The sequence below is a fragment of the Rahnella sp. Larv3_ips genome, assembly GCF_003697865.1.
In the GTDB taxonomy this organism is placed as follows: Bacteria; Pseudomonadota; Gammaproteobacteria; order Enterobacterales; family Enterobacteriaceae; genus Rahnella; species Rahnella rivi.
The window spans coordinates 593,782-651,452 of record NZ_MJIB01000004.1 but is presented as its reverse complement, the minus strand read 5'-3'; the positions used below and the strand labels follow the sequence as shown (position 1 = coordinate 651,452).

The 57,671-nt window shown below is 54.4% G+C and carries 46 protein-coding genes (2 of these 46 only partly in view); 18 read left to right on the top strand and 28 right to left on the bottom strand.

Features of this window, described 5'->3' with window-relative positions; all coding sequences use genetic code 11:
* Together ED901_RS05435 and ED901_RS05430 are read right to left on the bottom strand one after the other, a co-directional pair.
* On the bottom strand, positions 1-906 hold the beginning of the coding sequence (locus tag ED901_RS05435; RefSeq protein WP_162997815.1) for a DNA topoisomerase III. It extends 1,044 nt beyond the left edge of the window; the window shows 906 of its 1,950 coding nt (coding positions 1-906); it begins with the start codon at positions 904-906; the stop codon falls past the left edge of the window.
* Between the two features lie 223 nt (positions 907-1,129).
* Positions 1,130-1,681 carry an NAD(P)H nitroreductase gene (locus ED901_RS05430; RefSeq protein WP_056770338.1) on the bottom strand — a complete coding sequence of 184 codons (552 nt, stop codon included), beginning with the start codon at positions 1,679-1,681 and terminating at the stop codon, positions 1,130-1,132.
* Between the two features lie 190 nt (positions 1,682-1,871).
* On the opposite strand from ED901_RS05430, the gene sppA reads away from it, so the two are divergent.
* The 5 genes from sppA to ED901_RS05405 all read left to right on the top strand — a co-directional run bounded on the left by sppA (position 1,872) and on the right by ED901_RS05405 (position 6,805).
* On the top strand, positions 1,872-3,725 hold the full coding sequence (gene sppA, locus ED901_RS05425) for a signal peptide peptidase SppA (protein ID WP_056770334.1): 1,854 nt from the start codon (positions 1,872-1,874) through the stop codon (positions 3,723-3,725).
* Between the two features lie 135 nt (positions 3,726-3,860).
* The gene (gene ansA / locus ED901_RS05420; protein WP_056770331.1) at positions 3,861-4,874 is read left to right on the top strand and encodes an asparaginase; all 1,014 of its coding nucleotides are present in this window, start codon (positions 3,861-3,863) and stop codon (positions 4,872-4,874) included.
* A gap of 8 nt (positions 4,875-4,882) precedes the next feature.
* Positions 4,883-5,512 carry a bifunctional nicotinamidase/pyrazinamidase gene (gene pncA, locus ED901_RS05415; protein WP_122095219.1) on the top strand — a complete coding sequence of 210 codons (630 nt, stop codon included), beginning with the start codon at positions 4,883-4,885 and terminating at the stop codon, positions 5,510-5,512.
* Positions 5,513-5,750: 238 nt separating this feature from the next.
* Positions 5,751-6,524, top strand: coding sequence for an alpha/beta fold hydrolase (locus ED901_RS05410; protein ID WP_371414285.1), 774 nt, complete (start codon positions 5,751-5,753; stop codon positions 6,522-6,524).
* Entirely contained in the window at positions 6,518-6,805 is a 288-nt protein-coding gene (locus tag ED901_RS05405; protein WP_122095215.1) for a putative quinol monooxygenase, read from the top strand. Before ED901_RS05410 ends, ED901_RS05405 begins: the two co-directional genes overlap by 7 nt.
* Positions 6,806-6,960: 155 nt before the next feature.
* On the opposite strand, the gene ED901_RS05400 is transcribed toward ED901_RS05405, so the two are convergent.
* Complete coding sequence (locus tag ED901_RS05400) at positions 6,961-7,233, bottom strand: YeaC family protein (protein ID WP_056770320.1); 273 nt, start codon at positions 7,231-7,233, stop codon at positions 6,961-6,963.
* Positions 7,234-7,327: 94 nt separating this feature from the next.
* A complete protein-coding gene (gene msrB / locus ED901_RS05395) occupies positions 7,328-7,741 on the bottom strand; it encodes a peptide-methionine (R)-S-oxide reductase MsrB (RefSeq protein WP_056770316.1) in 414 nt (137 codons plus the stop codon).
* Between the two features lie 349 nt (positions 7,742-8,090).
* Between msrB and gapA the strand changes: the two genes are divergently transcribed.
* The gene (gapA, locus tag ED901_RS05390; protein WP_056770313.1) at positions 8,091-9,089 is read left to right on the top strand and encodes a glyceraldehyde-3-phosphate dehydrogenase; all 999 of its coding nucleotides are present in this window, start codon (positions 8,091-8,093) and stop codon (positions 9,087-9,089) included.
* 181 nt (positions 9,090-9,270) lie between these two features.
* Complete coding sequence (locus tag ED901_RS05385; RefSeq protein ID WP_122095213.1) at positions 9,271-10,140, top strand: D-hexose-6-phosphate mutarotase; 870 nt, start codon at positions 9,271-9,273, stop codon at positions 10,138-10,140.
* A gap of 80 nt (positions 10,141-10,220) precedes the next feature.
* Here ED901_RS05385 and ED901_RS05380 read toward each other — a convergent pair whose 3' ends face one another.
* On the bottom strand, positions 10,221-11,075 hold the full coding sequence (locus ED901_RS05380) for an aldo/keto reductase (RefSeq protein WP_122095211.1): 855 nt from the start codon (positions 11,073-11,075) through the stop codon (positions 10,221-10,223).
* 130 nt (positions 11,076-11,205) lie between these two features.
* A complete protein-coding gene (locus ED901_RS05375) occupies positions 11,206-11,955 on the bottom strand; it encodes a MipA/OmpV family protein (RefSeq protein ID WP_056770306.1) in 750 nt (249 codons plus the stop codon).
* Between the two features lie 551 nt (positions 11,956-12,506).
* Here ED901_RS05375 and yeaG point away from each other — a divergent pair.
* Both yeaG and ED901_RS05365 read left to right on the top strand, forming a co-directional pair.
* Positions 12,507-14,441 (top strand): protein kinase YeaG, encoded by a 1,935-nt coding sequence (yeaG, locus tag ED901_RS05370; protein WP_056770303.1) that lies wholly within the window; start codon positions 12,507-12,509, stop codon positions 14,439-14,441.
* 34 nt (positions 14,442-14,475) lie between these two features.
* Entirely contained in the window at positions 14,476-15,750 is a 1,275-nt protein-coding gene (locus tag ED901_RS05365) for a YeaH/YhbH family protein (protein WP_056770300.1), read from the top strand.
* Between the two features lie 70 nt (positions 15,751-15,820).
* Here the strand turns inward: ED901_RS05365 and ED901_RS05360 are convergent, their stop codons facing one another.
* Positions 15,821-15,982 carry a hypothetical protein gene (locus tag ED901_RS05360; protein ID WP_122095209.1) on the bottom strand — a complete coding sequence of 54 codons (162 nt, stop codon included), beginning with the start codon at positions 15,980-15,982 and terminating at the stop codon, positions 15,821-15,823.
* Positions 15,983-16,245: 263 nt separating this feature from the next.
* Positions 16,246-17,010, bottom strand: a complete 765-nt coding sequence (locus ED901_RS05355) for a YdiY family protein (protein WP_056770295.1) — start codon at positions 17,008-17,010, stop codon at positions 16,246-16,248.
* Between the two features lie 449 nt (positions 17,011-17,459).
* Between ED901_RS05355 and nadE the strand changes: the two genes are divergently transcribed.
* Both nadE and ED901_RS05345 read left to right on the top strand, forming a co-directional pair.
* Positions 17,460-18,287 (top strand): ammonia-dependent NAD(+) synthetase, encoded by an 828-nt coding sequence (gene nadE, locus ED901_RS05350; protein ID WP_122095207.1) that lies wholly within the window; start codon positions 17,460-17,462, stop codon positions 18,285-18,287.
* 164 nt (positions 18,288-18,451) lie between these two features.
* A complete protein-coding gene (locus tag ED901_RS05345) occupies positions 18,452-19,648 on the top strand; it encodes a multidrug effflux MFS transporter (RefSeq protein ID WP_122095622.1) in 1,197 nt (398 codons plus the stop codon).
* Positions 19,649-19,657: 9 nt separating this feature from the next.
* On the opposite strand, the gene dadX is transcribed toward ED901_RS05345, so the two are convergent.
* Positions 19,658-20,731, bottom strand: a complete 1,074-nt coding sequence (gene dadX / locus ED901_RS05340; RefSeq protein ID WP_122095205.1) for a catabolic alanine racemase DadX — start codon at positions 20,729-20,731, stop codon at positions 19,658-19,660.
* A 72-nt stretch (positions 20,732-20,803) separates the two neighbouring features.
* On the bottom strand, positions 20,804-22,105 hold the full coding sequence (locus tag ED901_RS05335) for a D-amino acid dehydrogenase (RefSeq protein WP_122095203.1): 1,302 nt from the start codon (positions 22,103-22,105) through the stop codon (positions 20,804-20,806).
* A 496-nt stretch (positions 22,106-22,601) separates the two neighbouring features.
* Here ED901_RS05335 and ED901_RS05330 point away from each other — a divergent pair, with 496 nt between their 5' ends.
* Both ED901_RS05330 and ED901_RS05325 read left to right on the top strand, forming a co-directional pair.
* On the top strand, positions 22,602-23,432 hold the full coding sequence (locus ED901_RS05330; RefSeq protein ID WP_122095201.1) for an alpha/beta fold hydrolase: 831 nt from the start codon (positions 22,602-22,604) through the stop codon (positions 23,430-23,432).
* Positions 23,433-23,672: 240 nt separating this feature from the next.
* Positions 23,673-25,208: a SpoVR family protein gene (locus tag ED901_RS05325; RefSeq protein ID WP_056770281.1), complete on the top strand. Its 1,536-nt coding sequence runs from the start codon at positions 23,673-23,675 to the stop codon at positions 25,206-25,208.
* A gap of 100 nt (positions 25,209-25,308) precedes the next feature.
* Here ED901_RS05325 and fadR read toward each other — a convergent pair whose 3' ends face one another.
* Positions 25,309-26,028 carry a fatty acid metabolism transcriptional regulator FadR gene (gene fadR, locus ED901_RS05320; protein WP_056770278.1) on the bottom strand — a complete coding sequence of 240 codons (720 nt, stop codon included), beginning with the start codon at positions 26,026-26,028 and terminating at the stop codon, positions 25,309-25,311.
* A 242-nt stretch (positions 26,029-26,270) separates the two neighbouring features.
* Here fadR and nhaB point away from each other — a divergent pair, with 242 nt between their 5' ends.
* Positions 26,271-27,821, top strand: coding sequence for a Na(+)/H(+) antiporter NhaB (nhaB, locus tag ED901_RS05315; RefSeq protein WP_122095199.1), 1,551 nt, complete (start codon positions 26,271-26,273; stop codon positions 27,819-27,821).
* A 182-nt stretch (positions 27,822-28,003) separates the two neighbouring features.
* On the top strand, positions 28,004-28,534 hold the full coding sequence (gene dsbB, locus ED901_RS05310; protein ID WP_122095621.1) for a disulfide bond formation protein DsbB: 531 nt from the start codon (positions 28,004-28,006) through the stop codon (positions 28,532-28,534).
* Positions 28,535-28,554: 20 nt separating this feature from the next.
* On the opposite strand, the gene ED901_RS05305 is transcribed toward dsbB, so the two are convergent.
* From ED901_RS05305 to ED901_RS05265, 9 genes are all read right to left on the bottom strand, one after another.
* Positions 28,555-29,208, bottom strand: coding sequence for a DUF998 domain-containing protein (locus ED901_RS05305; RefSeq protein WP_122095197.1), 654 nt, complete (start codon positions 29,206-29,208; stop codon positions 28,555-28,557).
* Between the two features lie 354 nt (positions 29,209-29,562).
* Positions 29,563-31,140 carry an ABC transporter substrate-binding protein gene (locus tag ED901_RS05300; protein WP_122095195.1) on the bottom strand — a complete coding sequence of 526 codons (1,578 nt, stop codon included), beginning with the start codon at positions 31,138-31,140 and terminating at the stop codon, positions 29,563-29,565.
* Positions 31,141-31,243: 103 nt separating this feature from the next.
* Positions 31,244-31,921, bottom strand: a complete 678-nt coding sequence (locus tag ED901_RS05295; protein WP_056770263.1) for an ABC transporter ATP-binding protein — start codon at positions 31,919-31,921, stop codon at positions 31,244-31,246.
* The gene (locus tag ED901_RS05290; protein ID WP_371414284.1) at positions 31,914-32,819 is read right to left on the bottom strand and encodes an ABC transporter ATP-binding protein; all 906 of its coding nucleotides are present in this window, start codon (positions 32,817-32,819) and stop codon (positions 31,914-31,916) included. Before ED901_RS05290 ends, ED901_RS05295 begins: the two co-directional genes overlap by 8 nt.
* Entirely contained in the window at positions 32,809-33,687 is an 879-nt protein-coding gene (locus tag ED901_RS05285; RefSeq protein WP_082465677.1) for an ABC transporter permease, read from the bottom strand. The genes ED901_RS05290 and ED901_RS05285 overlap by 11 nt, the downstream gene beginning before the upstream one ends.
* A 9-nt stretch (positions 33,688-33,696) precedes the next feature.
* Complete coding sequence (locus ED901_RS05280; protein WP_056770260.1) at positions 33,697-34,749, bottom strand: ABC transporter permease; 1,053 nt, start codon at positions 34,747-34,749, stop codon at positions 33,697-33,699.
* Entirely contained in the window at positions 34,749-36,317 is a 1,569-nt protein-coding gene (locus ED901_RS05275; RefSeq protein WP_122095193.1) for an ABC transporter substrate-binding protein, read from the bottom strand. Before ED901_RS05275 ends, ED901_RS05280 begins: the two co-directional genes overlap by 1 nt.
* A gap of 234 nt (positions 36,318-36,551) precedes the next feature.
* A complete protein-coding gene (locus ED901_RS05270; RefSeq protein ID WP_122095191.1) occupies positions 36,552-38,792 on the bottom strand; it encodes a TonB-dependent siderophore receptor in 2,241 nt (746 codons plus the stop codon).
* Positions 38,793-39,053: 261 nt separating this feature from the next.
* The gene (locus ED901_RS05265; protein ID WP_056770253.1) at positions 39,054-39,743 is read right to left on the bottom strand and encodes a gamma-glutamylcyclotransferase; all 690 of its coding nucleotides are present in this window, start codon (positions 39,741-39,743) and stop codon (positions 39,054-39,056) included.
* Between the two features lie 711 nt (positions 39,744-40,454).
* Here ED901_RS05265 and chaA point away from each other — a divergent pair.
* Positions 40,455-41,555, top strand: coding sequence for a sodium-potassium/proton antiporter ChaA (gene chaA / locus ED901_RS05260; protein WP_056770249.1), 1,101 nt, complete (start codon positions 40,455-40,457; stop codon positions 41,553-41,555).
* A gap of 88 nt (positions 41,556-41,643) precedes the next feature.
* On the opposite strand, the gene phoH is transcribed toward chaA, so the two are convergent.
* The 6 genes from phoH to putP form a co-directional block, all read right to left on the bottom strand.
* On the bottom strand, positions 41,644-42,432 hold the full coding sequence (phoH, locus tag ED901_RS05255; protein WP_056770246.1) for a phosphate starvation-inducible protein PhoH: 789 nt from the start codon (positions 42,430-42,432) through the stop codon (positions 41,644-41,646).
* A 715-nt stretch (positions 42,433-43,147) separates the two neighbouring features.
* Positions 43,148-44,419, bottom strand: a complete 1,272-nt coding sequence (locus ED901_RS05245) for a chloride channel protein (RefSeq protein ID WP_122095189.1) — start codon at positions 44,417-44,419, stop codon at positions 43,148-43,150.
* 176 nt (positions 44,420-44,595) lie between these two features.
* A complete protein-coding gene (gene efeB, locus ED901_RS05240) occupies positions 44,596-45,891 on the bottom strand; it encodes an iron uptake transporter deferrochelatase/peroxidase subunit (protein ID WP_122095187.1) in 1,296 nt (431 codons plus the stop codon).
* Between the two features lie 58 nt (positions 45,892-45,949).
* A complete protein-coding gene (gene efeO / locus ED901_RS05235) occupies positions 45,950-47,089 on the bottom strand; it encodes an iron uptake system protein EfeO (protein WP_122095185.1) in 1,140 nt (379 codons plus the stop codon).
* Between the two features lie 45 nt (positions 47,090-47,134).
* Positions 47,135-47,986: an iron uptake transporter permease EfeU gene (gene efeU / locus ED901_RS05230; protein ID WP_122095183.1), complete on the bottom strand. Its 852-nt coding sequence runs from the start codon at positions 47,984-47,986 to the stop codon at positions 47,135-47,137.
* 261 nt (positions 47,987-48,247) lie between these two features.
* Positions 48,248-49,732 carry a sodium/proline symporter PutP gene (gene putP, locus ED901_RS05225; RefSeq protein ID WP_122095181.1) on the bottom strand — a complete coding sequence of 495 codons (1,485 nt, stop codon included), beginning with the start codon at positions 49,730-49,732 and terminating at the stop codon, positions 48,248-48,250.
* 531 nt (positions 49,733-50,263) lie between these two features.
* Here putP and putA point away from each other — a divergent pair.
* Both putA and phoA read left to right on the top strand, forming a co-directional pair.
* Entirely contained in the window at positions 50,264-54,238 is a 3,975-nt protein-coding gene (putA, locus tag ED901_RS05220; RefSeq protein WP_122095179.1) for a trifunctional transcriptional regulator/proline dehydrogenase/L-glutamate gamma-semialdehyde dehydrogenase, read from the top strand.
* A 350-nt stretch (positions 54,239-54,588) separates the two neighbouring features.
* Positions 54,589-56,013: an alkaline phosphatase gene (gene phoA / locus ED901_RS05215; RefSeq protein ID WP_122095177.1), complete on the top strand. Its 1,425-nt coding sequence runs from the start codon at positions 54,589-54,591 to the stop codon at positions 56,011-56,013.
* Between the two features lie 645 nt (positions 56,014-56,658).
* Here phoA and ED901_RS05210 read toward each other — a convergent pair.
* Positions 56,659-57,555, bottom strand: coding sequence for a LysR family transcriptional regulator (locus tag ED901_RS05210; RefSeq protein WP_056770220.1), 897 nt, complete (start codon positions 57,553-57,555; stop codon positions 56,659-56,661).
* A 7-nt stretch (positions 57,556-57,562) separates the two neighbouring features.
* Positions 57,563-57,671, bottom strand: partial view of a M55 family metallopeptidase gene (locus ED901_RS05205; protein WP_056770217.1) — the 3' end only. Its footprint extends 713 nt past the window's final position; only the last 109 of its 822 coding nucleotides appear in the window; its start codon lies beyond the right edge, outside the window; it ends in the stop codon at positions 57,563-57,565.

Here is a 57,671-nt window from a genome sequence, read left to right as displayed (position 1 = left end):
GGAGCCTTCAATCTGCAAGGTGGAAAGCGAAAACGGCAGCGGCGCAATGTCATTCTCACGCTTGTCATTATAGCCGGTGACGATGGCAGGCTGGCCGCCGATGCGCGCCACCACGTGATCGGCCAGTGGGCGGTGCAGCAGGCGCCCCTCTTCATCCTGGTAAGGTTCACAGGATTCGCTCGGCTGCCACAGGGCGACAAAACGCTCGTCGGCGGGCGTTACGATATGCGCTTTCACTTCAAAGAAATCTTTCGGCACGAAGTTTTCAATGTCTTCGTCACGACGCACCACCAGCCCGAGGACAGGCGTCTGTACACGTCCCACGGAGAGCACGCCGTTGTACCCGGCGTTGCGACCCAGAATAGTGTAAGCGCGGGTCATGTTGATGCCGTACAGCCAGTCCGCACGGGCGCGGGCCAGCGCGGAAACGCACAGCGGGATGAAATCGCGGTTATCCCGCAGCCGTTCAATGGCACGTTCGACGGCCTGCGGGTTGAGATCGTTAATCAGGCAGCGCTGGGTGGCGTGACGTTTTTCCGGCGTCAGCTCAAGGTAATCCAGCACTTCATCCACCAGCAATTGCCCTTCGCGATCCGGGTCACCGGCATGGACGACCTGAGAGGCCTCGAGCAATAAGCGCTTAATGACGTTGAGTTGTTTAGCCACGGAGGAACGCGGCTGGAGCTGCCATTTTTCGGGAATGATCGGCAGATCGGCCAGCGACCAGCGCGCAAAGCGGCTGTCGTAGGCGTCCGGCTGAGCCTGCTCGAGCAAGTGACCTACGCACCAGGTGACCACCTGATCGTTACCACAGGCAATATAACCGTCACCGCGACGATGAGGTTTCGGCAGAACATCCGCAATGGCGCGGGCAAGGCTGGGTTTTTCCGCAATGAACAGACGCATCAGACAGCGCCCGTCAGAGTGTTAACGGCTAACATTTTCATTGTCCCATCCTTCATTCACAACGTCCTCATCATCCAGAGGGGGCTATGTTAGCCGCTGGCGGCACATTTAGTAAGACGGTTAAAGGTATCTGAGATGACGGTCGCTCATTAAGGCAGCAAAAAACCGGTTTAATCAGAAAGCACTGAGAAAAACCGGCCAGTGATGACGTTGTGCGCCCTGCTTAAAAGTGGCTGACGAATGGCGTGCTGTCGACCGGAATGATTTGAAGACTGGCTTTTAACTGCGGCGTACCGAGATACAGGAACCCGACAATTTTATCATTTTCACCGCATTTAAATGCCTTGCGCACGTCAGGATGATCGGTCCACGCTCCGCTGCGCCAGATACCGTTGAAGCCCTGCGCCAGCGCCGCCATCTGCATCGCCTGAACCGCGCAACCGGCAGAGAGTAACTGCTCCCACTGTGGCACTTTCGCGCTTTCTTTGCAGGCGGCAATCACGGTGATGATTTGCGGCGCACGAAGCGGTGCCTGAGTGGCTTTTTCAATGGCCTTTTCATCCGCGCCGTCTTTAATCGCTGCCGCACGCAGCAGTTCGCTAAAACGCACCAGCCCGTCGTTTTCCGCAATGACAAAGCGCCACGGCTGTAAGGCACCATGATCCGGTGCGCGCAGACCGGCATTGATGATGTTTTGCAGCGCCTCACCGGACGGGGCTGGCGCGGCCAGACGGGAAGCAGAACGGCGGTTGAGTAATAAATCTAAAGCATCCATTGAAAACTCCTGAGCAGAACTGAGAATAATTGCTATTAACCGTACGTTAACATAGGCACGAGGCCTTTTTCCAACCGGGTGATGGCTTTCAGATAATCTGTCACCGGTAAATTCTGAAATGATTTAAAGCTGACTTTTCTCCGGCGGGTCATTAGGATAGCGATACTTTTCCCGTCTTGTTGGAGAGACCATGCGCACATTGTGGCGAATAATCGCCGGTTTTTTTAAGTGGACCTGGCGTCTTCTTAATTTCGTCCGAGAATTTATTCTCAACGTATTTCTTATTGTGATCATTCTGGCCGGGGTCGGCATCTGGTATGCCGTGCAGGATAAACCCGCTGACACCACCAAAGGCGCGCTGCTGGTCGACCTCAGCGGATCCGTAGTGGATAAGCCTTCGGTCAATAATAAAGTTCGCCAGTGGGGCCGCGAACTGCTGGGCACTTCCAGCAGCCGCCTGCAGGAAAATGCCCTGTTTGATCTGGTAGATACCATCCGTTCGGCGAAAGATGACAAAAACATCACCGGTATGGTGTTGCAGCTGACTGACTTCACCGGCACCGATCAGGCCTCCATGCAATATATCGGCAAGGCGCTGCGGGAATTCCGCGACGCGGGCAAACCGATTTATGCCATCGATGACAGCTACGACCAGTCGCAATATTATCTGGCCAGCTACGCCAACAAAATTTACCTGTCGCCACAGGGCGCGGTCGATTTACACGGTTTTGCCACCAACAATCTGTATTACAAATCGTTGCTGGATAAGCTGAAAGTCACCACCAATATCTTCCGCGTCGGGACATACAAATCCGCTGTCGAACCGTTGATCCGTGATGACATGTCCCCTGCTGCCCGTGAAGCAGACAGCCGCTGGGTTGGCGGATTGTGGACAAATTATCTGAATACCGTATCTGCTAATCGTCAGATTACCCCTGAGCAACTGTTCCCGGGTGCGGCAGGCGTTCTGGCCGGGATGCAGGCCACCGGCGGCGACATGGCGCAGTACGCACTGAAAGCTAAACTGGTGGATGCTCTGGCATCACGCAGTGAAACCGAAAATGACATGGTCAAAGCGTTTGGCTGGAATAAAACCACCAAAGACTTTAACTACACCAGCATTTACGATTACTCGCCAAAACCAAAAGCTGACAACAACGATCCGCAAATTGCCGTGATCTTTGCGACCGGTGCGATTAACGACGGTGAAGAACAACCGGGTGCTGTCGGCGGGGATACCACCGCACAACAAATTCGCGATGCCCGTCTGGATCCGAAAGTGAAAGCGATTGTATTTCGCGTGAACAGCCCTGGCGGCAGCGTCAGCGCCTCCGAAGTGATCCGCTCTGAACTTGCCGCCGCGAAAGCTGCCGGTAAGCCAGTAGTGGTGTCAATGGGCGGCATGGCAGCTTCAGGCGGTTACTGGATCTCCACGCCGGCGAACTACATCATTGCCAGTCCGAGCACCCTCACCGGTTCCATCGGTATCTTTGGCGTGATCAACACGTACCAGAACACGCTCGATTACGCCGGTGTGCACACTGACGGCGTGGCCACCTCCCCGCTGGCAGACATCGCGTCCACCAAAGCATTGCCGCCGGAGTTCTCGCAGATGATGCAGCTGAACATCGAGAACGGTTATAAAACCTTCCTCGGCCTGGTGGCTGATGCGCGCCACAAAACGCCTGAGCAGATCGACCAGATCGCGCAGGGGCATGTGTGGATCGGTTCTGATGCTAAAGCCAACGGCCTGGTGGATGAACTGGGTGATTTCGACGATGCCGTGAAGAAAGCCGCAGAGCTTGCGAAACTGCCGAAATGGCAGCTGAACTGGTATGTCAGCCAGCCAAGCCTGAGTGATATGGTGTTTTCACAAGTGAGCGCGTCCGTTCACGCCATGCTGCCTGCGGTGGTTCAGGCTTACCTGCCTGCACCGGTGAGCAAAATGGCGATGGAGCTGAAATCACAGGCCGATCTGTTCAATAACATGAACGATCCGCAAAACCGTTATGCCCTGTGCCTGACCTGCGGTGACGTGAAGTAACGTTCATTTATACCGCAAACAGTCAGCCCGGAGCCTCTTCCCGAGACTCCGGGCTTTTTTTGGGTGGGACACCGGCAGCGAAGTCTTTATACTCACCGCAGTTGCTTTCACCTTTCTATAAAAAGAACACCTTCGATGACTAAAAAATCTATTTATGTTGCCTACACCGGCGGCACCATCGGTATGCAGCGTTCAGAACAGGGTTACATTCCGGTTTCCGGCCACCTGCAGCGACAACTGGCGCTGATGCCGGAATTCCATCGCCCTGAAATGCCTGAGTTCACTATTCAGGAATACGCCCCGCTGATGGATTCCTCCGACATGACGCCGGAAGACTGGCAACACATCGCTGATGATATTCAGGCACATTACGAAGATTACGACGGTTTCGTTATCCTGCACGGCACCGACACGATGGCGTTCACCGCCTCGGCGCTGTCGTTCATGCTGGAAAACCTCAGCAAGCCGGTTATTGTGACAGGGTCACAAATTCCGCTTGAAGCGCTGCGTTCTGACGGGCAAATCAACCTGCTCAATTCCCTGTACATTGCCGCAAATCATCCGGTCAACGAAGTGACGCTGTTCTTCAACAATCGTTTGTATCGCGGCAACCGCAGCACCAAAGCGCATGCGGATGGTTTTGATGCCTTCGCATCACCGAATCTGACGCCGCTTCTGGAAGCCGGGATCCACATCCGCCGCCTTTCCACGCCGTCCCTGCCGCAGGTGCCGGCCGCCAGTCTGAAAGTCCACAACATCACTCCGCAGCCTATTGGCGTGGTGACGATTTATCCGGGAATTTCCGCAGAAGTGGTGCAAAACTTCCTGATGCAACCGGTCAAAGCATTAATTCTGCGCTCCTACGGCGTGGGAAATGCGCCGCAGAAAGGCGATTTGCTGAAAGTTCTGAAAGACGCGTCGGAGCGTGGCATTGTGGTGGTTAACCTGACGCAATGTATTTCCGGTCGCGTGAACATGGGCGGCTATGCTACCGGCAACGCGCTGGCGCATTCGGGTGTGATCAGCGGGTTTGATATGACCGTTGAGGCGGCGCTGACCAAACTGCATTATCTGCTCAGCCAGTCGCACACCCCTGAAGCGATCCGGGAACTGATGCAGCAAAACCTGCGCGGCGAACTCACTGAATAAGAGGCGATATGAAATCTGCATTGTTGCTGGTTGATCTGCAAAATGATTTTTGTCAGGGCGGCGCATTAGCCGTCGCTGAAGGTGATGCCACGATTGCGGTCGCCAATCAGATGATGGCGTGGTGTAAAAAGCGCAATGTCGCCGTCGTGGCGTCTCAGGACTGGCACCCCGCAAAGCATCGCAGTTTTGCGGTGAACTCACATGCAGAAGCCTGGACGATGGGTGAACTGGACGGCCTGCCGCAGGTCTGGTGGCCAGTGCATTGTGTGCAAAACGAACCTGGCGCAGAGTTTCACCCGGCGCTGGAGACACAACGTCTGGATTTCGTGGTGCAGAAAGGCACGAATCTGGATATCGACAGTTACAGCGCGTTTTACGATAACGGACATCTTTCGGCAACCATGCTGAACGACTGGCTGAAAGCGGCCAAAATCACCCATCTGTACGTCATGGGCCTCGCCACGGATTACTGCGTGAAATTTACCGTGCTGGATGCGCTGACGCAGGGTTACGAGGTCACACTGATCACCGACGGCTGCCGTGGTGTAAATCTTCAACCGCAGGACAGCAGCGACGCCATTGACGCCATGCAACAGGCGGGCGCGAAAGTGAGCACCTCGGCTGAGGTTCTGGCGTAATTTCGTTATGGGGCGTCTTTGTCAGGGGCGCCCCGATACCCTGCATTTCCCTGAACTTAAAGAAGATGTCCGAAAGACTCAGGCGTGACACTGTATGTTCGAACACCTTGACGTTAATTTACCAAGTTAAATCTTGTTTAATTGGTGGGATCGGTTAGGGTAGTCCTTCATTCATTTCACGAGGGACGTTTGCATGCCTGTTTTGCACACAGCACATGGCGATATCGATTATCAGGACATGGGTGCGGGTGATACGACGCTTTTTCTCATGCCGGGTTGGTGCCAGCCCAAAACGGTTTTTCATGAGTTCGCTGCGCTGGCGGCCAGCAGCTTTCGCGTGGTGATTATCGACTGGCGAGGTCATGGAAAATCATCGACCGATGGCCAGGATTTTGACGGCGTGGCGTTATTAACCGACGCTCTGGCACTCATCGGACACCTCAATCTTCTGCGGGTAATCCCTGTTTCCGTTGCGCATGCCAGCTGGATAGCCGTTGATCTGGCGGAACGTTTACCAGAACGCGTGCCTGCAGTGGTCTTCCTCGACTGGATAATGAATCAACCCGCGCAGGAATTCTTCAGTTCAATCGAAGAGATGCAGGATGAAAATAGCTGGAAAAACGCCCGAAATGAACTGTACGAATTTTGGCTGGCAGGAAGCGAATCACCCGACATCATCCACCATCTTAAAACCGAAATGTCCGTATCCAGTTTCCAGCTGTGGCGACTTGCAGGGCAGGTCATCGCCGATGCTTATCATCAGCACGGTTCGCCTCTGCGGCGCCTCGAAAAACTCCGTCATCCGCCAAAGGCTACCCACATTTATTCCCTCGACAGAAATGACGAATACCTGCTTTTACAACAGCGTTTCGCGGCGGATCATGACTTCTTTGCGGTGAAACGGCTGGAGAATGCCATCACGCATCTGGCCGTGCTGGAAAGGCCGGGCGATGTACTTGACGCGATGTTGGAAAATCTGGAGGGAGAAAATCTCAGGAGAAAAACATGTTAAAAGTGATTGCAGAAGATTTTATTAAACCGGAGTCGATCGGCACAGTCATGCCATTTTATTCCGAGTTGGTTGAGGCCACCCAACGGGAACCTTTATGCCTTGCTTATCATCTGTTCATTGATGAAAAGGATCCGGGTCATTTCATTTTTATTGAAGAGTGGCCAGACCATGCAGCGCTCGAGGCACATTGTGCCAGTGAGCACTTCAAACGGCTTGTCCCGCTGATTGATAAACACAAACGCAAAGACGCCGCCTATATTCTGATGAAAAGTGCGTTATAACGGCGCCAGTTCTGAAAGATAATGAATGCCAGGGAAATCAGAAAACCCAAGCCCCGCAGACCGGGGCTTGTTACCTTCTGCTGACTACGGCGGGTTAGAAGGGAATTCCCCCCAACACCGGTGCAACAGAAGGTATTTACCCGAAAGATTTTCTGTTACTCCGGTCTGAGCCGAATCAACGTCTCTTCCGCGAACTGTTGTTTCAGTTCCTGTTTGCTTTTCGTGACGATCTGGCCGTCGGTGCCGATGCTCATGTGTTGCGCGTCCACGTTGTGACGCGACTGATACAGCATCACTGCCTGCAAACTGTGATCTTTTTGTTCCGGGGTCAGCGCCACGCCGTCAGGCCATTTGCCCAGTTCGACGGCCTGTGCCAGACGCGCGTAAATTTCAGGCGTCATCACATCAATGAGTTGATTTATTTCCATCTGCTACCCCCTGCTCGTCACCATTATTCACGGGAATTTGAATAATTGCTGAATCGATTTTGTCGGTAAAATTACGTCAGGTTGTCTTTATCGCTCAGCCTGCGGTTTTATCGCCGTTTTCACCGTCGATAAAACTCATCGACGCGGAGTTGACGCAATAACGCTCACCGGTCGGCTCCGGGCCGTCAGGGAAAACGTGCCCTAAATGCGCTTCGCAATTAGAACAGCGGATTTCCACCCGCTCCATACCGTGGGTATTGTCGGTCAGGTAAGTAATGGCGTCGTGTTCAACCGGCTGATAAAAACTTGGCCAGCCGCATCCGGAGTCATATTTGGTGTCGGAGTAGAACAGAGGCGCGTTGCAGACCAGGCAGTGGTAAATGCCGTCGCGTTTATTGTGCAGCAGTTTACCCGTATACGGACGCTCCGTACCGTGTTCCTGCGTCACATAACGTTGAATTTCAGTAAGTTGTTCGAGTGAAGAAGATGATTTGGATTCATTGCTCATAATAATCGTTCTCTGACGAATAGAAAAATCAACTAAAATAACAGTTTATAATAACAAAAAATTAACAACAGGTCTGCCTGTTTTGTCCTAAACTGTAGGGCATCAGCGTTAGCCAGCTCCAACTTGTGATGGCGATCACAATCCTGCTCTTGTGACCCTTTATATTCAGTTTTTCGCCCCCATGTGGTTGTGAGCCGATTAAAAAAACGGAACGTGCAATAAGCGAACAACAGTAGGTCGTCGCTTTGACTTACAGCAATAATTGACACGATTCCGCTTGACGCTCAGCAAGGTTTTTGTAATTTTACAACCAACCTTTTATTCACTAAAAAAATAGCTGGTGGAATATATGACTATCAAAGTAGGTATCAACGGTTTTGGCCGTATCGGTCGCATTGTTTTCCGTGCTGCTCAGGAACGTTCTGACATCGAGATCGTAGCAATCAACGATCTGTTAGACGCAGAATACATGGCATACATGCTGAAGTACGACTCAACTCATGGTCGTTTCAACGGTACCGTAGAAGTGAAAGACGGTCACCTGGTTGTTAACGGCAAAACCATCCGTGTTACCGCTGAGCGTGACCCAGCTAACCTGAAATGGAATGAAGTTAACGTTGATGTTGTTGCTGAAGCAACTGGCCTGTTCCTGGACGACGCGACTGCACGTAAGCACATCACTGCTGGCGCTAAGAAAGTGGTTCTGACTGGTCCATCTAAAGATGACACCCCTATGTTCGTTATGGGCGTTAACCATAAAGAATACGCAGGTCAGGAGATCGTTTCTAACGCATCTTGCACCACTAACTGCCTGGCACCACTGGCTAAAGTGATCAACGACAACTTCGGTATCGTTGAGGCGCTGATGACCACTGTTCATGCAACTACCGCAACTCAGAAAACTGTCGATGGCCCGTCTCACAAAGACTGGCGCGGCGGCCGCGGCGCATCCCAGAACATCATCCCTTCTTCTACCGGTGCTGCTAAAGCAGTAGGTAAAGTTATCCCAGCTCTGAACGGCAAACTGACTGGTATGGCGTTCCGCGTTCCTACCCCTAACGTTTCCGTGGTTGACCTGACTGCACGTCTGGAAAAACCAGCGACCTACAAAGAAATCTGCGCAGTGATCAAAGCAGCTTCTGAAGCAGGCGATCTGAAAGGCGTTCTGGGTTACACCGAAGACGACGTTGTTTCTACCGACTTCAACGGCGAAAAACTGACTTCCGTATTTGATGCGAAAGCAGGTATCGCTCTGAACGACAACTTTGTGAAACTGGTTTCCTGGTACGACAACGAAACTGGCTACTCAAATAAAGTTCTGGATCTGATTTCTCACGTTTCCAAATAATTGGCAATGTTGATGAACTGATTGAAGGGCGACGCAAGTCGCCCTTTTGCTTTCTGTCAGATGCACTTTTTATCAGGCACATGAGTGCGATCAATCACAAAGCTTCCGTTCATCTGTAGTCTTGGTTCTTATCATCGTAATTATTTATCTACCCGATATAAAATCAACAGGACACCAGATAATGATCGAGCAACTCCTCTCCCTACCCGTTGTAAACCAAATCTCCACCACCATCAGCCAGCGTCAGATCGATGAACTGCCGGTTATCGTGGTTGCCCATCCGAAAGTTCATGCAGCCGTGGCCCTTCAGGGCGCGCATCTGCTGGCATGGCAACCGGAAGGCGAAGAACCGGTGCTGTGGATGAGCAGCGCCAGCGCATTCAAAGAAGGCGTGGCAATACGTGGCGGCATTCCAATCTGCTGGCCATGGTTCGGCCCTGCCGGTAAACCTTCCCATGGTTTCGCACGTAACATGCCGTGGACACTGACCGAACACCAGGAAACCCAACAGGGCGTGGTGTTGACGCTGACGCTGAAAAGCTGTGAAAAAACGCGCGAACTTTGGCCACATGATTTCACGCTGACAGCCCGCTTCACGCTGGGTGAAACCTGCCACATTGAGCTTGAATCTACCGGTGATTTCGAGGCCAACAGTGCCCTGCACACCTATTTCAACATTGGCGATATCGCCGGTGTCAGCATTAAAGGTCTGGGCAACAGCTTTATCGATAAAGTTGACGGCGCAAAAGCCAAGCAGGAAGAAGGTGATTTGACCTTCACCGGCCAGACTGACCGCATTTACACCCAGCCGCAGGCGACCAGCGAAATCGTCGATCCTGTGCTAAAACGCACGCTGGTTATTGCACATGAAAACAACAGCGACGTGGTGGCATGGAACCCAGGCTCGGCACTGTCCGTCAGCATGGCGGACATGCCCGATGACGGCTATAAAACCATGGTCTGTGTGGAAACTGCGCAAGTTTCCCTTCCGCACGTTTCTACCCATGCGGCTCCGGCGCGTCTGGCAGTAACATTCTCCCTGCGCAAATAAACCGCTGGCGTTTGCATAGATATAACAAAGGGGCCATCTGGCCCCTTTTTGTCGTCTTAAGGTGAGGTGATGAGCTGGCGTCAGACCATATCCAGCGGCGTTTTATGGTTCGGTGCCGGGAATGCTGCGTCGATTTGCGCTATTTCATCTTCCGTCAGGCTGAGCGTCAGCGCCGCCGCATTATCTTTAACATGCTGAGGCTGAACCGCCTTCGGAATCGCGATCACGTTGCCCGTACGGGTTACCCACGCCAGCGCAACCTGCGAACTGCTGACGCCCCGCGCACGGGCGATGGCCTGCATCACCGCTGACGTCAGCACGTCGTGACGTAATTTACCCGCCTGTGCCAGCGGGCAGTAAGCCATCACCGGTACGCTGTGCTCTTCACACCACGGCCGCAGATCAAATTCAATGCCACGGGCGGCGGCGTGATACAGCACCTGATTGGTCATGCACGCCTGACCACCGGGGATTTTCCACAGTGCCTGCATATCGTCAGTGTCGAGATTCGAGACGCCCCAGCGGCGGATTTTGCCGGATGCCTGCAGTGTCTCCATCGCCGCCACCGTGTCATGTAACGGAATCGAACCACGCCAGTGCAACAGGTACAGGTCTATACACTCCGTTTTTAACCGCTTCAGGCTCTGTTCACAGGCGGCGATAGCTTTCGCGCCACCGGCATGGTGCGGGTACACTTTTGATACCAGAAACGCCGCATCACGACGCCCGGCAATGGCTTCACCGACCACCCTCTCCGCACCGCCGTCTGCGTACATTTCTGCGGTATCAATCAGGGTCATACCGGCGTCCAGCCCCTGCTGTAAGGCCTGTACTTCGGCGCGGAGATCGCTGTTTCGCTCCCCCATATACCAGGTACCTTGTCCGATTGCGGGAACTGTCGTGCCATCAGGGAATTGCACGGTTTTCGCTTTCATCTGTTTCCTCCGGTTGGGTCGTGGCTGAAAAGTTTATTCGATGGTTTTAAAGCTCACTGAACTCTAAATGTGCAAATGGGGCGAAATGCCCCATTAATGTGCAATATGTTCACCGTCGCGGTGCATTGCATCAGAAGGTGTAAGTAACACCTGTCCAGATAATCGCAGAATATGACTTATCGACCATCGGGCTGTCTTTCACTTCATCCGCCAGACGAATATAGCGGCCGGTGAAGAATGCCTGCCACTCGCGGGTGAAGTTATAACGTGCAGAAAGCTCAGCGTACGGGCTGAAGCTGTCATCGGCGGAATAGCTGCTCAGGCCGCTGCGACGTGATTCACCCTTGGTAACGCCATAGTAATAGTCATTCTGATTGCTGCTGTTGTACATCACACCAAAGCCCGGAATCAGCGCCCAGTTATCCTGGCGGATCGGGTACAGGTACGCCGCATCAGCCAGCAAACCGTTACTGTTATTCAATACATCGCCGTTGAAGGTAGCACGCAGCGTACCCCAGTCTTCGATATGTGAATACGCCAGCCCCGCGTATAAGGTGCCGCGACGTTTGTTCAGATGTTTCATCTGATTGTCATCGCTGTCATCCGGGTCAAACCCGAAAGGTACGTATGTGGTGGTCGCGCTGAACTTGTTCTTATCGTCTTTCCACAGGTAGTAACCCGCAGTCAGTGATTTGAAATAAAAATCATCCCCCTCGTAAGAGACAATTGGCACTGGCAAGACTTTATTGTCATAACCGCGATACGGGTTGACGTCGCCCAGCGCAGATGCGCCGAGTGACCAGGTGCCAGCCACGGCAGCATGGCTGCAAAGCACTGCCGCGCCCACGATGGACAGTGTTTTAAGGTTTGAAATTTTCATTGTCTTAATTCCATTAAGTAAAAAATCGTCGCTAGTGTAAATGAACGTTAAACATTGCGCTTAGCATTTACAGTTTTTCAGATTGTGCTGAGACAGCTTTACTCAGTAAAACAGAGGCGATCGCATAATTTATCTGCAAAATATGAAATAAAAATGACTAAAGAAAACACTTTCGGCCCTGAAGGCACGTCCTGTAAGGCTTTTCAGACGATTTGCAGGAACTGAGTCATTGATATGACTTAAAAAACGCCAAAAGCAGAGAGGAAATTTTTCTAATGCCAAACTACGCTTATAAATAGATGAAAGACTTAGCCTGAACCGGTTGCCCGCTCCACCGATTTAAGACAGTTTTTAGTCATTCGCAACTGTCTGCATCCAAGGGGTTCTGCAAGTTGGCATAAGGGTTGCTGTATTCAGGTGGGATCTTTCTTCCGGGAGCGATTGTGTAGATCCAGATTTACGCTCTCATTAACCTGTGCTTTACCCCAGTCACTGGAATGGCAGACGCGATCCCAGGAACGAAAGGTAAAATAACGAAGGACGGGCATCGTATGAACATATTTGACCATTATCGCCAGCGCTATGAGGCTGCCAAGGACGAAGAGTTCACACTGCAGGAATTTCTTACCATTGCTCGGCAAGATCGCAGTGCTTATGTCAATGCGGCGGAACGTCTGTTGATGGCAATCGGTGAACCAGTGATGGTAGATACCGCGCTTGAACCTCGCCTGTCGCGTTTATTCTCGAACCGTGTTGTTGCACGTTACCCTGCATTTGAAGAGTTTTACGGTATGGAAGAGGCCATCGAACAGATCGTCTCCTACCTGAAACATGCCGCGCAGGGCCTGGAAGAAAAGAAACAAATCCTCTATTTACTGGGCCCGGTGGGTGGCGGTAAATCCTCACTGGCCGAACGGCTGAAATCCCTGATGCAACGCGTACCGATTTACGTGCTGAGCGCCAACGGCGACCGCAGCCCGGTAAACGATCATCCGCTGTGTCTGTTTAATCCGCAGGAAGATGCGCACATTCTTGAAAAAGAATACAACATCCCTCCGCGCTACCTCGGCACCATCATGTCGCCGTGGGCCGCGAAACGTTTACACGAATTTGGCGGCGACATCACCAAATTCAAAGTCGTGAAAGTCTGGCCGTCGATCCTCGAACAAATCGCTATCGCGAAAACCGAGCCTGGCGATGAAAACAACCAGGACATCTCCGCGCTGGTCGGGAAAGTGGATATCCGTAAACTGGAAAACCACGCGCAAAACGATCCTGATGCCTACGGTTATTCCGGCGCGCTGTGCCGTGCGAACCAGGGTGTGATGGAATTCGTCGAGATGTTCAAGGCACCGATTAAAGTGCTGCACCCGTTACTGACGGCAACGCAGGAAGGGAACTATAACGGTACTGAAGGCATTTCCGCCCTGCCGTTCAACGGCATTATTCTGGCGCACTCCAACGAATCTGAGTGGGTGACGTTCCGTAACAACAAGAATAATGAAGCCTTCCTTGACCGTGTCTACATCGTGAAAGTCCCTTACTGCCTGCGCGTGTCCGAAGAGATGAAAATCTACGACAAACTGCTCAGCAACAGTGAGCTTTCTCATGCACCGTGCGCGCCGGGAACCCTGGAAACGCTGGCCCGCTTCTCGATTCTTTCCCGCCTGAAAACGCCGGAAAACTCCAGCAGCTATTCCAAAATGCGGGTATACGACGGTGAAAGCCTGAAAGATACCGATCCGAAAGCCAAGTCCTATCAGGAATACCGCGATTATGCGGGCGTGGACGAAGGCATGAACGGGCTGTCCACGCGTTTCGCCTTTAAAATCCTCTCCCGCGTGTTCAACTTTGACCATGTGGAAGTGGCGGCCAACCCGGTGCATCTGTTCTACGTGCTGGAACAGCAAATCGAGCGCGAACAGTTCCCGCAGGACGTTGCTGAAAAATATCTGGAGCACCTGAAAGGTTATCTGATCCCGAAATACGCCGAGTTTATCGGCAAAGAGATCCAGACCGCTTATCTGGAATCCTACTCCGAATATGGACAAAACATTTTCGACCGTTATGTCACCTACGCTGACTTCTGGATCCAGGATCAGGAGTATCGCGACCCGGATACCGGACAACTGTTTGACCGTGAATCGCTGAATGCCGAACTGGAAAAAATCGAAAAACCAGCCGGGATCAGCAATCCAAAAGATTTCCGTAATGAGATTGTCAACTTCGTGCTGCGTGCCCGTGCTAATAACAGCGGCCGTAACCCGAACTGGACCAGTTACGAAAAACTGCGCACGGTCATCGAGAAAAAAATGTTCTCCAATACCGAGGAGTTACTGCCGGTTATTTCGTTCAATGCCAAAACGTCGACCGATGAACAGAAGAAACATGATGATTTTGTCGACAGAATGATGGAGAAAGGATATACACGCAAACAGGTTCGCCTGCTGTGTGAATGGTATCTGCGCGTGAGAAAATCCTCGTAACAGGGGATCGTTGGCAACGCCGTTTGGGGGAAATATGACGTATTTTATTGACCGTCGGCTTAATGGCAAAAATAAAAGCGCGGTTAACCGCCAGCGCTTTTTGCGCCGCTATAAGTCGCAAATCAAACAGTCGATTGCCGAGGCCATTAACAAGCGTTCGGTTACCGACGTCGACAGCGGGGAGTCAGTGTCGATCCCCAATGCGGATATCAATGAACCCATGTTCCATCAGGGCCGCGGTGGCTTACGCCACCGTGTTCACCCCGGCAATGACCACTTTGTGCAGAATGACCGCATCGAGCGACCGCAAGGGGGCGGTGGCGGCGGCAGTGGTCAGGGCGATGCCAGCCAGGACGGTGAAGGCGAGGATGAATTCTCCTTCCAGATTTCCAAAGACGAATATCTCGATCTGTTATTTGAAGATCTGGCGCTGCCTAATTTGAAAAAAAATCAGCATAAACAGCTGAATGAATATAAAACCCATCGCTCCGGTTATACCTCTAACGGTGTGCCGGCCAACATCAGCGTGGTGCGTTCTTTGCAAAACTCGCTGGCACGCCGAACGGCGATGACGGCGGGTAAAAAACGGGAGCTGCGTGAACTGGAATCGACGCTTTCTGAGGTTGAAATCAGCGAACCGGCACAGTTACTGGAAGAGGAACGGCTGCGTAAAGAGATTGCTGAGCTGCGGGCGAAAATCGCTAAAACGCCGTTTATCGATACCTTTGATTTACGTTATCGCAACTATGAGCGTCGCGCCGAACCTTCAAGCCAGGCGGTGATGTTCTGTCTGATGGATGTCTCGGGTTCTATGGATCAGGCGACCAAAGACATGGCCAAACGTTTCTACATTCTGCTCTATCTGTTCCTGAGCCGGACGTATAAAAACGTCGATGTGGTCTATATCCGTCACCATACGCAGGCAAAAGAAGTGGATGAACAGGAGTTCTTCTACTCGCAGGAAACCGGCGGCACCATCGTGTCGAGCGCACTGAAGCTGATGGATGAAGTCATTCAGGAACGTTACGATCCGGCGCAGTGGAACATTTACGCCGCGCAGGCCTCCGATGGCGACAACTGGGCTGACGACTCCCCCCTGTGCCACCAGCTTCTGGCGCAGAAGATCCTGCCGATGGTGCGTTATTACAGTTATATCGAAATCACCCGCCGCGCCCATCAGACGCTGTGGCGTGAATACGAAGTGTTGCAGCAGAAATTCGGTAATTTCGCGATGCAGCATATCCGTGAACAGGAAGATATTTATCCGGTCTTCAGGGAGCTTTTCCATAAACAAACTGAAAACGGATAACCGAACCCGTCAATGTCAAAAGCCGGCACAGATGCCGGCTTTTTTGTTGTTCATGACAGTGTCATTTCGCTCATCCCCCTTTCAGGAAGTTAATCGCCAGTAGCAGCGGATCCTCCTGCTCACCGTTCATCTGCGGGGCTTCTTCTCTGGCGCGGGCAAGCCATAACGCCACCCGTGCCCGGCTGATTTCCTCCCCATTCGATGCAAACATCAGGCAGCACTCGCCTACCATTCTGCATGCTTCCTCAAATGCCAAATTTGAATTTTTCAGGCTGTGCTCCCGTTAATCTGCAAGACAATATGATGAGGTAGTTATCGGCAGATTTTGAGGAGAGTTTGTTTTTTTTACCGAACTTTTACGTAATTTATTATTAAAGGCGGAAAACGTCGAGCAGTGTGGAAAGGAATGAACAGAGGTTTATCGCCCGTCACAAGCAAAAAAAAACCAGAAGATTGCTCCTCTGGCTTTTTAAATTCTTCTTCCCGGCGGGAAAATTACATGCCGTACACCAGGTTCACAGAAGTGACGGTGTCGGTTTTATCCGGCGCACTGGCGGGTGGTTTGGTGTTGTACGTCACGTCGTAAGCCACTTTCAAAGAGAAGTGGCTGTTGATGGCAACGGTCAGCGCAGTTTCGGAGTTCAGCGTGGTTTCATCGTTCGCTAATACTGAAACGCCCTGAGTGAACTTCGCGGTATCGCTTATCTGATAACCGTAAGTGCCTGAGCCGTAAGCCAGCGCACGGGTGGAATTGCCGCCTGCCTGGAATTCATCATGACGCACACCCGGACCTGCTTCCAGATTCAGCGTGTGGACCGGACCGCTCCAGATCTGACGACCGTAACCGACGGTGGCCACATCGCGCGCGCGATAACCGTTGTAGCGGTCACTCAGCCAGCTTGCCTGACCAAACAGGTAGTTAGCGTTATCCATATTGTAACGGGTACGCGCACCGGCCTGATATTTCTCGGATGAACGGACACCGGAAGAGGAGGTGTTACGTGCAGAACCCCACAAGCTGTAAGCGGTGTTGGTATCAAACCAGGTCATGGTGGTATCGGCATTCAGCGTGGAGTTGCTGGTGTTACCGGTTTGTGCACTGTAACCCGCCTGAACATTCCCTACGAACGGCTTCTTCGCCTGAGCGGGATCATCTAACGCAGTGAAAATAGTAGTGTCTGCAAGGCTTGAGATACTGAACAGCGCTGCACCGCAGACTACGGCACACGCTGGTAAACGACGTACAACCCGAAAAAACATTTTGCTTCCCCAATAAGACTTAAGGCAAATAACGATATTGAACTACACGATTTATGCCATTAATTAGGATCCGTTAATCAAGCCTGGCAACTCCGTTTCGATGGCACATACATACAACTATTTTTACCGCAACAAATATAACGTACTCAGCCCGCGAGATCTTAATAAAGCGACCTTTTTAGACAGTTCCTAACCACTTATATTTTTTGCATAACTTCCTGCCATAAAAAAACGCAATCATTACACTTTCCCGCCTTGATTTTTTGTTTCAGGGCGTGAACGTCATGACTGCATCCTGAGGCGCAGAAGCGGCGTCCGGCAGCGTACAGATTTGCGCCGAACGATCTGCTGAATCTTGTCCTTTTGAGCGATGCGGGGTAGGTTTATCCTGATAACGTCTTATTTTTTGCCTCGGGTTCCTCGAAGGCAGCCTTCAGGAGGAGTGGTCAATGGCTTTACAACAAGAGATTATTCAGGCTCTGCACGTTAAACCGCAAATCGATGCCGCGCAGGAAGTGCGTGTCAGCGTCGATTTTCTCAAAAATTATCTGCTGGCCCATCCATTTATTAAATCACTGGTACTGGGCATCAGCGGCGGGCAGGATTCTACTCTCACCGGCAAACTTTGCCAAACGGCAATTAGCGAATTACGTGCGGAAACTGCCGACGACAGTTATCAGTTCATTGCCGTGCGCTTGCCTTATGGCGTGCAGGCCGATGAATCCGACTGTCAGGATGCCATCACCTTTATCCAGCCGGATCAGGTCCTGACCGTCAATATCAAGAACGCCGTGTTAGCCAGTGAAGCGACGTTGCGCGAAATCGGTATCGAACTCAGCGATTTCATCAAGGGTAACGAAAAAGCCCGCGAACGCATGAAAGCGCAGTACAGCATTGCGGGCATGAAGAAAGGCGTGGTGGTCGGCACCGATCACGCAGCAGAAGCCGTGACCGGCTTCTTCACCAAATACGGCGATGGCGGCACCGACATCAACCCGATTTTCCGTCTGAACAAGCGTCAGGGGAAAGCGTTGCTTCGGGAAATGGGCTGCCCGGCGCACCTTTATACCAAAGCACCAACAGCGGATTTAGAAGAAGACCGCCCTGCCTTGCCGGATGAAGTGGCGCTCGGCGTGACTTACGAACTGATCGACGATTATCTGGAAGGAAAAAAGATCGACGACTCCTCGGCGAAAATCATCGAAGGCTGGTATCTGCGCACTGAGCACAAACGCCAGCCGCCGGTCACCGTGTTCGACGATTTCTGGAAGAAATAATCACGCGGCAAATCTCGCGTCAGCACGGACAGGCTCTGCGTGTCCGTGCTTTTTCCCGCCCCGCTCTTCTCCCGCACCGCCCTGATTGTCACAAGTTGCTTTTCATTCATTAACTAAATCATTACCCTTATCGTCCTTTCGGATGACTGACAGTGATGTTTTCAATGCAAAAATTCCTTTTCCTGTTGCTGAGCATGGTATTGCTTGGCCCGCTCGGTATTGATTTATACCTGCCCGCCATCCCGGCAATTGCCGTGGGTTTAGACAGCTCAGAGGCCGTGATTCAGTCCTCCATTTCCTTATTCATTCTGGTCATGGGGCTGGGGCAACTGGTTGCCGGGCCGCTGGTGGATAAATTCGGTCGTCGCCCGATCGCGATTATCGGCGTGCTGGTGTATCTGGCGGGGGCAATCATCGCCGCCACGTCCGTGGCACCGTGGATGTTCCTGCTCTCACGCGTGGTTCAGGGGCTGGCGGTCTGCTGCACCTCGGTGGTGATTTTCAGCGGCGTGCGTGACCGCATGAGCGGCAACGATGCCGCCCGCGCTTACGGTTTTCTCAACGGCACGCTGAATATTATCCCGGCACTCGCCCCGCTGATAGGTGGCCTGATTGCCCAGTTTTACGGCTGGCGTGCGCCCTTCTGGGCGCTCAGTGGCTATACGATCGCCATCCTGCTGCTGGTCATTTTCAAACTGCCGGAAACCCGCCCTGCGGATACGCTCACCAACCGCGGTCTGCCGTTCCGCCAGTACGCACGCATTTTATCGGATCCACGTTTCATCACCTTTGCGCTGGTCAATGCCGGAGCCATGGGCATGGCGCTGACCTACGTCTCGCTGGCACCGACGGTACTGATGAACGTTGCCGGGCTTTCTCCGCTGGAGTTCTCCATCGTCTTTGGCGCAAACGGCTTCTGGATTATGGCGGTGAGCTTTGTGGCTAACCGCATTATCCGCAAGGTGGGACGTCCGGTGTGTCTGAAAACGGGGGGCATACTGATGTTCGCCGGTTGTTTAGGGCTGATTGCGGGGATCACGCTGGTTCCGCCGGCAGAGCAAACCGCCACCTGGTTATACATGTTGCCGGTTGCCAGCGCCTGTGCCGGACTGGCATTCCTGATGGGCCCGGCGACCAGCTATGCGCTCGAACCTTACTCCAGCGAGGCAGGTGTCGCCTCAGCGCTGGTAGGTTCGGTACAGATGGCCGGTGGCGCGATACTTGGGTTTATTGCGATGGCACTGCCGTTGCAGCCGAAGCTGAGCGTGGCGCTGGTCATGCTGGCGGGAGGATGTCTGGCGATGCTGGCGCGTCGCGCCAGCAAAAAATCAACGGGCAATCTGACCCGTCTGGAACGTTAATACGGCTGTTTATTCGACAGTCGTCACCGGTACGCGGGGGGCCAGCGCGGTCAGCAGCTCATAACCCAGCGTACCGGCCGCCGTTGCCACCTCATCCACCGGAAGATGATTCCCCCACAGCTCGACCGGTGCGCCAATCTGCGCCTGCGGGCATGGCGTTAAATCCACCGCCAGCATATCCATTGATACCGTCCCAACCGTGCTCGTGCGCACTCCGTCCACCCAGACTGGCGTACCGGAAGGCGCATGGCGCGGGTAGCCGTCGGCATAACCGCAGGCGACCACGCCGATACGCTGAGCCTGCGCCGCCGTATACCGTGCGCCATAGCCCACGCGGTCGCCACTGTTCAGCGTCTGAATGCCGATAAGCTCGCTGCGCAGCGTCATCACAGGGCGCAGACCGGTACCGGCGATGTCCTGCCACTGCCCGCTCGGCGATGCGCCATACAGCACAATGCCCGGCCTCACCCAGTCGTAATGGGTCTGCGGATGCCACAGCGTCGCGGCAGAGTTCGCCAGACAACGCGGCCCGCCGATCCCTGCGCCAGCCCGGGCGATGACCTGCATTTGCGCGTCCACGCCTTCGGCGCTGTCGGCGGTGGCGAAGTGACTCATCAGCGTGATTTCCCCCACCTGGCCGAGTTCCCGCAGCTTTTTCCACATCGCAGGAATACGCTCAGGGGCAAAACCCAGCCGGTTCATGCCGCTGTTCACTTTCAGATAGACGTTCACCGGGTGACTGACTTGCGCCTGCGCCAGCGCGGCAATCTGCCATTCACTGTGAACCGACGTGGTCAGGCGATACTGGTCGAGGGTGGCGATATCTGCCGCGCTGAAAAAACCTTCGAGCAGCAGAATCGGGCCTTCCCAGCCCGATTCCCGCAGTAAAATCGCTTCTTTAAAATCGAGTAAGGCGAAGCCGTCCGCGCCGGATAAACTTTTCCAGATACGTTCGATGCCGTGACCGTAGCCGTTGGCTTTCACCACGGCCCAGATTTTACTGTCCGGCGCGAAACCCCGGATGACATTGACGTTATGTGTGAGCGCAGAGAGAGAGATAGTGGCAGAAATCGGGCGAGGCATACCAGCTCCGGTAGTGATCAAAGTAACGCCGGTGCAGCACAGCGGCTGCACCGGCGGAAATGTGCAGCGGGATCAGCCCACCGGATGCATTTTATGCGGGCCCGCCGGGCGGGCAATAAAGTCCGGGCTGTAGCGCTCAACGGATAAATCATCAGAGGGGATAGCCGGCGTCACGCCTGACATAATGTCTGACAGCAACTGGCCGGAGCCGCAGGCCATGGTCCAGCCCAGCGTACCGTGACCGGTATTCAGGAACAGATTTTTGATGCGGGTGCGTCCGACAATCGGCGTGCCGTCCGGCGTCATCGGCCTCAGACCGGTCCAGAAAGTGGCCTGTTCGACATTGCCCCCGTTCGGGTATAAATCTTTCACCACCATTTCCAGTGTTTCGCGGCGCGCCTGCGCCAGCTTCAGGTTGAAGCCGACGATCTCCGCCATGCCGCCCACGCGGATACGGTCGTCAAAACGGGTGATAGCAATTTTGTAGGTTTCATCCAGCACGGTGGAAACTGGCGCAGAAGCAGGATCGGTAATCGGGATCGTCAGCGAATAGCCTTTCAGCGGATACACCGGAATCGACACCAGATCAGCCAGCAGCGCGGTGGAATAGGAACCGAACGCCACAACATAAGCATCTGCTTTAACGATGTCATTGCCGCATTGCACGCCGGTAATTTCGCCGTTTTCCACATGCAGCTTATCCACCGTGCGGTTAAATTCAAACACCACACCGGCCTGACGCGCCATCTCCGCCAGCCGGCGGGTAAACATCTGGCAATCGCCGGTTTCATCGTTTGGCAAACGTAACCCGCCGGTCAGCTTGTGCGCTACCTGTGCCAGCGCGGGTTCTGCGCTCGCCAGCTGCGCAGACTCCAGCAACTGATACGGCACGCCCGCGTCTTCCAGCACGGCGATATCTTTTGCGGCGCTTTCAAACTGCTGCGCAGTACGAAACAGTTGTAATGTGCCGCCCTGACGCCCTTCATACTGAATGCCGGTATCTTCACGCAGCGCTTTCATGCAATCGCGGCTGTACTCTGCCAGCCGGACCATGCGGCCTTTATTGGTCTGATAATGGTTCATGTCGCAGTTGCGCAGCATCTGCCACATCCATTTGAGCTGGAACTGCGTGCCGTCGAGGCGGATCGCCAGCGGCGCGTGTTTCTGGAACATCCATTTCACCGCCTTGACCGGAACGCCGGGAGCCGCCCAGGGTGCCGCGTAGCCCGGTGAGATCTGCCCCGCATTGCCCGCGCTGGTTTCTTCTGCCGGGCCGGACTGACGATCGATAACCGTCACCTGATGACCCGCTTTTGCCAGATACCATGCACTGGCGACACCGACCACACCACTGCCTAAAATCACTACACGCATATCGACTCCACTCAACGCCCAAACAAAGCATAATATTCTGATGACAGGAAATTAACCTGACTGTTAAAAATCGCCAACACAGGCGTTCATAACCGTGAGTTGTTTCACAATTATTTATCGTTCATACCAGCAAATTTATCAATAGGCGGAAATAAATAACGATATCACGCAACATTTATGCTGCGCAGAGAGAAACTTATGGTTTTGTGAAAGCAATGACAGCATTGCTGTCACTGAGTTTTAAGGCCATCAGCCCGGCTTTCATAACGGGCATTTATTCTTGTATACAAGCTACTTATCAGAATAAACCACTGCAAAGAAGTCGCGCAGTGATATTCCCTCATTTATTGCGCAGATCGCGGGGCAGACGCCGGTGGCGTTTATCACCCCGCTAAAATTTGCTGCAGATCACTTTTCCGGCCATGGGCGAAAAAATCTCCTACACTTCGATCGGTTCATGTCGAGCAACTTTTCATCCAGCCTGAGGGGACGATGTGTGAATAATTCAAACTTTCTGACACTTAAAGATGGTACGCAGTTGTTTTACAAAGACTGGGGAAGCGGGCAGCCGGTGGTGTTCAGCCACGGGTGGCCACTGACCTCAGACGCCTTCGAAGATCAGATGCTGTTTCTGGCCAACAACGGATATCGCGTGATTGCCGCCGACCGCCGCGGGCATGGCCGCTCCTCGCAGTCGTGGGACGGCAACACTATGGATCAATACGGCGATGATATGGCCGAGTTAACCGCGCACCTGGATCTGAAAGACGCGGTGCACGTCGGGCACTCTACCGGCGGCGGTGAAGTCGCCCGCTACATTGGCCGTCACGGCACCTCGCGCGTGGCAAAAGCGGTGCTGATTGCAGCCGTGCCACCGATCATGATCAAAACGGATTTTAACCCTGACGGTTTACCCCTTTCCGTTTTTGACGGCATTCGCGACGGTGTGCAGAAAGACCGCTCTCAGTTTTTCCGCGATCTGCCCGACGCATTTTATGGTTTCAACCGTCCTGGTGCCGAGGTGTCCGAAGGGCTGCGCGAAAGTTTCTGGCTTCAGGGAATGCAGGGGTCAATCAAATCCCTGTATGACTGTGTGAAAGCGTTTTCGGAAACCGACCAGCGCGAAGATCTGAAAAAGATGACCATCCCGACGCTGGTCATCTACGGCGACGACGATCAAATCGTGCCGCCGGTGTCCTCCAGCGAAGCCGCGCTGAAACTTCTGCCGGACGGCAAAAGTAAAGTCTATGCGGGCGCATCGCATGGCCTGTGCAGCACGCACAAAGAGGAAATCAATCAGGATCTGCTGGCGTTTATCCGCAGTTAACCCCCCTCGCCGCCCCTGAACGCCACCCCCGCCCTGCCCGCAGGGCGTTTTTTATCCGGCACCCCGCACGTTGACAGCGCGCAGACCGGGGGATATAGAATGGCAGAGGAATGGATTTCTGGTGTTTATCAGGCAGCAAAATCAGATTGAGCTACGATTATTAATGGACGTGCGAAATCTTAAGAAAAGGTTGTGAATCAAACACTCTGTAGCGTCCATAACTGAATGAGGGTGCGGCTTATGACGACAGTGACCCAAAAGAAAAATACTGAGGACAAACGTCTTAGCGATGGACCGGACTGGACGTTTGATTTGTTGCAAACCTATCTCGCTGAGATTGATCGGGTAGCGAAGTCTTACCGGCTGGACACCTATCCCCATCAAATCGAAATCATCACCTCCGAACAGATGATGGATGCCTACTCCAGCATCGGCATGCCCATCAACTATACGCACTGGTCGTTCGGCAAAAAATTCATCGAAACCGAGCAACTCTACAAACACGGCCAGCAAGGTCTGGCGTATGAGATCGTCATCAATTCCAATCCCTGTATCGCCTATCTGATGGAAGAAAATACCATTACGATGCAGGCGCTGGTGATGGCTCATGCCTGCTACGGGCATAACTCTTTCTTTAAAAATAACTACCTGTTTAAAAGCTGGACCGACGCCAGTTCCATCGTCGATTATCTGCTGTTCGCCAAACGCTACATCAGTGAGTGTGAGGAGCGTTATGGTACTGATGAAGTGGAGCGGTTGCTCGATTCCTGCCACGCGCTGATGAATTATGGCGTTGACCGCTATAAGCGTCCGCAAAAAATCTCGCTGCAGGAAGAGCTGGCGCGACAAAAAAGCCGCGAGGAATATCTGCAAAGCCAGGTGAATACGCTGTGGAAAACCCTTCCGCGCAAAGACGCCATCGATGCACCGGAACAGGCGCGCCGTTTCCCTTCCGAACCGCAGGAAAACCTGCTGTATTTCATGGAAAAAAATGCCCCGTTGCTGGAGCCATGGCAGCGCGAGATTTTACGCATCGTGCGCAAAATCAGTCAGTATTTCTATCCGCAGAAACAGACTCAGGTGATGAATGAAGGCTGGGCGACTTTCTGGCATTACACCATCCTCAATCATCTGTATGACGAGGGGAAAGTCTCTGACCGTTTCATCCTGGAATTCCTGCACAGCCACACCAACGTGGTATTCCAGCCGCCTTATAACAGCCCGTATTACAGCGGAATCAACCCGTATGCGCTGGGCTTTGCGATGTTCCAGGACATCAAGCGCATCTGTCAGGAACCGACCGAAGAAGATCATTACTGGTTCCCGGACATTGCCGGATCCGACTGGCTGACCACGCTGCATTTCGCGATGCGTGATTTTAAAGATGAGAGTTTCATCAGTCAGTTCCTGTCGCCGAAAGTGATGCGTGATTTCCGCCTGTTTACCGTGCTCGATGACGATCACAATAACTATCTGGAAATCGCGGCGATCCACAATGAAGAAGGCTACCGGGCTATTCGTCAGGAGTTATCAGCGCAATATAATCTGAGCAATCATGAACCTAACATTCAGGTGTGGAACGTCGATTTGCGCGGGGACCGTTCGCTGACGCTGCGTTATATCCCGCAGGATCGTGCGCCGCTGGATAAAAGCCGCCGCGAAGTGATGAAGCACGTTCATCGTCTCTGGGGCTTCGATGTGTTTATCGAGCAACTCAACGCCGACGGCAGCGTCGAACTTTTGGAGCGTTGCCCGCCGCGCCCTGCACCGCTCTGACGGGCGAACGTCTGCGATGAAAAGAGTCTGTTCAGGCATTAAAAAAGGGCGCTCAGCGCCCTTTTCTCATTTTACTGTTCAGACCTGACGGACTGGGTTTTTACTTCTTTTGATCGGTAAGATCACCCGGCATGGTGCCTTGCATACTGTGCCAGATTTCACCGCTCTGACGGCCATAATTGCGCACGCAATCCACAATCTGCTCGTAACTTTTTTCGTGGCAAATGTCTGACAATTTCTTGTAGAACGCGATAGCCAGTTTACGGGCTTCAGGATTGGAGAAGTAATAACGCCCGACGCGCGTGTACAAACCGCGCAATCCGTTGATGATCAGACCGTAAATCGGATTGCCGGACGCAAACGCCAGGCCGCGGAAAATGTCGTAATCCAGCACGGTAAAGGCTTCGGCCTGGTCTTCAACCACCTCGGCGGTAGCCAGCACTTTCTGCGTCTCTTCCGGGTTAGTGCGCATCGCTTTGCGGATGAAAATCGTCGCGATATTGGTACGCACGGAAAGAAGATTGTCGATCAGCTGCGGAACACTGTCATGATCCAGACGCGCCAGCGTTTCAAGAATATTCAGGCCGGAGGTTTCCCAGAAATTGTTCACTTTCGTCGGCTTACCGTGCTGAATGGTCAGCCAGCCGTCGCGGGAAAGACGCTGTAACACTTCACGTAAGGTCGTTCGGGTTACCCCAATGAGTTCTGAAAGTTCTCTTTCAGCCGGTAAGATTGAACCGGGCGGGAACCGACTGTTCCAGATGCTTTCGATGATATACTCTTCGGCAAAACCGGCAGGACTTTGTGCCTTAATAACCATGTGTTTGTCGTTCCGTTTGGGGCATTTATTGGGGGTAAAGTTGAGCTCATCATACCAGATGAAAATCCCCGGTTATAGGCCACAGTGACAGGCAATGTGGAAACTGTGCAGGGGTTGGCATAAATTTAAATTTTTGAATCACTTATTGCCGCTGTCTGCCCCGTCATTGCTAAATTAATTATGATGATATTTGATTAACCATTTGAAATATAAATGATAATAACAGGAGCCTTTGGGGATATATGGAAACCACCTTCACGCGCGCGTTTATAAAAAACTTTCTGGGTCAGTCTCCCGGTTGGTACAAAATCACTATTTTGGTCTTTCTGATTGTTAATCCGCTGGTTTTCTTCCTGGTCAGCCCCTTTCTGGCGGGCTGGTTACTGGTGGTGGAATTTATTTTCACCCTGGGCATGGCTCTGAAATGTTACCCGTTACAGCCCGGCGGTTTACTGGCTATTGAAGCGGTGATGATCGGCATGACCAGCGCAGAGCGCATCCGTGAGGAGATTTCTGCCAATCTGGAGGTGATCCTGCTGCTGATTTTCATGGTGGCCGGTATCTACTTCATGAAGCAGCTGCTGCTGTACGTCTTCACCAAGCTGCTGTTAAACCTGCGCAATAAAATCGCGCTTTCCCTGGCGTTTTGTTTTGCCGCAGCGTTTCTTTCCGCCTTCCTGGATGCGCTGACGGTGATCGCCGTGGTGATCAGCGTGTCGGTCGGGTTCTATTCCATTTACCACAACGTTGCCTCGAACCAGCCAGAAGACGCCGGGATCAGCGACGACAGCGCCTTTACCGGGAACACGCAGCGTCAGGCAATCCTTGAGCAGTTCCGCGCCTTTCTGCGCAGCCTGATGATGCATGCCGGTGTCGGCACGGCGCTGGGCGGCGTGATGACCATGGTGGGGGAACCGCAAAACCTGATCATCGCCAAAAGCGCAGGCTGGCAGTTTGCCGACTTCCTGATCAGGATGTCGCCGGTCAGCGTACCGGTGTTTATCTGCGGGTTTATTGTCTGCGCGCTGGTCGAGCGTTTCCGCTGGTTTGGTTATGGCGCGCAGCTGCCGCAGCCGGTCTTTGAGGTCCTGAAAAAGTTCGACCAGAAAAACAGCGAAAACATGACGAAACAGGAGCAAATCAGGCTGGCCGTGCAGGCGCTGATCGGCGTCTGGCTGATTGCCGCGCTGGCATTTCATCTTGCCGAAGTCGGCCTGATCGGGCTTTCGGTGATCATCTTCGCCACCGCGTTCTGCGGCGTGACCGATGAACATGCCATCGGTAAAGCCTTCCAGGAATCGCTGCCGTTTACCGCCTTGCTGACGGTCTTCTTTGCGGTGGTCGCCGTGATCATCGAGCAGCACCTCTTCAGCCCGATCATTCATTTCGTTCTTCAGGCTGCCCCGTCGAACCAGCTGTCATTGTTCTATCTCTTTAATGGCCTGCTGTCGTCGGTGTCAGATAACGTGTTCGTCGGCACGGTTTACATTAACGAGGCCAAAGCCGCGCTGGAAAGCGGCGCTGTCAGCCTGCAACAGTTCGAGCTGCTGGCGGTGGCGATCAACACCGGCACCAATCTGCCGTCGGTGGCGACGCCTAACGGCCAGGCGGCATTTCTGTTCCTGCTGACGTCTGCGCTTGCGCCGCTGATCCGCCTCTCTTACGGGAGAATGGTGTGGATGGCGCTGCCTTATACGGTGGTGATGACGCTGGTCGGCCTGCTGTGCGTACAGTACTTGCTGCCGGGAATGACGGAGTGGTACACGCAGATGGGATGGATTTCGCTGGCCTGATAGCGCAGGTGCAAGACCCGGTAATTTCTGATGCGTATGCCGTGGAGGAAATTACCGAAATTAAAAGTCGAATTCTCCGAATTCACGCAATTATTTACCTAATTTTCATGCAGACAGGCTGGCAGCGGGAAGCAATTGGTTTACACTGCGTCTCAGTAGCTAACTGCAGGGAAAAAATTTCTATGTTGCAATATCTTAACCGCTGCTCACAGGGACGCGGTGCCTGGCTTCTGATGGCACTGACCGCGCTGATCCTTGAGCTGGTTGCGCTCTATTTCCAACACGTCATGTTGCTTCAACCATGCGTGATGTGTATTTACGAGCGTTGTGCTTTGCTGGGTATTCTCGGTGCCGGTCTGGTGGGTGCCATCGCGCCTTCTACCTGGTTGCGTTACGCCGGTATTCTGATTTGGTTATACAGTGCTTACGAAGGGATCCGCCTGTCATGGGAACACACCATGATCCAGCTGCACCCCTCTCCGTTTGCCACCTGTGATTTCGCCGCGCGCTTCCCGACCTGGCTGCCTCTGGACAAATGGTTCCCTGGCATGTTCGTTGCCACCGGTGACTGTGCAGAAAAGCAGTGGGAATTCCTGACACTCGGCATGCCACAGTGGCTGGTCGTGGTGTTCAGCGTATTTATGATTATCGGTGTGCTGGTGCTGCTGGCTCAGTTTGTGAAGCCGAAACGCCGCGATTTGTTTGGCCGTTAATCTGCAAATACCGTTCTGAATTAAGCGCCTGCGGGCGCTTTTTTTCGTCTGAGCAACCACAAACCTGTGCACACCTGCCATGCGGTGATGGTGTAAACCGACAGGCGTTCAATCAGGCCTGTTGGCAGTACGTCCAGCGAAATCGTCATCATGCTGATGAGGCCAATGCAGCCGGATAGCAGACTCAGCGCCGAAAATATCTTCCACCCTGAAATACCGCGCTTCATCCACCCAGCGCTCAGCAGGCAGACATTTCCGCCAGCGATCGCCAGCACGGCGCCCGTCTGATGCAGCGTCACGCCGCCGGTGCCACCGCCGCTGTGAAAAAGTGCGATCAGCACGCCGCCCACGCCGTGCAGCAGCCCGAAAAACAGAAACGGCGCCTGCCCCTTTTCATGAAACACTGCCCTTAACAGCCAGCAGGCGATGAAAAATAAAACGCCTTCCAGCGCAAATCCGCTGTTCATCAGGACATGGAGCGGGGAGCAAATGTCACGCCCATCCGCCGTCATACCGCACGATGCGATCCCCAAATCACTGATGTAATTCTGAAGATAAGAATAGTCAGGTGCACGCCACGCCAGCGCACTGATTTTCTCCGCCACGACATACTGCAATCCGCCCAGCGTCAGGCAGATCGCCCCGCCTTTTTGCCACCCTGTGAGTGTCTGCATCCGCACCTTCTTTCTGACCTGATGCTGTGATTCTAGCGTAAGTTCAGGCAGTTGCCCGCGGGGCAAAAAAAAGCGTCCAGTTAGCGCTCAGTTTTCATGAACGCTAACGGACGCCTTTTTGATAACTTTGATCAGCCTTCCGTGGGGTGAACCCTGTGGAATAAATAATGCAGCTTCTATGCCAACTCACTGTGAAATCACAAACACCTGATTTGTCAGTGCTTTGACTACAAGCTGCAAGATCACAGCTTTACTTCTTGCACACTTTATCGACATTTAATCAACAAATTCCCTGTTGATGTGCAGCGTTGATAAAAAAGTGCAACGTCGGTGATACCTGTATTACTGTCAAAATTACTCTTTCGTAATCGAATCGAGATACAACTGGCTACCCGCCACATTCTGGCTTGCGCCCTTCACGTTATCGCGGATTGCCACCAGCAATTTACTCTGTAGCGCCACAACAAACGGTGAACTGCGTTGCAACTCGCGCTGTAAATCTGCATAGAGCGCTTTACGTTTGGTCGGGTCGGACTCTGCCGCTGCCGCACGCGTTTGTTTACTGATTTCCGGGATCACCCACTGAATGCGCTGCGCCAGGGTTTTCGGCCCGTTGGGCACGTTATAAGCGAAGGTACTGGCGTTGGTGTTCGGATCAAGATAATCAGCGCCCCAGTAGGTGAAGATTGACTGGAATTTATGCGCCCGCATGCGTGTCAGCACATCGCTTTCCACCAGCGGATGCACCACAAGATTGATATCGGCTTTGGCAAAACTGGCCTGCAACGCCTGAGCAATATCGGAATACGGTGGCTGGTTAATGACGATCAAATCGATTTTAGTCCCCGGCGCAATTCCGCCCTTGCTGAGAATCGCTTTGGCTTTTGCCACGTCATATTTAAACGGCTGATCGTCAATCGCCCCCGCCAGACCGTCCGGCAGGAAGGTCTGATGAATGCCGTATTGCCCTTTCAGCAGTTCGGTTGAAATCCCCTGATAATCCACCAGCCAGCGGGCCGCTTCCCACAGTGCCGGATTCGCCAGCGCCGGTTGGGTGGTGTCACCGACATTAAACGCCAGATAGAACACCTTCGCCGCCGGGAACTGCGCCACGTGCACGCCCTTCTCGTTTTGCAGCGAGCTGAACTGATCCGCACCTAAATCATAGGCCACATCAGCGTCGCCATTGACCACCAGCAGACGACGGGTGGACGGATCGCCCACGTTTTTGAACAGTACGTTCTCAAGCCTTGCCAGCGGTTTCGCGTTCGGATTACGTTTAAAGATCAGCGCTTCGTGCGGCACATAGTTACGCACTACATAGGCGCCGCTGCCCGCCGAACGGGAGCGCAGCCAGCTGTTACCGAAATCGTCTTTATCGGTGTGTTCTTTCAGCAATTTGCTGTCGACGATCCCCGCCACCGGTGCAGAGAGAATACTCAGCACCAGACCGCTGCCGATATCCGCAGGCCAGGTCAGCTGCACTTTATCGTCAGCCAGCTTTTTCAGATTGCCGTCAACATTTTCCGGCGTCCATCCCAGCTCTCCGAGAATAAACGACGGGCTTTTATTGAGTTTAACGACGCGGGTAAACGAATAGATCACATCATCGGCGGTGACCGGATTGCCGCTGGAAAATTTCAGTCCCGGCTTGAGGGTAAATATCAGGCTACGCCCGTCCGCCCCCGCCTGCCAGCTGGCGGCGATATCGGGATCGAGCTGGTCCGGATGCTGGCGGTCAGACACCACCAGTTGCTGATACAGGTTAACCAGATTGCCGGAGCTGACGGTTTCAAAACTTTCCGCCGGATCCAGACTGATGATCCCTTCCAGCGATCCCGCCACCACCAGCGTATCGACTGGCGTCGCCGCATCCACACGGGTTACCGCCATCATGAGTAAAAATAACAGGGAAGGCACTCGTACTTTCATTAAGGTCGATCTCCACAGATGAAAAGACATTTTTTTCGAGTGTAGACGGGCAACCTCAGAGCAAGAACCATCAAAAAAAGCTTTGTTATTTAATAAATTAGATTTAGCTCAAAACGTATCCCTTGGCCATATGCACCGCACGATCACACATATGATCAATCACGTCGGCATCATGACTGACCAGCAACATGGTCAGATCCCCTGCGGATTTTAAATCGTTGAGCAGGTTGAGGATTTCTGCCTGCACCGACATATCCAGGGCGGAGGTCGGTTCATCAAGCAGCAGCAGCTTTGGTTTGAGCAATAAAGCACGCACAATCGCAACGCGCTGACGCTGTCCGCCAGAGAGCTGATGCGGATAACGCTTCATCAGCGCCGGATCCAGCCCGACCTGCCGGAAACCTTCGGCAATTTTTTGCTCAATGTCCTGCTCTTTGATGATTTTCAGTGGCTCTGCCAGCGTGCGCAGCAGTTTATGTTTCGGATGCAGCGAGGCATACGGATCCTGAAAGACCATCTGCACGTCGCGGCGCAGGCTGCCGGTGAACGGTTTGCCGGGTTTGACCTGCTGCCCGAGCAGCGTCAGGCTGCCGTCCCACTGGCCGTTCAGACCCGCCAGCACCCACAGCAGCGAGGATTTACCGCAACCGGACGGCCCCACCAGACCGAAGCATTCGCCCTTGTTGATGGTCAGATTCACGTTATGCACCACGGTGCGCACTTCATGCCCCATACGGTGGGAAACGCTTAACTGTTGCAGTTCAGCGATAGCTTCACTCATGGCGAGGCTCCTTTTTCAGCGACGCCAGAAGCTCGCGATCCAATACCGGCAGACGTTCGCCGTGAGTAAACTTACTCGGACGACACGACCAGAGCGTCTGCGTGTAGGGGTGCGTGGCGTGCGCCAACTGGTCCGCCGCAAGTTCGTCCAGCAGTTCGCCTTTGTACATCACCAGCACGCGCTCACAGTAGTGCGCCACCTGTTGTAAATCATGGCTGATGAGAATCAGCCCCATGTTGCGTTGCTCGACTAAACGCTCGATAAGCCCCAGCACCTGTTCACGCATGTCAAAATCCAGCGCCGACGTCGGTTCATCAGCGATCAGCCATTGCGGATCGTTGATCAGCGCAATCGCCAGCATCACACGCTGCCCCATGCCGCCGGAAAGCTGATGCGGATATTGCTGTTGCAGAAATGCCGGATTCGGCAGGCCGACGGCGCTGAGCATCTCCGTCACTTTTTCCTGGCGCTCTTTGCGCCCGAGACGGGTATGCAGGCGCAGCGGTTCTTCCACCTGCTTGCCGATTTTTTGCGTCGGGTTCAGCGCATGTTTGGGATCCTGCATCACCATCGAGACGCGGTTACCGCGCAAACGGCTCCACTCGCGCTCTTTCAGCGTGGTCAGATCGTTATCGCCCAGCGTCAGCTGCGTCGCGCGCATCTGACAAGGGTGTGGCAGCAAGCCCATCAGCGCGCGGGCGGTGAGGGATTTACCGGAACCGGATTCCCCGACCAGCGCCACACGCTCCTGCCCGACGTTCAGGGAGAGCGATTTCACCAGCTCGACCGGGCGTTCGCCCGGCAGCCAGATGGTCATATCCCTGGCAATCAGCCGGTCGTTTTGCAGCGTTTTGGCATGATTGTGTTTTTGATGAAGAGAGAGCGCATCAGTTGCCATGTCGTGGATCCATTTTGTCACGCAGGCCATCGCCCAGCAGGTTGAAAGCCAGGCTGGCAAACAGAATTGCCCCGCCCGGTGCAGCGGCGACCCACCACTGATCGAAAATCACTTTACTGCCCTCAGCCACCATCGAGCCCCATTCGGCGGTCGGCGGCTGAATCCCCATGCCGAGGAAACCCAGACCGGCAGACGCCAGAATGATGCCGCCCAGGCTGAGTGCCGCACGCACTACCGCGCTTGGCAGACACAACGGCAGAATATGGCCGAACATCAGACGGAAACCGCCAATGCCCTGCATACGCGCGGCAGCCAGATAATCACTGCGGCGCAGCGCCAGCGTTTCCGCCCGCGCCTGACGCGCAAACGGCGGCCAGCTGGTAAATGCCAGCGCCAGCGCACCGTTCATCAGGCCGGGGCCGAGGATGGCGACCAGCGCCAGCGCCATCACCAGACTCGGCAGTGACATCACGATATCGGTCAGGCGCATCACAATGCGCTCAAACCAGCCACCGATGTAACCGGCACTGATGCCGATCAGCAGACCGACCGGAATGGTCAGCAACAGGATCAGCGAAACCAGCAGCAGTGTCGGACGCGCGCCGTACACCACGCGCGAAAGCAGATCGCGGCCAAAACCGTCAGTGCCCAGCCAGTGGGCGTGCGAAGGCGGCAGCAGGCGCAGTTCGATGTGCTGAATATTCGGGTCAAAGGGTGCAAGCCAGGGGGCCAGCAGCGCGGTCAACACCAGAATCACCACCAGCACCGTGCCGATGGAAAGTGTGGTAATGCGCCGCGCAGGTTTCCAGACGGGCGTGTCGGCCTCAGCCTCAACCTGCGTCGGTTGTTCGGGGATCATTTGTGTCATAAGCAGCCACTACCGGGTTCGCGGATCGAGCAGATAAGTAAGGGCGTCAGCCAGCGCATTCAGCAGCACGAAACAGGTGCCGATCAGCAGCGTAGCGCCAAGAATTGCCGGGGTATCGGCGGCGAACAGTGCTGTAGTCAGATAACGTCCGACGCCCGGCCAGGCAAACACCGTTTCGGTCAGAACCGCACCTTCCAGCAGGCTGGCGTAGGAAAGCGTCAGCACGGTAATAAGCGTCCCCAGCACGTTGGGAAACACATGGCACAGCAGCACGCGCACCCTGCCCGCGCCTTTCGACCGCGCCAGAATCACATACTCTTTGTTCATTTCACCGAGCATCGAGGCACGCAGCAGACGGGTAATCCCGGCCATCGACAGCATCGCCAGCACCGTCACCGGCAACCATAAATGGCTGATGGCGTTGTAGAACATGTCGCGGTCGCCGGAAAGCCAGGTATCGATCAGCACAAAACCGGTACGCGGCGTCATGGTGTACATATACACATCGTCAAGACGCCCCGGCCCGCCAGCCCAGTGCAGCACGGCGTAAAACAGCAACAGGCCGAGCAGGCTCAGCCAGAAAATCGGTACGGAATAGCCGAGCAGCGACACCAGTCGCGCCACGTTATCCAGCCAGCTTCCCGGCTTCCACACCGCCAGTAACGCCAGCAGAATGCCAAAACTCCCGCCGAGCAGAATGGCGCAGGTCGCCAGTTCCACCGTTGCCGGGAAGGTGCGCATCAGATCGCTGGCAACCGGCTGCGCGGTGATGCGGGAAATCCCCATATCGCCATGCGCCAGATGATCGAGATATCGGGCGAACTGCACCGGCACCGACTGATCAAGCCCTAAATCGCGACGCACCTGGGCATAGGTGGCTTCGCTGGCGTGATCGCCCGCGACCTGCAACGTCGGGTCAATCGGCGCGAGATGGGAAAGCGTAAAGGTGAACGCCAGCAGGCCGAGCAACGTCAGCGCCAGCGAAATCACGCCGGTCAGCAGACGGCCTGACCAGCGCCAACCCTGCCGGACGAATCCGGCGGGTGTTGAACTGTCTGTCATTACTTGGTGACCTTGCTGTAGAAGACCATGTCAGGGTTGATGCCCTGCACGTACCCTTTGATGTTGTCACGCACAGCAATCAGGCTTTTGGCTTGCAGGCCGATGACGAACGGTGAGTTCTTCTGCACTTCCAGTTGCAGCTGACGGTAATCCGCCACGCGTTTGGCCTGATCCGGTTCCGCGATGGCGGCCAGCGTCAGTTTGTTCAGTGCAGGAATTGACCAGTTAGCGCGCCATGCCAGCGTTTTGCTGCCGTCTTCCGGGTTGAAGGCAAACGCCGAGGCGTTGGTGTTCGGGTCAAAGTAATCCGGGCCCCATGAAGACATGTACGCGTCGTAATCATGTGACTTCACTTTGGTGGAAATCTGCTGACTCAGGCCCGGATCCAGTTTCACGGTCACGCCACCCTGCGCAAAGCTGGCCTGCAACGCCTGGGCAATGTCGAGATACGGTGGCTGATTAGAGGTGGAAAGCGTGAAGCTGACGTTAGTCAGACCGGCCTTCGCCAGAATCGCTTTGGCCTTCGCCGGATCATAAGTGTATGGCGTGTCGTTTACGGCACCGAGGTAACCTTCAGGCAGGAATGACTGATGCACCTGGAACTGATTTTTCATCAGGTCGTGGGCGATGTGGTTGTAGTCGAACAGATAACGTGCCGCTTCCCAGAAGGCCGGGTTGCCCAGCGCCGGGGAGGCTTTGGCGTTGAACTGCATGAAATACAACGAGGCGTAAGGGATAGCCAGCGGTTTCACCCCTTTCTTCCCTTCAAGCGCGGCCATCTGGTCTGAACCGAGGTTACGCGCCATATCGGCATCGCCCTGCTCAATCAGCAGACGGCGGGCCGCTGGATCAGGCACGTTTTTGATCAGAATGGTTTTCAGCTTCGGCGCGCCTTCAGGCGACGTCGGGTTAGCCGCCAGGATCACCACTTCATGCGGGATATAATTGCGGATCTGGTACGGACCGGAACCGGCGGAATGGTTGCTCAGCCACTGGTGGCCCAGATCATCCCCTGCGGCATTGGTTTTCACCAGTTTGCTGTCCACGATGGAAGACACCGGCGCAGACAACAGGCTCAGCACGAAAGACGGGCTGACGTCGGCGGTCCAGCTGATTTTTACGTGCTGATCGTCGATTTTGGTCAGGAAGGTATCGACGTTTTTGTCGTTCCAGCCCAGCTGCGTCAGGATAAATGACGGCTCAAGATTCAGTTTCACCACGCGGGACAAAGAGAAAATGACGTCATCGGCGGTCAGCGGGTTGCCACTGGCAAAGGTCGCTTTCGGTGACAGCGTGAACGTCAGGCTGCGGTTATCTTTTGCCGCTTCCCAGGAGGTCGCCAGCGTCGGTTTTAAATCAATCGGATTGGTCGGGTCAGACTGCACCAGACGCTGATAAATGTTATTGAAAGCCTGCACCGTCGTCAGCTCAAAACCCTGAGCCGGGTCGAAGCTGGAGGTATCATCAATGGACTGAGCGATCACCAGTGTGTCCGGCGGTGTGGCTGCCTGAACAGAGAAAGTAGCCGCAATAGCCGTAAACAGGACGGACGGTAATAAAGCTTTCATCAAGACAGACTCTCCAAAGTAGCGAAATTGCTCTTATTTAATAACCAATACACGGAGTGTAAAGTTTCTTCAACTCCCCAGAAAGTCTGATAAATACTATCGTTATGCGAATTTTGCATAACGTTATCTGATTGGTTATTAAAGCGACGGAATGCGGGCTGGCAGGGAATTGTTACTGTACAAAAGTGGGAGAAATACTCCCTTTCCCCGTGTGGGAAAGGGAGTGGCTCAAAATCAGAAGTCGTAGGTCGCGGAAAGCTTGAATTCCCGCGGATCGCCCTGTGTCAGATAACCGCCGGTGGCAGAGGCCCAATACTTCTCGTTGGTGACGTTTTCCAGATTGGCGCGCCAGGTCAGCGTGCTCTGCCCGACAGGCATGGCATAGCGCACGCCGAGATCAAGACGCGTCCAGCCATCCACTTTCAGTTTGTTGGCTTCGTCCGCATACTGCGAACCAGAACGGATCACTTTACCGGTCGCGGTCACGCCGCTGCCGCCGGGAATATCCCACTCGCCGCCCACCACCCACTGATAACGCGGCACACCGACGGCATCGTTTCCATCATAGGTGCCGCCCTGCGTTTTGGTCATTTCCGGGTTCATCCAGGTCACGCTGCTGTTGACGCGCACACCCAGCACCGGCTCACCAAAGACGTTCAGCTCAACCCCACGGTTTCGTACTTCACCGTAGTTGCCGTAGGTATAACCCTCGCCGGTTGCGCGGTACATGCCAATCGGTTTTTTGATTTCGTACAGCGCCAGTGAACCCGCCACGCGACCAAAATCGGCTTTAACACCCACTTCGTTTTGTTTCGACGTTTCGATGCCGCTCACCTGCCCGCCGTTGGAGACGATGCTGCCGTTATAGGTGGTGCCTGCGGTTTCGCCCGCCTGTAAGGCTTCGATGTGGTTGGCGTAGAAGGAGTAGTGTTCCCACGGCTTGACCACCAGACCGAAGGCTGGCGTCACTTTCATTTCGTCAAATGACGTATTTTCTGACCCGTCGTAATTGTAGTTTTTCACCACCACGTTCTGGCGGCGTAAACCGGCAATGAACTGCAGACGATCGTCGAGTACGGACATTGTGTCAGACAGCGAAACGCCGTAGGTCCGGGTGCGGTTACGCACCAGCGGATCGCTCATGTCGCCGCCTTTGTACAAGTTGGTCAGCGGTTCACTGTAATCAACGGGGTCGTAAATGTTGGTCCTGATCGATGCCGCCGTCATGGTGTAGGCAGTTTTGTATTTACGGTACAGCGTCGAGACACCGAGGTTCACGCTGTGGTTGACGAATCCGGTATCGAACTTACCGCGAACGCCAGCCTGTGAAGATAAGCTGTCGGCGAAATAGGGTACCGTCATGCGGCTCATGGTGGCGTTGCCGTCGTTGTCCTGCAACGTCGGCGAACTGTATTTACCAAATTCGTGCGTATGGTTGGCGCCGGCTGCCGCGTAGACAGTCCAGTTATCGGCCACGTCATACTCGCCTTTCAGCATGCCGAATTCGTTTTCCATATCGGTCGAGGCATATTGCTGGCCGTAATTGCCGGTGGCAGAAGGCACGTCAGGGATTTTAGTGGCTTTGCCGAGATACACCACCGGACGCCCGCCGTGGACACTGGTTTTGCTCATGCCGAAATCCAGTGAGGAACGAAAGCGGTCGCCGCGGTAGTCCAGCCCGAGAGAGCCAAGCGTTAAACGACGTTTTTCATCATCGATCGCGCTTTCTCCTTCGCGATGAACGGCGTTAACCCGCACGCCCCACTGGTTGTTATCACCAAAACGGCGGCCAACATCCACTGCGCCGCCTACCTGGGAAGACGACGTGTAATCGACCGATACGCGGTTAATTGCGGTATCCGTGGCGCGTTTTGGTTCAATGTTGACGTTCCCGCCCACACCGGTGCCGCCCGGAGGTACGCCGTTGAGGAAGGCGCTGGAGCCTTTGAGCAGTTCCACGCGATCGGCAAATTCCATTGGCAAGATCTGGCGTGGCAGTACGCCGTACAAGCCGCCGTACGAAATATCATCGCCGGAGAGTTCAAAACCACGGATGACAAACGTTTCTGAATAATTGCCATAACCGTAGCCGGTTTGCACCGCAGCATCGTTATTCAGCACATCGCCCAGCGTACGGCTCTGCTGATCCTGAATCAGCTTGTCGGTAAAGCTCACCACGTTAAACGGCACATTCATGGCGTCCTGCTCGCCGAGGATCCCCAGACGCCCGCCGTTGGCGATCTGCCCGTCGAGGTAAGCAGGAACAGTGTCGTTGCCGCCCGGTGTGAAAGTTTGCGGTGCAGCGCTGATGGTGATGGTGTCACCCTCTTTCGCCGGTGCGGTCGCAGGCGCCGCGAAGGCAGGCAGCGTCAGCATTCCCAGCGCAGCAGAAATGACGGCGGGTAACATTTTGCGTTTAAAAACAGGCGTACACGGTGAAACAGAAGAGTGAAAAATTTCACTTTCAGTATGCATGAGAGTTCCCTGAAAAGTTCAAATGGTAATAGTAATAATTATCAAAACGATTTGAATTATGCTGATCGGGACTCTAATTGCAACCGACTTCGGTGTAATAACCTCAGGGTAAACAGGATGTTAAAAAGGTTATTTATTGTGGGTTAGGAATTTTATTATTCGTCAGGCGGGTAATTCACTGAAATCAGGGGAATAAATAATGCGGAAGGAAAACAGACTGCGTAGGGACATCACGCAGCCTGCAAAACGTAAACAACAGCGTCAGCTCAGGCCGGGCACATCGAAGCCGGGAGACACCGCCAGCAACATACGCACCTGCTTCACCAGTTCACTCATGCAGTCATCGCGCATACCGTAACTCTCAAGCTCTTTTTCAAGGGCAAACAGGTATTGCGCGTTGGTGCCCAACGGGCCACTCGCCCTGGCGATCAGCGGCGCAATGATCTGATAATCCGTGTCCGCTTCGTACTGAGGGTGCGAGGGATCCATAATAAATACCAGCGCAGTGACGATGCGCCCATCATCGAGCGCCAGTTCGCACCAGGTCGGGCGGTAACAGCCGGTGAGCATTTCACGCTTCCACAGCAACTCCAGCTCCTCGTGCAGCTTGTCTTCCGGCAGGCGGAATGCCAGGCCGGTCGTCTGGCCGCCGTCACGCAGCGCCAGCATACGTCCCGGCTGCGCGTGGGTGCCGCGCCCTGCCGTCAGGCGTAAACAGAATGCACGATGATAACCGTGCAGAGTGGCAGGCCGTGCCTCTTCCGAGTCGAAGACCGGGTTCCACATCAGCGAGCCATAACCAAAAATCCACACAGGACTGTTGTCAGGGCGTCTCGCCAGCGTGCAATCGAGTGAGGCGGCGCGTTGTTCGGAGGTTAATAACATCGATTCGTCGATGCTGCCGAATGCTGTCTTACAATCTGCGTTACGCAGAAAATCTCGGGTTAACATTCATTCCCTCCTTCATTACGACGTACTTTTGAACATGCCATGCTGTTAACGCTGTGTTCTCCGTTATCGCGGTTAGTGATGGTCTGTGGAGCGATCAGATTTAAGATTTTTGGTATACCCCACTCTTTGAAACCTTATTCGTTTCTCTCGTTGCAATCAAGGTTGAGAACGATCACAAAACGAAAATAAAGTGATTATTTTATGAACATTGTATGAATGTTGAATTTTAGGCGGGAATATCACAGATAAACCGACAAGAACTGCCTCGCCGCAAGACCGGTGCTACGCTTGCGGGAGGTAATGCACAGGCCGCGTGTGAATCGCTTTATCTGAGCGAAAAAGGCGGTTTTTCACCTGTTCAGCCTGTGGGTATCGTGATTATTTACATAAGTTGACGCAGTGCGTCCATAAGGTAAATATGAAAATCCAATTTATTGATTACTATTGTTTTAATTATTTAACACGCCAAGTTAAGTCAGCGTATAAGCGCCTGTAATTCGCCACACCTGCTGATAAACAGGCAGTACGTCGTTTTTTTGTGGTTAACCTCCATTATTTTCTGTTAATAGATTAATTTATCTACTATACTTAACAGGTTACACCATTACGCAACAGCGCGTTTTTACTGATAACCGACGGACAGGCGGTTATTGTTTTCTTCGTGACACCCGCTTTGCAGGGTCACGCATGTTTATAAGGAGAAAAATCATCATGGTGTCGTCTCAGGAACATCCCAAAATCAAAACCCGCCATCAGGAATATTCCCTGATTTTTCCCATTGCCGCCCTTATCGTCCTCGTTTTTTGGGGCAACAGCAGTAACTTTGCCTCGGTCGTTGGTATCAATCTCATTGCTCTGGTCGGGATCCTTGCCAGTGCATTCAGCGTAGTGCGTCATGCGGACGTGCTGGCACACCGTCTTGGCGAACCTTATGGCTCGCTCATCCTCAGCCTTTCAGTGGTCATCCTCGAAGTCAGCCTGATTTCTGCCCTGATGGCGACCGGTGATGCCGCTCCCGCGCTGATGCGTGACACATTATTCTCGATCATCATGATCGTCACTGCCGGCCTGGTGGGCGTTGCCCTGCTGCTGGGCGGTCGTAAATTTGCGACTCAGTACGTAAATCTTGGTGGTATCAAACAATATCTGATGGCGATTTTCCCGCTGGCCGTCATCGTGCTGGTTCTGCCTGCTGCGCTGCCCGGCGGTAACTTCTCCACCACGCAGGCTCTGTTTGTCGCCGTGATTTCCGCCGCCATGTACGGCGTGTTCCTGCTCATTCAGACCAAAACGCATCAGAGCCTGTTTATTTACGAGCACGAAGATGACGATGAAGAAAGCGGCCACGGAAAGCCCTCTTCCAAAAGTAACCTGACGCACACCTTATGGCTTATCGTGCATCTGGTGCTGGTTATCGCCGTCACTAAATTCAATGCCAATCCGCTGGAAAGCCTGCTGACTGAACTGAACGCCCCTGCGCAGTTCACCGGTTTCCTGGTGGCGCTGTTGATCCTCTCCCCTGAAGGGCTGGGCGCGCTGAAAGCAGTGCTGCAAAATCAGGTACAGCGTGCGATGAATTTGTTCTTCGGCTCCGTGCTGGCGACCATTTCCCTGACCGTTCCGGCGGTGACCGTGATTGCCACCCTGACCGGTCAGGACCTGATTTTCGGCCTCGACCCGGCGAACATCGTGGTGATGCTGGCGGTGCTGATCCTGTGTCAGATTTCATTCTCGACCGGACGTACTAATGTCCTGAACGGAACGGCGCATCTGGCCTTATTCTGTGCCTATATGATGATTATTATGCTTTAACCCTGGCAGATAAACGCCATAACAAGAAAGGCCGCTCATCGGAGCGGCCTTTTTATTGTCATCAATTCGGTCATTTATGGGGAATTAATTATGAGTAAGCATTCAGCGTTCTCTGGCACAACTCAGAGCGCACGCAATCCTGTTTACCAAACTTAATGATGCCCACCATTTCGTCTTCTTCGAAACGGGATAATGCATCGCTGAGCCCTGATACTACGCCACGTGGTAAATCACACTGGGTAATATCACCATTCACAATCACCGTCACATTTTCACCCAGTCGGGTCAGGAACATTTTCATCTGACTGGCGGTGACATTCTGCGCTTCATCCAGAATAACCACTGCGTTTTCGAAAGTGCGTCCGCGCATGTAAGCAAAAGGCGCAATTTCCACTTTCCCAATTTCCGGCCGCAAACAATATTGCAGGAATGAAGATCCCAGGCGACGTAATAAGATGTCGTAGACCGGGCGGAAATAAGGGGCAAACTTCTCTGAAATATCGCCTGGCAGGAAACCGAGATCTTCATCGGCCTGCAATACCGGACGTGTCACAATAATCCTGTCGATTTCTTTGTGAATTAATGCCTCAGCTGCTTTCGCAGCGCTGATGAATGTTTTGCCGCAACCGGCTTCACCTGTGGCAAAAATTAACTGCTTATTCTCTATGGCTGATAAGTAATGACCTTGAGCTTCGGTACGTGCTTCGATTACGGAGTGGTCGCGTGTATCCCGTGCCATTCCAATCGATTCCAAACCGCCCATCTGTACCAGTGATGTCACAGATTCTTCCTCGCGCTGGCGGTGACTGCGTGAGTCGCTACGAATGACTCGTTTTGCTTCACGGCGAGCTTTGATCACTGCTTTCTGTCTTCCCATAGTGGCACCTTACAGTTTGATTCACTTAACGCTAAGGCGGTTTCCCGCACGGTTATGTTTCACTCACAAATGAGGTTTTGGTCTCCTTTTAGACCAATTGAAGCCAATGAATAACGTGAAGAGGAAAATCGATCCCATTGATTAAGAAATAATCTCCTGGCTGTTTTCTTTTCACGAAGAGGCATTGTCAGTAATGAACTGAATGTCAATAATGACAAACCGCTGACCCGCACAATAAAATTGCCAGAATTAAAGCCAATGCTGTTCGCACCAGTGTGAAAGAGTCTCCCGGATTTAGGAGAAGAAGAGTCAGTTAAAGAACAGGGTTGTTGTTGCGTGGATGAAAACATCAGTGAAGAAAGATAGGAATATGCTGAAAATGCGTGACGAAATAATAAAGAGTCGGAAGCCTTGCCCTCGTTTGCAGTGACGCGACAACAACGAGTGAATGAGTGAAGCCTGTTATTTACTCTCACCAGCCCAAACAAGGACTTTACCATTCGCGCTCCCCGCAGTGTTATTAACGGCATTGGCCGTACACTCAGAAAAACCTTTTACAGTGCTGCTCAAAAACCTATTTACCGTACCACTCAAAAACTATCGCGCTATGATTTCAGTATAATGACAGCTGAAATAAATGCGTTACTAAAATGTAAAAAAATTTGTAGTCTTCGTCAACAGGATCTTGAGGATCTTTTTGGGATCCTCCCTCCGGTTATTTTTCCCCGCTGATTTTACTGCATAAGGTAAAGCAGGCGATCGACCCGCTGACGGCGAAAAGGATCGGAATTAAAAAGTCATGATCAACCCGCGTAAACTCCATAATCAGCACCACCGCGGTTAAAGGCATTTTCATTGAAGAGGCCAGAAACGCCGCCGCCCCGATAATGGCAAACGCGCCAAGCGAGGTGCCGGGCCAGAACATATTCCACACGGCACCCAGAATACAGGCCAGCAGCGCGCCGTTAGACAGCCCCGGCGTCAGCAATCCGCCCTGCGCACCGGCGCGCAGCGTACTCCAGGTGATCACCAGTTTGCCGGCCAGCACCGTTGCCGCCAGCGCCACGGTAATCTGATTATCAAAACTCAGCTGTGCGGGCCCCTTCCCGTTGCCCAGCAATTGCGGCAACCAGCCCGCCAGAATGCCGATGAACGCAAAGTTCAGCAGATTGAAAATAATCAGCCGGGCATCGCGCGGTGCCTGCGCTTTTGCGCGGTTGGTCATGCGCGTAAACCCGTATGCGGCCACGCCAAATACCGGCCCCATCACCACTGACCAGACCATCAGCGAGGGCGTGGTATTCAGTTGCATCAGATGATACTGCGATTCATTACCAAGCCCGATCCACGCCACCAGCGCCGCAATGGAGGAAGTCGCGATAGCCGGTAACAGTAACCGCCAGCTGAACGCGCCGAGCAACACTTCAAGTACAAACACCGCGCCACCGAGCGGCACGTTATACACCGCCGCCAGCCCGGCGCCTGCCCCGCAGGCAATCATGATCTGCGTTTCACGCACCGTCAGGCTGAACCGCCCGGCCAGCCAGCTGGCAGACACCGCCCCGATCTCGCGCGGCGCGACTTCGCGCCCGAGCGGCGAACCGAGCGCCACGGTAATAATTTGCAGCAACGCATGGAGCGTGGTGCTGACAAGAGGCATACGTGGTTGATCAGATTTCACCGCCGCCGCAATGCTCACCAGCGGCTTGCCCCAGCGGTAAAGCGCCCACCAGCCGAACCCCGCCACGGCGCCACACAAGATCAGCACCGCCAGACGCCGCGAGCGCGTGGCCTCACTGACACCCTGTAAAAAGCTTTCGTTGCTGATGATAAAGTCGGGGCTGTAGCCAAACGCAAGGTGCTGGATGAAATGCAGCAGCAGCGCCAGCAGCATGCCGCCGAGACCGGCCAGAATGCCGGTACACAAAGTGGCTGCGGTCAGCCGCCATAACGGGGTAGTTGCTGCGGGAGGATTCAATTCGGACATGTCAGGGTTTCACTGATTTTGTTGATTACAGATGAACAGATTACACAAACTCAGTTAAACCGCGCATCAGCCAGAGGGATTTTTCCACAACAAATTTTTCACAATCGCGTGGTCACAACAGCGTGGTCATAACGCACAGCGGAACTCCTCCCTCCGGCAGGAAGGAGGAGCAGGGATTACGCCTCGATCAGCGTTTGCCCGAGATAATGTTTCTCATCCTGCACACCTGGCAGCGTGAAGAAGAAACCGCCGCCTGTCGGGCGGATATACTCTTCGAGCGGTTCGCCGTTCAGGCGTTTTTGTACCGTGAGAAAGCCTTTTTCCAGATCGTGCTGGAAGCAGACGAACAGCAGGCCCATCTCCAGTTGGCCGGAATTGGTGACGCCCAGAGAATAGCTGTATCCACGGCGCAGCATCAGATTATCGTCAGTGGCTTTGGTGCGCGGGTTAGCCAGACGAATGTGCGCATCCAGTGGGATCACCTTCCCCTCCGGATCTTTACTGTAATCCGGCACGTCGTGCTCTTTTTCCATGCCCAGCGGCGCACCTGTGGCCTTGTGGCGGCCAAAGATGGTCTGCTGCTCCTGCAACGGCGTGCGGTCCCAGAATTCGACGTGGAACGGGATAATCCGGGTGGCCTGATAGCTGCCGCCGACGGTCCAGGCGGGTTCGCCCTGATCGGCAGTAACCCAGATGGCTTTGTCCATCAGCGCCTTGTCTTTACTGTCAGGATTGGCCGTGCCGTCTTTAAAGCCCAGCAGATTGATCGGCGTTTCTTTGCCCTGGCTGCGCGCAGCGTGGGACGAAATAAACCCGTCGCGGCGCCAGCGCACGCTGAGCAAATCCGGCGTGTATTTGATGATGTCACGCAGCGCATGAACCACGGTATCGCTGTTGTTGGCGCAAATTTGCAGCAGCAAATCGCCGTGGCAAAGTTTGGCATCAAGAGAATCGTTCGGGAAACGCGCCATGCGCTGAAGTTTCAGCGGCTTGTGCGCGGCCAGCCCAAAACGTTCATCGAACAGGGAATCACCGGCGGAGAGCGTCAGGGTGAGATTATCCGGATAAATCTCGCTGCCCATGACGCCGGAATCCATCGGCGGGAATTTAGGATCCACAGAAGGCGCGGTGCCACCGGTGGTCAGGAAGCTGAAACGGGTGTCGAGCAGCCGGAACAGACGCTCCAGATCGGCCTTCGTTGTCGCCAGCACATCAAATGCCACCAGCATCATTGACGCCTGTTGTGGCGTCAGAATACCGGCCTGATGTTCACCATAATAAGGCTGCCTGCCCCAGCGTTCGTCCGGGGAGACCGTACCTGGTGTGTACTCTGGTTTTGCACCGGGTGTTTTTTCGGCCTGCACAGTGGATGCGCCGCCCAGGGCAAATGCCCCGCCTAACAATCCCACGCCTTTGAGCAAACTGCGGCGTGAAGAAGAAACGTCATCCTGATTATTGTTTTTATGACTCATTACTCTGCCTCGGAAATTTAAAAGCGCCCTTCCCGGTCAGGGGAAAGGCGCTGAAAAATCAATCTAAACCAAGAACACCACGCAGTTTGGCTAAATCTTCTGCCAGGGTGGTGATTGGCCCTTTCATTGCGTTACGGTCTGCATCAGACAGTTTTTCGTAATTCTCATAACCGTCTTTGGTTTTGTATTTATCCAGCAGCGTATCGACGGTTTTGAAGTTAGCGTCGATTTTATCCAGCAACGGTTTGTCGGCTTTTTCCAGCAACGGACGCAGCAGGTTAACGATTTTCTGAGCGCCATCGAGGTTGGCACGGAAATCCCACAGGTCGGTGCGGCTGTAACGGTCTTCTTCACCGCTGATTTTGCTGGATGCCACTTCTTCGATAAGACCCGCTGCCCCGCCGACCACTTTGCTTGGCGGGAAGGTCAGATCGGTAATGCGTTTTTGCAGATCCACCGTATCGGCGTACAACTTATCGGCAAATTTCTCGGTGCCCTGGGTGGTTTTATCGGCGAAGAGGATTTTCTCCAGACGGTGGAAACCGGTGAAGTTAGGGTCTTCCGCTTTTTTCTCGAAATCGTCTTCACGGGCGTCGATGCTGCCATCCAGATCGGAGAACAGTTCGGCGATAGGCTCAATGCGCTCGTAATAAACGCGGGTGGAAGCGTACAGGGATTGCGCTTTTTTCAGGTCGCCCTTTTTAATCGCATCAGTGAACGCTTTGGTGTGGGAAACCAGTTCACCCACCTGCTGGGTCACATAGACTTTGTATTCCGCAATCGGGCCAACCAGCGCCATGGCGTCCGGTTTGGTGGCGGCCGCTGCGCCTTCTGCGGTCACGGTCAGTTTGCCTTTTGGATTGCTCAGCAGTCCGCAGGTCATGTCGTATTCGCCCGGTTCCAGGTTAGCCGTCATTTTCTGGGTGAAACCTGGCGCGATATTTTCGCGCTCTTCCACCACCATCACGCCTTTCAGAATTTCCCATTCCAGACCTTTCTGGCTGGCGTTATGCACGACAAACTGGGTTTTACCGGCAGGCACGGTCAGCGCCATCGGTTCACACTGTTTATCATTAACGGTAATTTTTACCTGACGAACATCAGCAGCCAGCACGTTGGCGCTCAGCGCAAAAGCGGGCAGAGACAACATTGCAATCTGTAAAGCTTTACGGCGAAACAGCGGGGATGAATAGGACATGTACCACTCCATGACAAACTGTGTGAAGAGACAATTAACGTAAAATCAGCGTTGTGTTTTGTGCCCGGCAGATGCCGCAGCGGCCACAGGCGATTTGCTCTGCGGCATAAAGAACAGGAACAGCGCCGGGATCAGATACAGGAAATACACCGCGACTTCACTGACGGTCGGCGCTTCCTGATACCCGAACATGCCTTCCAGCAAGGTTCCGAATAAAGAGTGCGTGGAGAGCGTCCCGCTCAGGTCAAAGGCGATATCCTGCATGCGGTTCCACAAACCTGCTTCGTGAAAAGCGCGGATGGCGCCCGCAGCCAGACCGGCGGCGACAAACAGAATAAACAGGCTGGTCCATTTAAAGAATTTCGCCAGATGCAGCTTCACGCCGCCGTAATAGATGAGGAAACCGAGCACGATCGCCGCGCCCAGGCCGAGCAGTGCGCCAATCGGCGCTTCGATACCGACGTCTTGCTGAAACGCAGCCAGCAGGAAGAACACCGATTCCAGCCCTTCGCGTGCCACCGCAAAGAACACCATCGCCACCAGCGCCCAGCCCTGCCCGCGGCTGGAGTTGAGCGCGTTATCAATCGCGCCTTCCAGATGTACTTTGATTGAACGCGACACCTTACGCATCCAGAACACCATGTAGGTCAGAATGCAAACTGCCACCACCGCCACAATGCCTTCGAACAGCTCCTGCTGCTTTTGCGGAAACTCGCCGGTGGTTTCATTGATGAAAATACCCAGCGCCAGACACAATGCTGCCGCCACGATCACGCCAATCCAGACCACGCCGAGCCACTGCCCGCGCTGCGTCCGTTTCAGATAACTGGCGATCAGGCTGACGATAAGCGCGGCTTCCAGCCCTTCGCGGAACATAATGAGAAACGGAACGAACATAGCGGAACTCCCGTAGAACAAATGACTTACAGTTTGTGCAAGCACTCTGTAAAGAAAAGTAAAATCGAAACGATAGTGATTATCATTCCTGGCGAGATAAATACAAGAGGCCGCATGCTGTTTTTTGACCACTGAAGGGGAAAAGCGCACGAAAAAATATTGCCGGTTGTTTCAGCACCCCGGATACAGGGTGCCGTAAAAGAAAACGGAGCCCTGAAGGCTCCGTGAGGTCACTGTCTGATTCACCGCCTGGGGCGAAAATCAGATGCTGTTGTATTCGGCTTCCGCCGTATTGAAACGTTCTTCAACCGCTTTTGGCGGCCTGCTGCCGGTCAGGCTGACAATCCAGATAGCCAGCGAGGCGAAGATAAAGCCGGGGATGATTTCATACAGCTCGGCCCAGCCGTACTGTTTCCACAAAATCACGGTAGCGGCACCGACCACCATCCCGGCCAGCGCGCCGTTGCGGGTCATGCGTTTCCACATCACCGAGATCAGAATAACGGGCCCGAATGCCGCACCAAAGCCTGCCCAGGCGTAACTCACCAGACCCAGCACGCGGTTTTCAGGGTTTGCCGCCAGCGCAATCGCCACCAGCGCCACCACCAGAACCATCAGACGACCAATCCACACCAGCTCACGCTGGCTCGCGCCCTTGCGCAGAAACGCCTTATACAGGTCTTCGGTGATAGCACTGGAGCACACCAGCAACTGACAGCTCAGCGTACTCATCACCGCAGCCAGGATCGCGGACAGTAAAATACCGGCAATCCACGGATTGAACAGCAGTTTCGCCAGTTCGATAAACACGCGCTCACCGTTTTGCGTCACGTTCCCCGCTTCGCCCGGATTATTGCTGAAGTACGCAATGCCGAAGAAGCCGACCGCGATGGTGCCCGCCAGACACAGAATCATCCACGTCATGCTGATGCGGCGCGCGCTGCGAATGGTACGGTGAGAATCCGCCGCCATAAAACGCGCCAGAATGTGCGGCTGGCCGAAATAACCCAGCCCCCAGCCCAGCAGCGACAGGATAGCCACCAGATTCATGTTCTTAAACATGTCGGTGTATTGCGGGTTTTTAGCCTGAATGACCATCATTGAGGTATCAATACCGCCAACCGCGAGGATGACGATCACCGGCGTCAGAATCAGTGCAAAAATCATCAGACTGGCCTGCACGGTGTCCGTCCAGCTGACGGCCAGAAAGCCCCCGATAAAGGTATAAATGATGGTTGCCGCCGCCCCCGCCCACAACGCGGTCTGGTAGGTCATGCCGAAGGTACTTTCGAACAAACGTGCACCGGCCACAATGCCGGAGGCGCAATAGATGGTGAAAAAGACCAGGATCACCACCGCCGAGATAATGCGCAGCAGTTTGCTGGAATCTTCAAAACGATGGGTAAAGTAATCCGGCAGGGTCAGCGCGTTATTGTTGGCTTCGGTATGCACACGTAAACGCCCTGCCACCAGTTTCCAGTTCAGATACGCGCCGATGGTCAGGCCGATGGCAATCCAGCTTTCGGAAATGCCGGAAATAAAAATCGCCCCCGGCAACCCCATAAGCAGCCAGCCGCTCATGTCCGACGCCCCGGCGGAAAGCGCGGTCACCACGCTGCCTAAACTGCGGCCACCCAGAATATAATCATCAAAGTTTTTGGTCCGTAAATACGCGATGAGTCCAATCAAAATCATCCCGAAAATATAAACACAAAACGTCACCAGCATCGGTGTGTTCATTGTCATTGTTTTCTCCACTTCTTGTTATTTGTCGTGCTTATGAGCGATGCATATTCCATGCAGGCCGGCACCTGTCTGTCCTGACGCGGCGATAAACGCGGTCAATCTCATGCCGGGGCGAGATGATGGCTGAAACCCGTAAAGGATGCAGCATTACTCTCCATATTTTTTCTTTTTACAGGTGGGTAATCGGGTTTTTATTCAAATTTCCTGTCGGGCGGATACTGGTTTAGCACACCATTGAATTCAAGATAATTAACAAATCAGATACACAAAATTCACGCTCCATCACACTTATTCTGATAACCGGTTGCACGTTACAGACGCAAAGGTTGCACCCTCCACAGCAGCACGAAGGAACCCGCACAGCGGCCTCTGAGAGGTCAGCACGGTTGTTAAAATGTTAAAAATGCCAGCCAAATCACATCAGGCAGACTTCCTGTGTGAATGAGGTTGCACAAGGTTGCAACATAGAAGATATTGCATGCCATAAACATAATGAAATCACCTGAACCTCTTTATATGGAGCATTGGCGCATGGGTATGACGACGATGGGCGTGAAGCTGGACGAAGGCACGCGCGACAGGCTTAAAGTGGCCGCACAGCAAATTGACCGCACGCCGCACTGGCTGATCAAACAGGCGATCTTTTCCTATCTTGAACGGGTGGAAAATGGCGACGCGCTGCCGGAAATCCCTTCGCTGAACGGCGCTGCGGCTGAAAACGCCGAGGATACCCCGCCGCTGACGGTTCAGGAATCGCATCAGCCCTTCCTCGATTTTGCCGAGCAGATCCAGCCGCAGTCCGTCAGCCGTTCCGCTATCACCGCCGCCTATCGCCGCCCTGAGCCGGAAGCCGTTTCCATGCTGCTCGAACAGGCGCGTTTACCTGCGCCGCTTCATGACGCGGCGCAGAAACTGGCTGCCGACATCGCCACCAAACTGCGTAACCAGAAGAGCGCCAATGGCCGTGCCGGTATGGTGCAAAGCCTGTTGCAGGAGTTCTCCCTTTCCTCGCAGGAAGGCGTGGCGCTGATGTGTCTGGCGGAAGCCCTGCTGCGCATTCCCGATAAACCGACGCGCGATGCGCTGATCCGCGACAAAATCAGCAACGGTAACTGGCACTCTCACCTGGGCCGCAGCCCGTCGCTGTTCGTCAACGCCGCCACCTGGGGTCTGCTGTTCACCGGCAAACTGGTGGCCACGCACAACGAAGCCAGCCTGTCTAAATCTCTCAGCCGCATTATCGGTAAAGGCGGCGAGCCGCTGATCCGCAAAGGCGTGGACATGGCCATGCGCCTGATGGGCGAACAGTTCGTGACCGGCGAAACCATTGCCGAAGCGCTGGCCAATGCCCGCAAGCACGAAGACAAAGGTTTCCGTTATTCCTACGACATGCTGGGTGAAGCCGCGCTGACAGAAAAAGACGCACAGGCCTATTTGCACTCTTACCAGCAGGCGATCCACGCGATCGGTAAAGCCTCCAATGGCCGTGGCATTTATGAAGGCCCCGGTATTTCCATCAAACTTTCCGCCCTGCACCCGCGCTACAGCCGTGCGCAGTACGAACGCGTCATGGAAGAACTTTACCCCCGCCTGCTGTCGCTGACCTTGCTGGCCCGCAGCTATGACATCGGCATTAACGTCGATGCCGAAGAGGCCGATCGTCTGGAGATCTCCCTCGATCTGCTGGAAAAACTCTGCTTTGAGCCTGAACTGGCGGGCTGGAACGGCATCGGCTTTGTGATCCAGGCTTATCAGAAACGCTGTCCGATGGTGATCGACTACCTGACCAGCCTGGCGCAGCGCAGCCGTCGCCGCCTGATGATCCGTCTGGTAAAAGGCGCGTACTGGGACAGTGAAATCAAGCGCGCCCAAATGGACGGGCTGGACGATTATCCGGTCTACACCCGCAAAGTTTACACCGACGTCTCTTATCTGGCCTGTGCCCGTAAACTGCTGGCCGTGCCGAACCTGATTTATCCGCAGTTCGCCACCCACAATGCCCACACCGTCGCAGCCATTTATCAGCTGGCCGGTAACAACTATTATCCCGGTCAGTACGAATTCCAGTGCCTGCACGGCATGGGCGAACCGCTGTACGAGCAGGTTGTCGGTAAAATTGCCGAAGGAAAACTCAACCGCCCTTGCCGCATCTATGCCCCGGTCGGCACCCACGAAACGCTGCTCGCCTATCTGGTTCGCCGCCTGCTGGAAAACGGCGCCAACACCTCGTTTGTCAACCGCATCGCCGATGCCACGCTGCCAATCGACGAACTGATCGCCGATCCGGTTCTGGCCGTTGAAGCGCTGGCCGCCACGGAAGGACAGGTCGGATTGCCGCACCCGCGCATCGCCCTGCCACGCAATTTGTACGGCGATAAACGCGTCAACTCTGCCGGGCTGGATATGTCCAGCGAGCACCGTCTGGCCTCGCTGTCCAGCGCCCTGCTGCAAAGCGCCAGCCATGCGGTCACCGCACAGCCGATGATCGATGCGCCCACTGACGACGGCGAATTTTTGCCGGTCATCAACCCGTCTGAATATACCGACATCGTCGGGCACGTACGTGAAGCCACAGAAGCGGAAATCAGCCGTGCGCTGGACGCTTCCGCCACGGCTGGCGCCATCTGGTTTGCGACGCCTCCCGAAGAGCGCGCCGCAATCCTGCAACGCGGTGCAGAATTGATGGAAGCGCAGTTGCAAAGTCTGCTTGGCGTGCTGGTGCGCGAGGCTGGAAAAACCTTTAATAACGCCATCGCCGAAGTGCGCGAAGCAGTGGATTTCCTGCACTACTATGCCGGTCAGATCCGCGAAGATTTCACCAACGACACGCACCGTCCGCTCGGCCCGGTGGTGTGTATCAGCCCGTGGAACTTCCCGCTGGCGATTTTCACCGGTCAGATCGCGGCCGCACTGGCCGCAGGCAACAGCGTGCTGGCAAAACCGGCGGAGCAAACGCCTCTGATTGCGGCGCTTGCCGTTGGTATTCTGCACGAAGCCGGGGTTCCGGCCGGGGTACTGCAACTGCTGCCGGGCAAAGGCGAAACCGTCGGTGCGCAGCTGGTCAATGACGAACGCGTTCGCGGCGTACTGTTCACCGGCTCCACCGACGTGGCGGGTATTTTGCAACGCAACATTGCAGGAAGACTCGATCCGCAGGGGCGTCCGACGCCGCTTATCGCCGAAACCGGCGGCCTGAATGCGATGATTGTCGATTCCTCCGCCCTGACCGAGCAGGTAGTAATGGACGTGGTGGCCTCCGCCTTCGACAGCGCCGGTCAGCGTTGTTCTGCTCTGCGCGTGCTCTGCATTCAGGATGACGTGGCCGATCACACCCTGCAGATGCTGCGCGGTGCCATGGCCGAATGCCGCATGGGCAATCCGGAACGCCTGTCTACCGATATCGGGCCGGTGATTGATGCCGATGCCAAAGCCGGTATTGAAAAACATATCGATGCCATGCGCGCCAAAGGCCGCACGGTGTATCAGGCCACGCAGGAATTCGCCGCTGATCAGCAGGAATGGAACCGTGGCACCTTTGTAAAACCGACGCTTATCGAGCTGGAAAGCTTTGATGAGATGAAGAAAGAGATCTTCGGCCCGGTACTGCACGTGGTGCGTTATGCCCGTCAGGATCTGGATAAGCTGATCGGTCAGATTAATGCCGCCGGTTACGGCCTGACGCTGGGCATTCACACCCGCATCGACGAAACCATCCACCGTGTGACCCAGCAGGCGCACGTCGGCAACATGTACGTGAACCGCAACATGGTTGGCGCCGTGGTTGGTGTACAACCGTTTGGCGGCGAAGGCTTGTCCGGCACCGGCCCGAAAGCGGGCGGCCCGCTCTATCTTTATCGCCTGCTCAGCAGCCGTCCGCCATTTGCCGTGCAGCAAACCTTGCTGCGTCAGGATCGCGATCTGCCGCTGGACACGTCCGTGCGCGAAGCGCTGCTTGCACCGCACCGCGCGTTGCAACAGTGGGCAACCCGCAGCCAGCAACCGGCCGCCTTTATCGACGTCTGCACGCGCTTCGCCGAAAGCAGCCAGGGCGGCACATTGCGCACCCTGCCGGGGCCAACGGGCGAACGCAACACCTACGCCCTGTTACCCCGCGAACGTGTTCTGGCACTGGCCGATAATCAGGCCGACGCCCTGCTCCAGCTTGCCGCCATCACCGCGACCGGTTGCCGGATCCTGTGGCCGGAAGCGCCGTTACAGCGCGAACTGTTCAGCCAGTTACCCGGGGCGGTACAGGAACGCGTGGACTTCGCACAAGACTGGCAAAACGATGCGCCGGCCTTCGATGCGGTCATCTACCACGGCGACGCCGATCAGCTGCGGGAACTGTGTCAGATTATCGCCAACCGCCCTGGCGCCATTGTGTCAGTGCAGGGCTTTGCGCGCGGCGATGACAATGTGTTGCTGGAGCGCCTGCTTCACGAGCGCTCATTGAGTGTGAACACCGCCGCGGCGGGAGGAAATGCGAGTCTGATGACCATCGGGTGAGGGTTGATATCAGTGGCCGCCGCAATGGCGGCCTTTAACCCTGACCGAAACAGTGTCGGTTTCTCAATTACAGTGTTCGCTTAACGCGTTGTGCCAACACGGCCAGAGAGGAAGGAAAGTGCCTCCCTCTTTGATCTCTTACGTTTTTTTCAAACATGCGCTATCGCGGACACCACGTACGTGTTCTGTGATTTCCGCATGTGACGCAATCCCCGAAAGGTAGCCCGCCAGCCACAACATCTGTCTCCTCTGTCATAAATCCGTCATCCCTCTGACTTACCCTGCCAGTAACAAAATAAATCAAACTGTGTATTTGTATTTCTTTCGCTTTATAAAAAGGAGTTTTGACAATGCAACAACCTGTATCTCTGCTCGCCCGCGCCATCGCTGCCGCCCTGCTGCTTTCCGCTTCTGCCGGGTCTTTCGCTGATGAAAACAGCGTACTGACCGACCGTGCGGCAAAAGGCGTCCTGACCGAACAAGGTGGCGCACGCCGTCTCAGCGGTGATCAGACGGCCGCGCTGAAAGCCTCGCTTTCTGACAAAACGGTCAAAAACGTTATTTTGCTGATAGGCGACGGCATGGGTGATTCTGAAATCACCTCGGCGCGAAATTACGCGGAAGGCGCAGGCGGTTATTTCAAAGGCATCGACGCCCTGCCGCTGACCGGCCAGTACACCCATTATTCTCTCGATAAGAAAACGCAAAAACCTGACTACGTCACCGACTCTGCCGCTTCAGCCACCGCCTGGTCCACCGGCGTGAAAAGCTATAACGGCGCGATTGGCGTGGATGTAAACGGTAAAGATCACCAGACAATCCTTGAAATTGCGAAAGCCGCCGGAAAAGCCACCGGCAACGTGTCAACCGCCGAATTACAGGACGCCACCCCGGCCGCGCAAATCGCCCACGTCACCTCCCGTAAATGTTACGGTCCGCAAGAAACCACTGAGAAATGCGCCACTAACGCGCTGGAAAACGGCGGCCGTGGCTCCATCACCGAACAGTTATTGCAGACGCGCGCCGATGTGACGCTGGGTGGCGGCAGAAAATCCTTCAGCCAGCTGGCTAAAGCCGGTGATTTCCAGGGTAAATCCTTGAAAGATCAGGCGCTGGCGCAAGGATATGTGTGGGTGGAAAACGCCGGTGAGCTCAGCGCGGTAACGCAAGCCGACCAGAAAAAACCGGTTCTCGGCCTGTTCTCCGAAGGCAACATGCCGGTACGCTGGCAGGGTCCGAAAGCCTCGCATCACGGCAACATTGATAAACCCGCCGTCACCTGCGAAGCCAACCCGCAGCGAACGGCGGATATCCCCACGCTTGCCGCCATGACTGAAAAAGCCATCGATCTGCTGAAAACCAATGAAAAGGGTTTCTTCCTGCAGGTTGAAGGCGCATCGATTGATAAACAGGATCACGCCGCGAACCCGTGCGGACAGTTTGGTGAAACCGTTGATTTAGACGAAGCCGTGCAAAAAGCGCTGGAGTTCGCCCGTCAGGACGGCAACACGCTGGTTATCGTCACCGCCGACCACGCCCATTCCAGCCAGATCATCGAAACCGACGCCAAAGCGCCGGGTCTGACACAAACGCTGACCACGAAAGATGGCGCACCGATGACCATCAGTTACGGCAACTCAGAAGACGATTCCCAGGGCCACACCGGCACGCAACTGCGCGTTGCCGCGTTCGGTCCACACGCAGGGAATGTGGTGGGCCTGACCGATCAGACTGATCTTTTCTTCACCATGAAGGGAGCAATGGGGATTCAATGAGGGTAGAACGGTAACGTTCGTCGCATAAACGGGCGTTAGGTCAAGACCGTGGGTTGCCACCCACACCGGCCTTAAGGGGGGCTTATCGCCGCCCCCCTTAAGAATCCCAGGCTCTTTTCACTGCGCGCTGCCGCTCGCTGGCTATATTCCAGCGGCTCCGGCTATTGCCGCAAACTCCGCCGCTACGCGGTCCTCTCATTTCAGGTTCGAACCCGCTCGGAAAAACACCCTCGCGGTTTCTCACCGTTCATTCGACGTCGTTTTGAGCGCGGCCAGAGGCTATGTAAAACGAAGGTTTTTATTCTCCTCCTGCGAAGTGGGAAGAGAAAAGCAAAACCAAACACATCGTTCGACTTTAAAAATGCCAGTGGCCGCGCTCAAAAATCACGCCGGAGGGAGCGGTGGAAAACCGCGCGTCTGTTTGCGCGGGTTGTAACCCGAGCGGAGGGCACCGCGAAGCGGCGGGATTTTGCGGCAATAGGAGGAGTGTCTGAAACATAGCCTGCCTGCGAGAGCGCAGTTAAAGAGCCCGGGGGGTCTTGGGGGGCGGCGGCGATATGCCGCCCCCCAAGTCGGTGTGGGCCGACGCCCACGACCTTGAACTTGACCTTAAGGCCAGTGTGGGTAGCTCCCCACAGTATCAACCTACGACAACACCCCGCTATTCCCCAACTCCCATAATTTCCTGCGAATCAGCTGTTTGAGCTTCAGCGCGGCCTGGGATACCGGCTGGTCGCGGCGGTTGAGCAGGATCACTTCAAACGGCAGCGGTTCGAGCACTTCGCAGATCTTCAGCTGATCGACATATCGCCGGGCGGTAAAAGTATCGACCACGCCGACGCCGCCACCGGCCAGCACCATGTCGGCGATCACTGAGTAGGTTTTTATGTGCAGCGAAGATTGCGGGGTCAGGCCGTTTTCGCGCAGGACGCGGTTGAGCACCAGCCCGAGCGGATCCTGCTGTTGCAGCATCAGTAATTCATTTTCACACAGCCACGCCAGCGAAACGGGGCCTTCGACCGGGGAATCCTTCGGTAAAAGCGCCACCATGTTGGCCTGATAAATCGACTCAGAAACCAGCTCCTGTGTCGCGGGTTCGCCGAAGGCCAGCGCGAAATCCATTTTGTATTGCAGCAAATCCTGGCTCAGCGTATTGAAATGCCCGGTCACCAGTTCGACACTGCCGCCCGGTGTCTGGCGGCGAAAATCCACCAGCACCGGCGCCATCACGCTGTGGCCCAGCGCGTGCGCCGAGCCGATACGCACGTGCTGGCCTTCACCCTGCCGCAGTTGTTCCGCCAGTGCGCCGATGGCCTGAATATGGCTGAACAACGCCTCCACTTCCGGCATCAGCCTGCGGCCTTCCGGTGTCACAATCAGCCCCTGCGGTGTGCGGTCGAACAGCGTGAAACCCAGTTGCTGTTCGGCATGATTGAGCACCCGGCTGACGTTGGGCTGCGAAACGTTGAGCAGACGCGCCGCGCCGCTGACGCTGCCCGCCTGTAAAACCGCCTGAAACACTTCAATGTGGCGTAAGCGCATTACGGCCCTATTTCTGCGTGGTCGCTAAGTACGAGAAGGCACTTAACAGGCTGATAATGTTGGCAACCGTCGGGCTGTGATAACCGACGGTCACCGCATCAAGACGCTCAACGCCG

Excerpts from the sequence above, each read along its gene's own strand:
- dadX (WP_122095205.1), bottom strand. The coding sequence starts at position 20,731 with ATGCCTCGCCCGATTTCTGCCACTATCTCTCTCTCTGCGCTCACACAT.
- sppA (WP_056770334.1), top strand. The coding sequence starts at position 1,872 with ATGCGCACATTGTGGCGAATAATCGCCGGTTTTTTTAAGTGGACCTGG.
- ED901_RS05265 (WP_056770253.1), bottom strand. The coding sequence starts at position 39,743 with ATGTTAACCCGAGATTTTCTGCGTAACGCAGATTGTAAGACAGCATTC.
- ED901_RS05325 (WP_056770281.1), top strand. The coding sequence starts at position 23,673 with ATGACGACAGTGACCCAAAAGAAAAATACTGAGGACAAACGTCTTAGC.
- putP (WP_122095181.1), bottom strand. The coding sequence starts at position 49,732 with ATGACAATGAACACACCGATGCTGGTGACGTTTTGTGTTTATATTTTC.
- ED901_RS05355 (WP_056770295.1), bottom strand. The coding sequence starts at position 17,010 with ATGTTTTTTCGGGTTGTACGTCGTTTACCAGCGTGTGCCGTAGTCTGC.
- pncA (WP_122095219.1), top strand. The coding sequence starts at position 4,883 with ATGAAATCTGCATTGTTGCTGGTTGATCTGCAAAATGATTTTTGTCAG.
- ED901_RS05335 (WP_122095203.1), bottom strand. The coding sequence starts at position 22,105 with ATGCGTGTAGTGATTTTAGGCAGTGGTGTGGTCGGTGTCGCCAGTGCA.
- ED901_RS05375 (WP_056770306.1), bottom strand. The coding sequence starts at position 11,955 with ATGAAAATTTCAAACCTTAAAACACTGTCCATCGTGGGCGCGGCAGTG.
- efeU (WP_122095183.1), bottom strand. The coding sequence starts at position 47,986 with ATGTTCGTTCCGTTTCTCATTATGTTCCGCGAAGGGCTGGAAGCCGCG.
- ED901_RS05405 (WP_122095215.1), top strand. The coding sequence starts at position 6,518 with ATGTTAAAAGTGATTGCAGAAGATTTTATTAAACCGGAGTCGATCGGC.
- ED901_RS05300 (WP_122095195.1), bottom strand. The coding sequence starts at position 31,140 with ATGAAAGTACGAGTGCCTTCCCTGTTATTTTTACTCATGATGGCGGTA.
- ED901_RS05270 (WP_122095191.1), bottom strand. The coding sequence starts at position 38,792 with ATGCATACTGAAAGTGAAATTTTTCACTCTTCTGTTTCACCGTGTACG.
- efeB (WP_122095187.1), bottom strand. The coding sequence starts at position 45,891 with ATGAGTCATAAAAACAATAATCAGGATGACGTTTCTTCTTCACGCCGC.
- ED901_RS05305 (WP_122095197.1), bottom strand. The coding sequence starts at position 29,208 with ATGCAGACACTCACAGGGTGGCAAAAAGGCGGGGCGATCTGCCTGACG.
- ED901_RS05290 (WP_371414284.1), bottom strand. The coding sequence starts at position 32,819 with ATGGCAACTGATGCGCTCTCTCTTCATCAAAAACACAATCATGCCAAA.
- ED901_RS05380 (WP_122095211.1), bottom strand. The coding sequence starts at position 11,075 with ATGAAAGCGAAAACCGTGCAATTCCCTGATGGCACGACAGTTCCCGCA.
- ED901_RS05360 (WP_122095209.1), bottom strand. The coding sequence starts at position 15,982 with ATGGTAGGCGAGTGCTGCCTGATGTTTGCATCGAATGGGGAGGAAATC.
- putA (WP_122095179.1), top strand. The coding sequence starts at position 50,264 with ATGGGTATGACGACGATGGGCGTGAAGCTGGACGAAGGCACGCGCGAC.
- ED901_RS05245 (WP_122095189.1), bottom strand. The coding sequence starts at position 44,419 with ATGTCCGAATTGAATCCTCCCGCAGCAACTACCCCGTTATGGCGGCTG.
- fadR (WP_056770278.1), bottom strand. The coding sequence starts at position 26,028 with ATGGTTATTAAGGCACAAAGTCCTGCCGGTTTTGCCGAAGAGTATATC.
- efeO (WP_122095185.1), bottom strand. The coding sequence starts at position 47,089 with ATGTCCTATTCATCCCCGCTGTTTCGCCGTAAAGCTTTACAGATTGCA.
- ED901_RS05280 (WP_056770260.1), bottom strand. The coding sequence starts at position 34,749 with ATGACAGACAGTTCAACACCCGCCGGATTCGTCCGGCAGGGTTGGCGC.
- nhaB (WP_122095199.1), top strand. The coding sequence starts at position 26,271 with ATGGAAACCACCTTCACGCGCGCGTTTATAAAAAACTTTCTGGGTCAG.
- ED901_RS05385 (WP_122095213.1), top strand. The coding sequence starts at position 9,271 with ATGATCGAGCAACTCCTCTCCCTACCCGTTGTAAACCAAATCTCCACC.
- yeaG (WP_056770303.1), top strand. The coding sequence starts at position 12,507 with ATGAACATATTTGACCATTATCGCCAGCGCTATGAGGCTGCCAAGGAC.
- ED901_RS05410 (WP_371414285.1), top strand. The coding sequence starts at position 5,751 with ATGGGTGCGGGTGATACGACGCTTTTTCTCATGCCGGGTTGGTGCCAG.
- ED901_RS05295 (WP_056770263.1), bottom strand. The coding sequence starts at position 31,921 with ATGAGTGAAGCTATCGCTGAACTGCAACAGTTAAGCGTTTCCCACCGT.
- chaA (WP_056770249.1), top strand. The coding sequence starts at position 40,455 with ATGGTGTCGTCTCAGGAACATCCCAAAATCAAAACCCGCCATCAGGAA.
- ED901_RS05275 (WP_122095193.1), bottom strand. The coding sequence starts at position 36,317 with ATGAAAGCTTTATTACCGTCCGTCCTGTTTACGGCTATTGCGGCTACT.
- msrB (WP_056770316.1), bottom strand. The coding sequence starts at position 7,741 with ATGAGCAATGAATCCAAATCATCTTCTTCACTCGAACAACTTACTGAA.
- ansA (WP_056770331.1), top strand. The coding sequence starts at position 3,861 with ATGACTAAAAAATCTATTTATGTTGCCTACACCGGCGGCACCATCGGT.
- gapA (WP_056770313.1), top strand. The coding sequence starts at position 8,091 with ATGACTATCAAAGTAGGTATCAACGGTTTTGGCCGTATCGGTCGCATT.
- ED901_RS05430 (WP_056770338.1), bottom strand. The coding sequence starts at position 1,681 with ATGGATGCTTTAGATTTATTACTCAACCGCCGTTCTGCTTCCCGTCTG.
- ED901_RS05210 (WP_056770220.1), bottom strand. The coding sequence starts at position 57,555 with ATGCGCTTACGCCACATTGAAGTGTTTCAGGCGGTTTTACAGGCGGGC.
- dsbB (WP_122095621.1), top strand. The coding sequence starts at position 28,004 with ATGTTGCAATATCTTAACCGCTGCTCACAGGGACGCGGTGCCTGGCTT.
- phoA (WP_122095177.1), top strand. The coding sequence starts at position 54,589 with ATGCAACAACCTGTATCTCTGCTCGCCCGCGCCATCGCTGCCGCCCTG.
- nadE (WP_122095207.1), top strand. The coding sequence starts at position 17,460 with ATGGCTTTACAACAAGAGATTATTCAGGCTCTGCACGTTAAACCGCAA.
- phoH (WP_056770246.1), bottom strand. The coding sequence starts at position 42,432 with ATGGGAAGACAGAAAGCAGTGATCAAAGCTCGCCGTGAAGCAAAACGA.
- ED901_RS05365 (WP_056770300.1), top strand. The coding sequence starts at position 14,476 with ATGACGTATTTTATTGACCGTCGGCTTAATGGCAAAAATAAAAGCGCG.
- ED901_RS05285 (WP_082465677.1), bottom strand. The coding sequence starts at position 33,687 with ATGACACAAATGATCCCCGAACAACCGACGCAGGTTGAGGCTGAGGCC.
- ED901_RS05345 (WP_122095622.1), top strand. The coding sequence starts at position 18,452 with ATGCAAAAATTCCTTTTCCTGTTGCTGAGCATGGTATTGCTTGGCCCG.
- ED901_RS05400 (WP_056770320.1), bottom strand. The coding sequence starts at position 7,233 with ATGGAAATAAATCAACTCATTGATGTGATGACGCCTGAAATTTACGCG.